The organism is Roseateles sp. P2_H4, assembly GCF_056403315.1.
In genome coordinates, this window is sequence record NZ_JBFUFR010000002.1 from 1 (window position 1) to 55,612 (window position 55,612).

Sequence of the window (55,612 nt, forward strand, 5' to 3'; positions counted from 1 at the left end):
GTGCTCCACCGGGTATTTCGAGTCGATCGGCAGCCAAACAGGCGTCTCGTCGGCGGCGCTCGGGATCCGGACGGCGAACTCCACCATCTCGTTGCTGTTGTTGCCGCCGGTCTTGAGGTTTCGCTGAAACTGGTCGGCAGTGAACAAGCTCTCGATGATGGCGCCCAGCTGCACCTCGCCCCAGGTCCCGCGCGTCCGCACATTGGTCATCACCTTCTTGAGGTCGCCAACGCTGCCGGCCAGTTGCTTCATCTCGCCCAGGCCTGCGTGCACCTGCTCAAGGCGCTCACCCACCAACTTGAAGGAGTCGCCCAGGCGCTGCTCCAGAGTGGCGTGAAGCTTCTCATCCACCGTGCGACGCATCTCCTCGAGCTTCTTACCGTTGTCATCCTGGATGGCGGCCAGGCGCTCATTCAACGTGACGCGCATCTGCTCGGAGCTTTGCTGGCTGGCCGTCGATACTGCCTGCAGCTTCTGGCTCACAGACTCCTGCAGCGTCGAGAACTGGTTGCGCATTTGGCTTCCGTTGCCCTCAAGCTGGTCCTTCATCGCGGACGACATCGTCTTCAGCTGCTCCAGAACGTCTGCTTTGAGAGACTCCAGCGTCTGGCGGGCCGCCAAGCTCAGCGCGTCGAAACGCTCTTGCATGCGCGTTTCGAAGGCCGTCGCGTTCTCTGCAGCGGCCAGACGAGACTTACCGGTCTCGTCCGCCAATGTGCGCAAGACGCCAGAAAGCTCTTCGCGGAAGGCAGCAAGCGTCTGAGTGGCTTCGGCTCGACCAGCGGCGGCTTCTTGGTTTGCCTGGCCAAGATGGGTCAACAGYGCCTGGCCGGACTCTTGCAGCCTGGCAGACAGGGCGGCCTGCAGGGCCTCGAACCGCACCGTGAGTGAGCCATCGAGGCTCGCCAGGCGCTGCTCAACCTTCGCCTCAAACTGGCCGAACGCATCTTTCAGCTCGGTGCGGGAACTCCGTGACTCTTCAAGAGCTTTGGCCATCTGCTCGTTGACCGCAGTCCGGCTGGCCTCAAGGCCCTGAGACGTCGCCTCCTGGAATTCGGTCAGCTTGCGGCCCAGGGCCTGCTCAAAGCTGGCAATGCGAGTCTCCAACCGTTCCTCGAACTTCTGGAAGGCCGCTTGAAGCTCCACGCGGCCGTTGCGAGACTCCTCCAGCGTACGCCCAAGCTGGTCGTCGAGCGCGTTGCGCGAGGCGGCGAAGCCGGCGGTCATCTCCTCCGTGAAGGCCTGGAGTCTTCGCTCAACGCTCTGGGCACCTCCTTCAAGCCTCCCCTGCCCTTCGACGACGCGAAGAACGTTCTGCTCCAAGAGAGACATTCGCGCGTTCAGCTCCGGGGGCATCTCCAGCTTCGGCTTGCGCAGCAGCAGCGCCATCCCTACCAAGAACGACAGCCCGGTCAAGGCCACCAGAACGTACAAAATCACTTGAGCATCAGCCATCTTTTCAGTCCGCAAGAGGGTCTCGAGGTCACGATCAAACGGATTTCGCGGCACCCACCGACGCAATCCAGCACAGGGTATTCACAAGGCCCATCTGCTCTGGCGTAGAGCACTTGATGGTCATCAAAGCCGGATTTGCGACAAGCACCGTCAAGCACTTCGCCCGCGACACCGCGACGTTCAGGCGGTTCTTGCTAAACAAGAATTCCATGAAGCGCGGCAGCTCGGCCTCGCTCGACGTCGTCATCGAGATGAGGACGACCTCGGCTTCCTGCCCCTGGAACTTGTCGACAGTCCCGACGCGGGCGTCTGCAGGCAGCGTGTCTCGCAGCAGGTTGACCTGCATGTTGTAGGGCGCCACGACGAGGATGTTTTCCGGCGTCATTGGGTGGACGCTGCCGTCGTCGGTGTAGCCTTGGCGCAGCAGGTCTTCGTAGAGCTGCTTGATGAGGGCTGCCTCCTCCGGACTCTGCTGGGAACACCCTTCATGGTCGACCGGCGCGAAAACGATCCCGGCTGGCTTGAGCAGCTCATGAGCGTCATCCCGAAGAACAAGCACCCTCTTCTCGTTCTTGGCCTCGGGCTCCAGGCGCGAATCGTAGACCGCGTCCGAGATAAAGCTGCAGACCGCCGGGTGCATGCGCCAGGTCGTCTCCAGAAAGATGCCGCGGTTCGGCGCGATCGTGGCCACGCCGTCCAGAAGATAGTCCAGGGACGAGTCGCCCGAGCGGCCTGGGTGGACGCCCTTGGTTGGCTGCGAGAGCTGCATCTGGTCGCCCAGCAGCACCAAGTTGTGGGCGCTGGTGCCCACGGCAATCAGGTTGGCCAAGGACACCTGGCCGGCTTCGTCGACGAAGAGATAGTCGAGGTACTGGTCAGCATCCGGCCTCGAGAACAGCCAGGCAGTGCCGGCGACCAGCTGGGCGCCGCAGGAAAATACCGTGTCGTTGTCATAGACGTTCTCAATGCCATCGCCAGGGTAGGCAGAGTCGTCGTCCTTGGACGACTTCTTGACCCCCTTGAACGACACGCCCTTCTTTGCGGCCACCTCCACAACCTTGTCCAAGAGGTGGTTGATGGGCCTGTGGGAGTTGGATGTGATGCCGACCTTCTTGCCAGCCGCGAGGAGCGCCACGATCACATGGGAACCGGTGTAGGTTTTCCCAGCGCCTGGCGGTCCTTGGACGAACAAGTAGCTGTTCTGCATGCCCATCACGACGGCCGTACAGGCCTCAACGGTGGCCTTGCCGACGATCATGGGCGCATCAGGCTGTTTGCCGGCAATGGACGGCACGTCGCGGCGCAGGACGCTTTCGAGTGCCGGGTACTTGTGGCTGTCGCCGATCACCGTGTCGGCGAAGCGAAAGAGCGCGTCTTGGATCGACTTGGTCTGGATAGGGCTGCCAGGCCCCAAGCTCAGGCGCTCGGGCGGACGCTCCTTTGACGGGCCAAACTTGATGCGCACCCGCCGCGCTTCGCCGTCCATCTCCAGCCTATCCAGACCTTCACCAGTATCGGCCCGCGTGATGCTGCTGCCGTCACGCAGCTTCGTCTCCTGGACGGGGTATAGGAACGTGTAGACCGTGGACTTCTTCACCGCCTCCGGCGGGAAGGCGGGATCCGCAACTAGGCCAGCCAGGCATTCCGGGTCTTCAAGCAGGTCATCCTCATCCAGTTCCATGCGCTGGAACATGGCCCAGTAGTCGGGCTTATCGGCCCGGCGGTGGAAGTCCAGGAGCTGATAGGTCAGCTCCCTTGCAGTCTGTTCAGCGGTCCAGGTCAGCCGGTCCTCGGGTAGCGGCTCGACCAAGGCTTGGCGATACGGGACGAGACGAGCCTCGGCATCTGTTAGCGGCTCTGAGGGCGAGGCCTTGCCAGCCGCGCTGCCGGTTGGAACGCGAGGCTCAGCCCATGGCAAATCCTTCGGCCGGAGCGTCAGCAGCCAATCTCGAAGCTCCTGCGTCGAGCGAACATCGTCCTCGTTGTACTTCTCGATGGAGTCCAGGAGCGCCTGCTCACCGGTTTCCTTCCAGCGCTCGTACCAGACGATGCTGGCGCCGGCGTTGGTGACCTCGCCCTCGCGGGCCTCAAGGTAAAAGTGCTCGATGTTCTTGATGGAGTAGCGGGGCTCCGAGACCATGATGCCTTCACGCACAACTTGGTAGAGATCCACAAGCACGCCGCGGCGCAGCCAGTTGTCCACTTCCGCCTCACGCGTAGCATGAAGCGTCATCAGCTTCTTGAGGGCGGTCTCCTCGTACTTGGCGTAGTGGTAGACGTGAGCACCCGGGTAGGCCTTCAGGCGAGCCACAACGAAGTCAACAAAGGCTTCGAAGGCAACGCACTCTTCCTGGCGGCTGTGGGCCCAGAAGCCCTTGAACTCCCACTTGCCGCCCGCGAAGAAGTACAGGCCAAACAGGTATTCCAGTCCGCCCTCTTCTAGAGGGTCTCCCTCCATGTCGAAGAACATGTCCCCTGCGTTCGGCTCGGGCATGCGCAGAAGGCCGCGGCCGGGTGCAGTCGGGAGCAGTTCAACGATTCCCTCGCCGGTCTGCCGGGCTTTGTCCTGCAGGTAGGCCTGGTGCCGCAGCTTCTCCAGCGTGCCGGCCTGGATCTTGGGAATCGGCGTCCCCTTGGCCAGCGCGCCGAGCTTGGCCATGGTGTCCACGCCAGCGGCTCGAAGCTTGATGATTTGTCCCCGCGCGATGTTGGCGACCTGGTTGAGGTGGTCGTCGTCCAACCAACGTTGCTTGCAAAGGTCAATCCACCCGCACAGGTCGCAGTGGTTGCAGGGATCCGGATAGGTCGACTTCCCTTCCGAAGCGATGCGAGCGAAAAAACGCTCGAGCAGCGCCTCGAAGTAGTGGGCGTAGTCGGCGCAACGATAGGTCTTCTGGGAGCGGTCTCCCAGGATGACGTGCATGTACATGGGGGCAACGCCCTGCACGACGGCCAGCAGCTTGGAGTAAAAGGACAGCTGCACCAGGAACTTTGCCTTGGACTTTCGCGAGAGCTTGGTGTCCGCGACCTCGTAGCTGTAGTCGCCCAAGGCAGACGACCGGGAGACCTTGATAAGGAAGTCTGCGTAGCCGGCCAACTCCCCTTGCAGCAGCGTGGCCTGAAAAATGACGTCGACACCAGCGCGCATCGCCGCCAGCGTGGCGGCCACCTTAGCCTCCAGGCTATCGTTACCTTGGGCGATATCAACGACGTTCAGCCCTTGGTCGCGAAGGTGCTGGACATAGGCGCCCTCGTGCTCATAGCCCTTCTGCTGGATGAGCTGGGTTGATTCGTCCGCCTCGGCCCGTTTCATCGGGGTATGCAGATTCTGCAAGTCGAGCGACGTGAGGTGCTCGCACTCGAGAAAGTTGACCAAATCGGTCGCGGCGTAAAGACGCCCTGAGCCTCGTTTCTGCACAGCCTCTCCCCTTGTAACCATTCTGTTACGAGGACCCCGCGCCGTCCACTAGGACCTGCGCGGAGACACCAACACCTTGCGCTGTGATCAGCGGATGGGGCATTGGTTCAAAGACAGCAGGTTGTCTGTGTAGCGCCCGTCTGCCACGGTGCGCAGGTACGGCAGCTTGCCGTTCTCCCGAACCACGACCACGTCCGCGCGCTTGCCGTTGATGGAGTCCTTGACGAAGTATGTGTGCGTCCGGCTGTCGATATCCGCGATCACTTGCGCACGTGGCAAGTACCAAGGGGCAGCCATGTTGCCCAGATGGGTGATGTGCTCATGGACGCTGTTGACGTTGGGCTTAGTGATACAGGTAACTTGGCGGTCAGCCATGATCAATCTCCGATGGATTCATTCGCGCCTTCGGGACCCGGAAGGCATCGGGTGGAAGCTCAGCAGCTCCGGCAAGGCTCAGTCACACGGGTTCAAAACCCGACGACCAAACTCGACCCGAGTACGGCGGGCTACGTCCTATTGGCCCAGCCCACCGGAAGCCGGGCCTACTTACCGTGCTCCTTGCGCACGCCCTTGAAGGGGGTGCCGTCCTTCTTCTGGTCCATGAAGCGGCCGGTGTCGGTGTCACGCTTCACCCAGGTGTCCGTGACGGGGTTGTGCGTCTGCGAACGGTCGCGGACAGCTCCACGACGAGCGTTGTCGCCAACAGGTGCGTTCTTAGCCACGGGGTACTCCTTAAACGTTGAGGGTGTGAGTCCAGCGCGGCAAGCCACTGCGGGAGAGGAACTCCACCAGGTGCTTGCTGCCGAAGAACTGGATCCGGCCACCGGAACTGAATGCCAGCGCCGACTGGTCGACTCGCAGGTTGTTCGCGCGCGCCCGTGCCGTCAGCTGCGCCAGTAGCTCGCCGTTCGCGCTAGTGGTGCCGCTGCTCGACCGCGCGTCGAACACCGCGAAATTGACATCGCCGCCGCCAACCGCAGGCTGCCGAAGATGCGCAAAATTGATCTGCATTCCCAACTCCATGCCCACGTGAAAGTGCAGGCATGGGCGAATTCTGTGAAGCCGCTAGATCACGGAATGACCTGGATAAAACCTCAGGCTATGAGTACAGATCTGCTGCGGCGCTCAACTGCTGCGCCACCCGTTGACGGAGCTCTGGCGGTGCCAAGACCTCGACGTCGGCACCGAACCGCAGCACGTCCGTGACCAGCTCCTGATCCTTGGAATACGGGACTTCCAAGTGGTAGCTACCGTCCGCCAGCCATTTGCTGGTTTGCTTCGAGTGCCAGCGCTCCAGAGAGACGTAGCGGGCACGAGCCGGACTAAATTTAAGGACAGCGCGCTTGTCGGCTTTGCCCGCATAGATGCCGTAGCCGCTCCGAAAGTGCTCGTCCAACTCTTCCTGGCTTACCTCGAAGGTGGGCTTCTCTGTTAGCTTCACTGCCTGGATCGCGTCCAAAGCGAACATGCGTAGCTCTTTGCGAAGGTGGCACCACGCATCCAGCAACCAGTTTTCGCGGTAGTGGACCAGCCTCACCGGCGATACCTCTCGCTCGGTCTCCTCGTTCTTGTCGCGGTTGAAGTAGCGCATCACCACCCGTTTCCGTTCGAGAACCGCCTGGGTCAACAGCTCGAAGTTCTTCACCTCGATGCGCCTGCCAGCAAAGTGGATGAGCTTGACGCGCTTCTTGATGTCCTTCGCGGCGGCCGAGGATTCACCAAGCAGGCTCTCAAGCTTTTGCTTCAACGGCTGAAGGTGGGACTCCAACAGCCCCGGCTCGACGCCGCTTACCAGGTGCTGCATTGCCAGGAGCGCATAGAGCTCACTAGCGTTGAACCACAGTCCGGGGAGCTCAAACCGCTTCCCGCCTGGTAGATCGCGGATTACCCATTTGTTTGCGTCGCGGTCAAAGTCGATTGGGCAGTCGATGCGATCACGAAGCACGGCGATATCGCGCTTGATCGTTGACAGCGACACCTCGAGCTCTTGCATAAGATCCTGCATCGTCGCGCCGCCTCTGTGGCGCACGATGCTCAGGATCTTGTGAATCCGCTCCGTGTTTTCCTTCTTTGCTCTTGACGGCATGCTTCCTCCTCATCGTGTGAACACGAAACCGCCACGCGGTCGGAGCTAGTACAGCAGCCGACGGCGTACGAAGCAACCTCTAGCGCGCACAACCAACGCACTGTTAGGTCAGAGCAACAGCGAAACGTTGGAATCGGCCGCCGCTTGCAGCCGCAGATCAGCCTTCACAGACGCGCCGACAGAAACTTGGCCCAGTTCACGATGCCACAGGAACGACCTGCGGGTCGTGGCGGAACCACTTGCACCGAGGGAATCGAACAGCGTCACCGACTGTCCTGAGGTTGGCCAAAGGTGCAAGGCGTCCTATCCACCGGCGTCGAGCAGCACGCTCCTTGCACCGGTCGCGCTTCTCGTACTGCTGCGACTGAGCGATTCCGCTCTCCCTTGTCCGCAGTGGCTGTGTTAGCTTGGCCTTCACAAGAGGCAGGGAGGACAGAATGGCAGACACAGGGGTTGGTGCGCCCGTCGGGGGCAAAGTTAGCGCACTCCTAGCTCACTCGGTGAGCTAGTGGCGGCAAACAATCGGCGCCACTGTGAGCACCCAAGACACCCTCGCTCTCTACGAAGACCTCCGTGCACGACGCGAGGAGCCAGCCTGGCACCTTCTCGCTGCGATGCAGTCTCCTGCGATTTGCACTTGCCTGCATGTCCTATTCCTGACCGAACGCACGCTACCCACGTCAGCCTTTCATGAGCGCTTGCACAAGCAGCTTGAGACTGTTCGCCGAGCGGGGGCTGATCTGCCCAAGGCAGCCAGCGAGTACGCCTCAGACTGGATTGCACTGGGCTGGCTCAGACGCAACTTTCCAGCCGGCGCTGCCGAGGAGATGGTGGAGCTAACCGCTCCTGCCGTTGATGCCATCCGGTACGTGCTTCGCCTGAGCCGTCCAAGGGCCACGGCCACGGAGAGCCGCCTTGCGTCCGTTGTCCAGCTCCTGCAGACGCTGGCTGAGGAGACAGATGCAAATCCTGAAACTCGCCTTGCTGGGCTGCAAGCAGAGAAGGAGCGCATCGAAGCAGAGATCGAGAGCGTGCGGGCGGGCAACGTCTCCCAGCTGACGGCGGCCAGCGCCGCCGAGCGAGCAAGGGAAATTCTTTCCCAGGCGGATGAACTGCTCGGTGACTTCGTCCGCGTCCAAGAACTGCTCACGACCATCAATCTGCAGCTTCGTCGCGAGCTCGTCGAGAACGATGGCGCCCGCGGAAACATCCTTCAGAGAATCTTTGATGGCATCGACGTTGTGAAGCAGACGGAGGCCGGCCGCGCGTTCGATGCCTTCTGGCGGCTGCTGACGAACCACGCCGCGTCATCCAAGTTCGAAGCCGCCCTCGCTCAGGTCTCTGAGCGTCCGTTCCTGGCAGCTCTGGAACCCTCTGAGCGCCGATCGCTGACCAAACTCAAGAACCGCATGGTCGAGGGCGCGGGCAACGTTCATTCGGTCCAGGCGAGCTTTGCCTCAAGCCTGCAATCGTTCGTCCGCAGCCGAGAGTTCAGGGAGCAGCGCCGACTCGTCTCCCTGCTTCGCTTGGCGCTGACCTCTGCAATCTCCCTTGCTGAGGAGGTCAGGCCAATGCAGAAGATTGACTTTCACCTGACCCGCACAAGCGCGGCCGTTCGTTCGGCGTCGCAGTGGGCGCTCCACGATCCTGCGGAACACGTCGTGGACGGAACCATGACCGAAATCGAGTCTAGCGATGCGCGCCTCGAAGACATTGAGGACCTTGTGCAGCGCTCCGAAATCGACATGCGCTCTCTCAAGCAGAACCTGCTGGCCATCCTGAGCCAGAGCGACGACTACGTCAGCATCGGCCAGGTGCTAGAGCAGTACCCAGCTGAGCAAGGTCTTGGTTCGGTGGTGGGCTACCTCCAGCTTGCCACCCGCCATGCCAGCCCGACCGAGCACCGCGAATTTGTGCGCTGGAAAGGCGGAGACGACGTCTGGCGTCGAGCGGATGCTCCGCTCTTCTACTTCTCGAAGGAGTGCATTGATGAGCTTCGCGAGTGAACCGTTGCGCGCCGACGGCCCACCCCTCCAACCCGCCGGTGAGATGGGCAACGGGCCGAGCCTGGCGGATGAAGCGGCGCCAGCCAACCTACCGTCGAACGTAGCGCACTGGATAGCTTCAGCAGGCGACGACGAGCCGGAGAAAGCGCCCACACCGTCCACCACCGTGCTCTTCAACGGGGACAAGGGCAGTTTGAGGTTGGACACGCGACGCTGCTTGGTCAACCTGCTGAACGGCCCGAGCATCGACGGTCGAAGGCAAGGCGCGCTATGGACAGTTCTGCTTCGCGATCGTGAGGCCATCGAGGCTTTTCTGCACAACATCTTCCTGGACCTTGTTGTGGACATCGGCCAACAGGTCGCGTTCATCAGGCAGGTCCCTGACGAAGGGGAGACAAGCATCCCCATCCTGCTGCGCCGGCAACAGCTGACTCTTATCGAGTCGGCCCTCGTCCTCTACCTACGGCAGCGGCTCACAGAGGCAGATTCAGCCAACGAACGCGCTGTCGTCTCTGGTCAAGAAATGAAGGAGCACCTCTCGCTCTTCGACCAGGCGCGAAACACCGACCTGGCGCGCTTCGACCGGCAAGCACAGGGGGCTGTCGACAAGTGCAAGAAGTTGAACTTCATCCGGCCGCTGAAATCCGGCGACGCGCGCTTTGAGGTGTCCCCGACGCTCAAGCTTTTGTTCACGTCAGAAGACATCCAAGCTTTGACGGCGACCTACGCGGCCCTGAAGAGCGCGCCCCCAGGGTCTTCCGAACTGACCATGGATGAAGCCGTCGCACGAGGCATCGCTGAGGGCGAAGGCGATGGTGAGGTCGATGGCGAAGCAGAAGACGATCAAACCGACATCCTGGAGTGACCATGAATGCTTCGCTTCCGCAAGAGTTCCCTTCATCCGACAGCGTGGGTCTCGGATCCAAATCTCGCCCGCCCGTCGATACGACGCGCCTCGAGCGCGAGCGTCAGGAGCAGTTTCGGCTTGTGCGAATCCAGAGTTTCAACTGGGGAACGTTCCACGGTCTGCTCAAGCTTGATGTCTCCGAGAAGGGGATGCTGTTCATCGGGCCTTCTGGCTCCGGAAAATCGACAATCTTCGACTCTCATGCAGCGCTGCTGACGCCGCCCCGCTGGTTGCACTACAACGTGGCCGCGCGCGAGAGCGAAAGCAAGCAGGACCGAAACGCCCTCACCTACCTGCGCGGTGTCTGGGGTGAACAAACGGCAGGCACAGGGGAAATCGCTCAACAGCAGCTGCGTCCTGGACCCACCTGGGCGGCGATTTCCGAGGTCTACCGAAACGGCCGCGACGAGACCGTCACCCTTGTCCACGTCTACTGGATCAAGGGCACATCCAACGAGCTTCGCCAGGTCGAGAAGCGCTACATCGTGGCTGACCGGTTGTTTGAGCTCTCGGAGCTGGAGTTCTTTCCGGAGTCTGGGTTCAACGTCCGCCGCTTCAAGGCCGACCTGGTCGACGCGTGGGATACCCCGGACTTCCCTGTCTACCAGGAGCGCATGCGCTCGCGTTTGGGCATCGAGACGGAAAACGCGCTCAAGCTTCTGCACAAGACCCAGTCCGCAAAGAACCTGGGCAGCCTGACCGACTTCTTGCGCGACTTCATGCTGGACGAGCCGAAGACGCATGAGATGGCCCAGGAGCTCGTGAGCCAGTTTGGTCGGCTGGAGAACGCTCACAACGAAGTCGTGTCCGCGGCGAGGCAAATTGCCACCCTGCTCCCAGCACGAGAGTTCAATCAAGAGCGCGAAACCAAGATCGCTGCGCGCAGCAGCCTTCAGGAAGCGCGCACAGGCATCGATCTTGTCGCGGCTGAGCTGCTTCATACGCTTCGCCTTGAGCGCAAGGAGTCGTTGGAGGCAAGGCGCCAAGCTGAGGAAGGTCGCGAGGCTCTCCGACAGCAGGAGGTCGATGCCGCCAGAACGACCCTGGAAGGACACAAGCAGCGCCGAGAAGGTCTTGGCGGTCAGCAGCTCACGACTCTGGAAACGAGCCAAAGAGCTGCTGAACAAGAGCAGGCCGATCGGTCGCAGCGCCACACCAAGGTGGCCGATGCGTGCAGGCATCTGGGCCTGACAATGCCGGTTCAGTCGGAGAAGTACGCCGAGCTAGCTTCCCAGGGGCGCCGAGAGCTACCTTCCGCACTTGCTGGGCAGGATGGGCTTTCGCAACAACGGCAGGATTTGGCCGTCCTGCAGCACGAACGCAAGAAAGAGCACGAGGCCGTTCTTGCCGAGATCGCCACGCTCGCTCGCAGACCCAGTTCAAAGATGGGGGCTGAGCTAAGCAACATGCGCAGGCGGATTACCGACGCGCTAGAGCTGGATGAGTCGGCCCTGCCCTTCGCTGGCGAACTCATTGAGGTCATGCCTGCCGAGAAGGGGTGGCAAGGCCCGATTGAGCGGGTTCTGAAGGGGTTTTCTCGCACGCTGCTGGTGCCTGAACACCTGTACCTGCCGGTATCCAAGTTCGTCAACGCGACGCACCTGCATGGGCGTCTCGTTTACCTACGTATGCTGCCCCACAACGGCCGGATGCCTGCACCGAAACCCGATGGTCTCTTCAGGAAGGTCGCGATATCGCAGGGCGACTTCCAACGATGGGTCCAGGATGAGCTGCTGCAGTACTTCGATGCCGAGCTCGTTGAAGGCCCCGAAGACTTGAACGGCGTCTCGTTTGGCATCACCCGTGGCGGCCTGTTCAAGGCTAACAACAAGCGGCATGAGAAGGATGACCGCTCGGCCGTCAACGACGCCCGCAACTGGGTTCTCGGAGCCGACAGCCGTGCAAAGGCGAAGGCCTATCAAGACCGCGAAGCGGAGCTCCGACTGGAGCTCGATACGGTGAAAGCTCAACTTCTTGAGCTGGACCGCAAGGAACAGGCACGAGTCACTCGAGCCCTGCATTGGCAGACGCTCGTGAATTTCAGCTGGGAAGAGATCGACCATGCAAGCTCGGCCCTGCGTGCGGCTGAGTTGGCAGCACAGATTAGGGACCTTCGCGCGAGCAGCCCAGACCTGGACATCCTTGAAGCCAAGATCAAGGAGGCCGGGGATGCCCTGAAGAAAGCCGAAGATGCCAAGAAGGCCCAAGACGAAAAGACCGCAGAGGTCCGGGTCAAGCTCAACATCCTGAAAGAAGCGATGGACAAGGCCGCTGCCTTTCCAACGATTGAGCCGACGCCGCTGCAGCGCACCACTGTGCACGCAAGGTTGGACGCCGGTGAACGCGATCCCACCATCGAGTCCATGTCGGAAGACATGCGCTACGTGGACAAGGTATTGGGCAAGGAGCTGGGCGAGCTGGACACCGAGATAACCAAGCTGCACCACAGGATTGAGCAGAAGTTTGCGGACTACAACAAGGAGTGGGAAGCCGAGGCCGAGGGTCTCGACCCCACGCTGGCCAGCTATGACGAGTACGACGCGAAACTGACCCGCCTTCAGGTCGATGACCTCCCTCGTTTTGAGGTCAGGTTCCGGGAGTTGCTGAGCGAACAAAGCAACCAGCATGTGGCCCTCCTGTCAAACCAGCTGGAGCAGGAACGCAAGGACATCTCTGACCGCATGGACACGGTGAACGAGAGCCTGGCGCGCGCCGAGTACAACAAGGGAACGCACCTGCTCATCGAAGTCGAAGAGCACACGCCGCCTCAGGCTCAAGAGCTAAAGGCAGATCTGCGTGCCGCCCTGAGCCAGTCTCTTGGCATGGACGACAAGGAAGCGGAAGCGCGGTTTCAGGCGATGAAGAAGTTGGTCAGGCGGCTTGCAAGTCAGGACCCACAGCAAGTCAGCTGGAGAAAGCTGGCGCTGGACGTGCGCCTACACGTTGAGTTCATCGCTCGCGAGCTGGATGAAGACGGCAGAGAAGTTCAAGTTCACCGGAGCGGCGCCGGCAAGTCGGGCGGCCAGCGGCAGAAATTGACGGCCACCTGCCTGGCCGCAGCCCTTCGCTACCAGCTAGGAGGCCCTGGCCGTCTCCTGCCGACCTTCGCCACCGTGTTTCTCGACGAGGCATTCGACAAAGCCGATGCGGACTTCACTGACGCGGCCATGAAGATTTTCAAGTCGTTCGGCTTCCAACTCATCATCGCCACACCTATCAAGTCGGTGATGACCATTGAGCCTTACGTGGGCGGCGCCGTCTACATCCACATCAAAGACCGCAAGCACTCTCGAGCGCTCGCCCTTCCCTACGACGTAGAGAGCGAGCGTATAGATTTCAGGTCGATCAACGGCTCCAGCGCGAACGATGAAAAGCCCTGAGGACGTCGCCCAATGGGTTCAGCAACGCTACCTGCGCCAGCGATGGCGTTGGCTTGATGGTCATGGCGTTTGGCCGCTGCAGGTGCCGCTCGGGCGGCCCACCCAGAAGATGGCGCTGGCAAGGCCCGATGCTGTAAAGACATGGTCTTCGGCTTGGGGAGCCTGGCGAGACACCCACTCCACCAACGGAGCCGGTGCGACAGGCCCAGCACTCCTCACCACCACCGTCGCGTGGAGCAGCGTTGGACCGCAAACTCTTCCAGAAGCGTTGAGCTTTCCGTCACCGGCATCCGTGGCGGAGCACTGCGGAGAAGGCGCCAAGTGGCGCCGCATCGTGCATCGGCGTGAGCTCATGCTCGAACGTTGGCCCGCGCTTGCCGTCTCCGGCTTCGGCCCCCACTACGAGAGCCTGGGCTCCTACGACGAGCATGATTTCTCTCGGCTGCTGGACCTCCTAGACTGGTTCATAGCCAACCCCAAGTCTGGGCTGTACCTGCGCCAGCTCCCTGTGACTGGCATTGACACCAAATGGGTCGACAGGCGCCGCAAAGGCATCGTGGCGGATTTGCTGAAGCGCATCACGCGACCATCGAGCATTCCAGCTGAACTACCGGACGACGAAGCCGGCAGTGAAGAGGCAAAACTGGAGGAGATGGGTTCAGACTTTTACGAGGTCTGCGGCCTGCGACGTCCCGCCACCAGGCTGCGCATGATCRTCCTGTGCCCCGCTCTGCGTGAACAGCTTGGCGGCCTCCGAGATGTCGAGTCGACCATAGAGGACTTGGCGCAGCTGAAGCTGAAGCCGGAACAACTGCTCGTCGTTGAGAACAGGGACACCGGCCTGTGCTTGCCGGACGTGCCAGGTGTCATAGCCATCATCAAGCTCGGCAACTCCGTGCCCCTCATTCAGCAATTGCCGTGGCTCAACCAGGTACCGGTGGTGTACTGGGGCGACATCGACACGTACGGTTATTCCATCTTGGCGTTGGCGCGTAAAACTCTTGGCCCTGTGCGTTCTGTGTTGATGGACGAAGCGACGTTGACCGCTCACCTCGATCGACTTGTTGCCGAAGGCGAGCAAGCAAAAGGCGTTGAACGCTCGCTCCTAAACGAAGCCGAGAAACAGGTCTATGAGGGCCTGATCGCTGGAACTTGGGGCGCATCAAGGCGCCTTGAGCAAGAGCGGTTGGAATGGCCCGTGGCACTGCAAGCGGTGCTTGAGGCACTCGCGGCGAGGTGAGCCCGGCGGCCCTGGCTTGGATACCGCAACGCGATTCCTCCGCATCCAGCGAAGAGGTCGATGAACTTGCCATCAGAGGTGCCTGGCGATTGCCAGCGCAACGGCTGAGCTCAAGATGATGGCCGGCAGCATCAAGAGAAGAAGGGCCAGGAGCGTCGGGAAGGCGCCGCGATCCTTCACCCGGTCCAGGATGAGAGCCTTTTTCTCTCGGCTTTCCAGCAGCGCTTTGATGACTTCGGCCATATCAGTCCCCTTGCTTTGGCCGCCAACAACCGGTCGACCTTGAGGACATTGTGGGCAAGGTCGCGTCGCGAACAAGGTGCTCAAAGCGGTGCGGATGGATCACATTGAATGGTCGTCGCCGGCGACAGCGAGCTAAGTACTTGATTCAACACAGATGCGGTGTATGGGAAGGCTAGCCAGCTGCCCTCCGTTTTGGAAGCAAGCGCCCAGCGCCTACGGGCTGTGTCTCCTCCTCGTAGCAGTTCGTGGGAGCCATTCAAGAGATCCGGGTGCCCTTGCGTAAGCCATTGTTTCCGTTGGGATCAGGAAGCCAAGCGGGCGCGCTTGGCGCTCGGGCGCTGGCGTGGAAGCGATGCCTGATATCGCTTCCGCTGTTCTGGGCCCTGGACGGCCCCCCGGAAGTGTCAGAAACACGAGGGTGCGCTTAAGCGTGATGTCGTAGCCGTAGCCGACGCCCGGCTAGGTTGATTCGCTTGGGGTCAYCCGTGCAGCCCTTCACCCCTGCAGGCTTGCCCTGGACGAGCTCGGCGGCGATAGCCCTAAAGGCCTGATGGCCAACGGGGCTCAAAACGTTAACCAAGTTCCCTAGCGACGACATTGCGAAGGCAACTTCGACTGCTGCAAGCCTCACATTCATGGAAAGCCCCGGTGCCGCTAGCCAGCCGAGCGGCTTGGTGGGAAATGCTTGTGAGAGGCTGCGATAGCTGCGGCGCCCGTTTGACCAAAGTACGTGTGCCTACATCGCCCCTTGATCAGCATGTATCTTCAGTGCCGCCTCGTGAACAACTGCTCCGCGCACCCAGGGACTACGCCTCGCGCTCTTCGAGCCAGTGACTGCCTTCACCAGCGACCTCGCAGCCGCTCTCGATGATGATCTCCGCGTCGCGGCGGTTCTCCGGCGTGTCCGGGAACCAAATGCCACCRTCTAGGGGCCTACCGTCCTCGGTCTCATGAAGACCTAAGAGCCAACGCACCCGTATCTCCTTCATGGCGTCCACTCCTTCTAGCTTCGCGCCGCTCCACATAGCGGTGCGCGCCCATCGCGGCGGCTGCAGAAGCGGTCGACCTGCTGCCCGCATCGGCATGTTTCAACGATCCATGCATGCCGTCAACGGGCGTTCGATGCCGAGCAAGGTAGCTAGGGAGATACCGTTTGAAGGCAAAGACGTGCGGTGGCTGGCCCTCCTTGACGACTGGCGCTACAACCCTTTCAGTTCACGCGCCAGCTTAGCGGCCAGCAGCTTCATCCACGAAATTCGCCGCCGCTCCAGCGAACAAGCTTGATGCTGGTGATTGTTCGAGCAGTCGACACGCTGCGAGCCTGCCCTCGCGGTGCGTCGATGTGATTCATGCATGTTCTCGCAAGGCAGGCGGCTCGGCACCGCCTATCCTTCGCTCTACTGCTAGCTGAATCTTCATCCGAAGGTTCCGACCACGAGACCACGAATGCATGACCTTCGCCTGCTCTCCCCGCTCGACTTCGAGGCACTGGTTCGCGATCTGCTGCAGGCAGAGTTCAACATCCTTCTGGAGAGCTTCGGTCCTGGGAAAGACGGCGGCATCGACTTCAGATACTCAAGGGACGGCCGGTCTACCGTCATTCAAGCCAAGCACTACGTGAACAGCACGGTGCGTAGTCTTGTCGCGTCCGCAAAGAAGGAAGCCGCGAAGGTCAGAAAGCTTCGTCCGTCCCGCTACATCTTAGCGACATCGCTATCCATCTCGGACGTTCAGAAGACCAAGATCCTGGATACGATGTCGGGTGTGCCCTTGAAGCGAGAGGACATATTCCATCAGGAGGACATCCTCAATCTGCTTGGTCGACACCCATCCGTCCTGAGGCGTCACTTCAAGCTATGGCTGACTAGCACGGAATCCCTCGAGCGCATCGTTCATGCGGGCATCTACAACCGCACGGACGCCGAGCTCGAGGTGGTGAAGGGCCAGATCTCTCGCTATGTGTACAACAAGAGTGTTTCTCAAGCGGAAGCCATTCTTGAGAAGCGAGGGTCGCTGATCATCAGCGGTCACCCGGGAGTCGGTAAAACCACGTTGATGCGAATGCTAATGTGCTTACACATTCAGCAGGAGTGGCAGGTATTCGTCGTCGAAGACTTGAAAGAGGCGATGGAAGTCTTCTCATCAGGTCAGAAGCGATTGGTCGTGTTCGATGACTTCCTTGGCCAGGTCAGCCTGAGCACCGAAACAGTCCGAGATGCCGACAAGAGCATCCATCGGTTCCTTGAGCGCGTGCAGCGGGCGAAGGACCTCCGGTTCATCCTGACCACTCGCGACTACCTCTTGGGCCAAGCCCAGCAGCAATCGGAGAGGCTGAACTCCCCTGAAGTCAAGTTGGACGAGCTTGTTCTTGATGTTGGCAAGTACACCAGGAGCATCCGTTCCCAGATCCTGTTCAACCACATCTACTTCTCAAACCTGACCATCGCTGAGAAGGTCAGTCTGCTCGAGGACGACTATTTCCTCGAAATCATTGACCATCGAAACTTCAGCCCTCGGCTGATCGACCACATCACTAGGTCCGACTACCTAGCACTTCAGTCTGAGTCCATTCGAGAGGTGGCGAAGAGCGTCCTCGCGAATCCATCTGTGCTTTGGAAGACCCCGTACGAGAGTCATCTGAGCCCCGATAGTCGCCTCGTCCTGCAGGCACTGTTTTTCGCAGATTTCTGGATGTCGGTTGACAAGCTTGAAGCATCGTTCTTCAGGCTTTGCTCGGAAGTCGGAGTGCCATCCATGCCTATCGAGCCGCTTCGGTTTCGCCGAGCAATGAAGCCGCTCGAAGGGTCTATGGTTTCCATCTCACGCGGCAGCGTTGACTTCAGCAACCCAGGCATCAAGGACTTCCTGAAATTGGTGATCCTTGATGATGGCCTGTTCTGGTCATTGCTGGCCCGGTTCGCAACGCTTGCGGAGGTGGGCGCCGCATACCGCTTCTACCGTCCGCTCAGCGAGAAGCTTGGAGCTGGAAAACAAGCGGCTCACAAATGGCTATCAGCATTGAACCGAGCTTTAGCCACCGACGCATCGCGGCCGATTCGCCTGCTTGAGCTTGCGATTCAAGTAACGGCGGGCTTTCCCGAGCATGACGACGGGTTGATCCCTTTGATTGACGACCTCGTTGCGAGAGTTCGTGCGGCTCCTCTCGACTCTTCCGACGAAACTGAGTTTCGTCATGCTTTAGAACACGCATTTCGGATGCGCACAGAGCAAAGAGAGCGGATCCCTAGTCTTGACGAGGTTCCCCAGCTCACCGCAGAGCTTCTACGACAGGAGGCGAGGTACCTGCGCCCCAGCGACATACAGGAGCTTGTGCGAGCAATCGAACAGGATGGCGGCCAGCCAGAACTCGCAGCTTCAGCGGGCCGCGACTCGCTTCAAGAGTGGCTGGCGGACTCCTTCGACGACGACTTGAGGGAGGTGGAGTCGACGTCTGAATTAAATCAGCTTCGCCAGGAAGTCGAGGTACTAGCGGAGCGATTCAGCATCGCGCTGACAGAGAATCAGAAGACGAGAATTGATCTACTCCATGCTGACCTTCAAGAGCGAGAGGAAGCTAGAGCGCCAGAGAGCTACAGCAGTGTCAAGGTGGCAAGCCCAGCCCCAGATTTCTCTGACGAGGAGGTCAGGTCACTGTTCTCAACGATTTCCACGTCTCCTGAGGTGCTGTAGCAGCCAGTGCTTGTTCGACGCACCAATGGCAGCGGCCCCTAGCGGGCAGCTTTGAAGCCCGCGCGCAGAATGTTGCGACCCGTCGGCCGCGATCAAAAGGAAGCCCAACAAGGGCGTCCTCGGGCGCGAGAGCGCGCTGTGAGGTTCTCTGGTATTCCGCCTTGAGTCCCTGCCCCTCGCGACCGAGGCCAGTTACTCGCTGGCTTAATCGGCGGCAGCAGCCGGCGCTGCCACATCGACCTTTGCGGCCTTCTTAGCGGCAACCTTCTTAGCGGGCTTGGCCACCTTCTTAGCAGCAGCGCGCTTCTTTGCAGGTGCCTTCGTCGCAGCTACCGCAGCTGCTTTGACTGGACGCGTGTTCTTGGCAACAACCTTCTTTGCTGCCGCTTTCTTAGCAGTCTTCGTGGCCGCTCGCTTGGCTGCTGCAGCCGGCGCGCTCTTTGCAGACGTCTTCAAGGCCACTTTGACGGCGGCATTCTTAGCGGGCTTAGCGCGAGTTTTCTCGACAGGCTTCGCGGCGGCTTCAGGCTGAGCGACCGTCGACCTCGGTGAAGATTTCTTGCTACCAAGGAGGAACTCATCGAGCGAGCGGCCCGCCGCCAATGCAGCGTGAATCCACTGCGGACGCTTGCCCATGCCGCCCCAAGAATTGCCCTGCTCGTCACCGTATTTGGCTGGCTTTGCGCCTGCCTTCTTCCCCGAGATCGCCTTAGGAGCCTTCGTGGACTTCGTTGCTGCCGTGCCAACGCTTTGCTCTGAAGAGGTCGCAGCTCCGTCGAAAAGATGACCTGCCGTCAAACCATGCTGCGCGATCTCTCTTTTGATTCGCGCAATCACCGTCGACTGAATCGAGTCAGCCTCTCGTTGCAGCCTGGCGATCTGTTCATTGATTTTCGCGAGGGACTTAGCCATGCAGTAGCTCCAGAAGTTTGCAGAGCGAGTCTAACGACAGAAGCGAGTCTCAGAATGTTGGGTTGAGAGCGCATCGGTTGAGTTACACCTTGCCATGGGACGGCTCACCAAAGACTCGGACGCCTTACCGCATGGCACACCGAGAAGCTGCGAACGACGAACTGCAGACGGCAGAATCGCGGGTATGGAAGCCTACTTGGTCAGTCCAGCCGCCGTGCGCGATATCTCGAAACTGCTTCTCGACGATAGCGGGCAGCTGCGCATCGTGTCGGCAGCCGACCTCGCGCAAACCTCTCCAGAAGAACGCCTGCTCTTCGGAGTGCAGTACGGCTACTACGGCTTCCCAACCGAGGAACTCTGTCAGTTCCTTTTTGAGCGCATCAACGGACGCGCGGCCATAGAAATCGGCTCGGGGCATGGATTGCTCGCGAAGGCTCTGGGCATCCCCGCGACCGACAACCGACAGCCGGAGGAACCTGCTATCAAAGAGCACTACCGGTTGATCGGCCAGCCAACCGTCCCCTATGGCGACAACGTCGAGAAGCTGGACGCCCATGAGGCAGTCGCGAAGTACCGTCCAAACGTGATCATCTCCTGTTGGGTGACCCATAGGCTTGATCCAGCGCGGCTCGACGCTGGTGGCAGCGCTACCGGCGTAGACGAGGCCGCCATCATTGCAGCCTGCGATGAATACATTTCGATTGGCAACGAGCACGTCCACTCCGGCAAGCCAATCTGGGCATTGCCTCACGAGAAGGTGACGCCTCCGTGGGTCTATTCGCGCGCGGTGAATGGAAGCAAAGACTACGTCGCCATCTGGCGTCGGACTGCATAGGCGGGGGGCCGAGCGATGGCATTGGTGATTCTCGGCAGCTCGAGGTGTCCGCTCTGTCGCAAGACCATCGACGAGGGCCAGGAGTTGGTCTCAACGACGCATTTCATCGAATCGCCTGGCCATCCGCTCTGGAAGTACTCGGACGCGGCGATGCACTACGGTTGCTTCCAGACCTGGGAGCAGCGGACGCTGTTCGTCGTTGAGTACAACCGGCTCTTTGGAAGCAGGATTTGGGGAAACGGCACGCGCCACCCTATGACTGACGATGGAACCATCACGACGGTGCAAGCCGCACACTTGGTTCATGCCACATGCTCAAGAGTGATCCTGCCAAGCTATATCTGTCTGGTTTAGCTACGCTACTGTCGGCCGGGTCAGCTCTCGCCGACGCCATTCAGTTCGGTGTCGCGTCCCGTTGCAACCAAGAGCACGMAGTCTTCGAGATCGTCGGCATGGTTGAGGCCAACGGAGTCATCGCGTTCGCCACTTCGGCGCCGGAAGACTTCACTCCCCTTGCGGTCGGACCTCGAGCTCTGTCGTGCAAGCTGCCGGGCGGCACGTTAAAGCATCACTCCGGATATTCGAGCCGTCCAACGGCGAGTGCAAGGGTGCTGGCTTTGCAAGCGTCGACAGCTTGTCGGTTGGCACAAAGCGTCTGCCGGTCAGCGGCCCCGGCATCTTCTTCAACTGGTCCTGCGGCAACCGACCAATGGTCGTGCGATTCACCGTGAAGGCAGCAGCGTCGAACGCGGTCGTTGAGCGCTGCACTTCTGCTGGATGGACCTGGGAGGATGAGTACTTGCCCGTAACGTGCGAGACCGAAGCCCTTGTCACACCAAGAAGGAAGGCAACTCCACCACTAGCGCCTCGCTAAGAGCTCCCGGCAGGCTTCTGGCGGACACTCTTCATGCCCTCCTGCGTTCAGGGCGCGCCACTACGAAACGTCTTATTCGTTCAATTCGGCCAAGAGGTAGGTCTCGACAGCCCCGGAAGGGGCCGACGCCATCTCTTCTGGCACCACGACTGGCTGTATCCCGAACATCTGAAAGACCATATGGTCTTCGGCCGTCACCTCTTGTGAAGGGAGAACTGCCGCGATCCGACATGCTCCGCTCCCACCACCAGGTCCTTGCCCAAGCCATTCAAGTAGTCGGTTGTCAGAGCGGTCCCAAAGCCGTGCGATGTCGAGACCGGGCGTTGCGACGACCTCAACGGCGCCAATAGTGTGGTCGAGGGCCCGGGGCTCATTCGTCGGCGTAGACGGGTTGGTCAAGGTTTGCTCCAATTTCGGTCGAACCAGTTTGAAAAGCGCAAAGTGCTCGGTCAAGAGCCTCTCAAGGACGCTTCACCGCTCTAGTGTGGCGCCTCGCAGGGCCCTTCTCAAAATGTGCGCATATACCTACCTGTGCGCAGTACTCGGGTATCAGGCGAGTTCCTTGACCGCAGGCGCGTGACGATCAAGAGTGGTTGCCACTACCCCATTTGCCACATGGCCAAGCAATGGTCGACAGCAGCCTCGGCGACTTCCAGCAACACATGCACTTTCGCGCGCAAGCCGAGAGCTTGCTGGGGGCGCGTGCATGGTCTCTCCTGCAGAGCTACGGCAAGCTGATGGCTGGACCTCACTCCGGGCACTACGTCAGTGCCCTCCCCGCACAGGACCAGCTGGGTATTGCCGAGCAACTGGTGGCCGGAAAGACGCTGTTCATCCACCTCATGCATCGGCATCGCTCTGGAAACTACGAGACGTCGTCGCTCGGGTGGCGTGACGGCCAGCTCGTGATGGTTTTTGCGGACCGCGAGCAACTCGCGTGAAGGTGAAGTGCCATCGCTCCCTACTCGATACCGGGCAGTTCCTGAAGGCTCGAAATGACCCGGGTTCGGCCGCCGTCGCGAAGTCGTCCCAGCTCGTCCTTCCAGGCGACAAAGTCGCCTCCACTGACGGGGAATCCCGCCGCTACCTCGCTCCACGTCTCTCGCGCGGCCCAGGCGGCCAGCTCGAATACGTGCTCCAGGTTGTCGAGTGCCACCTCTGCATCGCGTTCATCGCACTCGTCGACGATGTCGAACTGCCTCTTGACCGCATCAAGCATGTCTTCAAGGTCGGCCTCGTCGGCAATTACGCTCCGCGTGCAGATGTCCTGCGCCGCGCCCAGGACTGCCGAAAGCGGAAATGCCGAGTGGGCACCAAACGGCACAGAGCACAGCTTCACCCGCGCAGACGCCATGCCTACGGTCATGGAGATGTTGGCAGAGAGGCCGCCGCTGAAATCATCAAGGAACGCTGCGGTGACGAAAAGGCTGCCCAGATGACGTTGGAGGGCTTGCAGGTCTTTCATGGGCCGAGTGATGTTGTTGTCCATACCAAATGAAGGACCCCATGTTTATTCCAGACGCAACGGAACGACGGAGGGCTATGCAGCGCGCCAGTGACGACTACATGAGTCAGGCGCGAGGTGAACAGAACGTCGGCTCGGCCGCGGACCCCACCCATTTGGCCTTTCAGGCCGGGTACTTCGCGTTGCTTTCAGCCGTGAATGGGGAATCGCAAGCAACTTCCGATGACCACCCCAGCGCTGACCTAGCTCGTGAGGGTGCCGACCGGCTGTCGTTGAGCAGGGCTGACCAAAACCTGGCCGACCTTGGCGCGCGGAACTACTACGAGCCGACCAGCCTGGACTTCATAGCGTCGCAACAGGATTGGATTGACTGGGCAGAGCGCGTCCGGGCGGCGGCCCTTCTGTCTACCGGCCAGCGCTAGCAGCCGGAGGCGCGATGGAGCTGGACCTGCAGATGCCGCCTGAGCTGAAAGCCCAGGTTGAAGCGTTAGCTTCCCTGCTGGACCACCGGCGGGTTGGCCGAATGACGGTGTTCTCGTACGGCAGGCCCGGCGAGCCGACCTATTGGCTGGCCTACCTCTTCGTCGAGGGAACGCGGCACGTGTTGGGCACGCCAGACCTACGGCATCGCCCTCTGACGGAACAGCTAGACGACCTACTTCGTCAACTTTCTGCTTTTTCGGAGGGATAGCCGGGAGACGCTTGCTTCTGACGCCACGGACGTCTGGCCCGCCCAAGGCGGATAAACATCGGTTCCCTATACGCCTTGAGCGACGAGACGCCCTCGTCCCGATAGAGGAACCAAATGAACATCAACGACCTTCTCAACGGCCAAAAGCTGCCGTCAATGCCAATGCGGGCCTGGCTTTCTCAAGACGAGGGCCTTGAGCCCGACGTCACCGGTCCAATCTGGATACTCGAGGACTGCTGGGGGGCGAGCGAAAGCCAGCCACTCCTTACTGGAGCCAAGATTCGCGAGTTTCACTTAGGCGACATCGCTTGCCTCGCGGTCATTGGGCATGCTGTCACCTTGTACTCATCGTCGGGTAACGAAGACGAAGTTTCCGATGACGACGAGCGCACGTTCATCTACCTGCTGAACCCAGCAGACCCGTGCGTTTGGGATGCCATCGCCAGCTGGGAGGCGGCGCCTTTTCGACAAATGCGAATTCGCAGCGGGCGAGGCAGCCTCGCCACCACGCTCCAAGCAGACCTGGAACTTCTTGACGCGCGTAGCGCGAAGGACAACGAGCTCGACAGCGACCTCCTTGCTGGAGAGCTGCTCAAGCTGATGAAGGAGAGCCGCCTCGAAGAGGTGCTGCGAAACCAACTTGGCATCAAGCGACCGATGTATCTCGCGATTGTCGAGACGCCCATGCTGTGCAAGTCCTTGACACCACTTTCCGCTGAGGAGTTGGAGCAGGCACGGGCATACCGTGCCCACAAAAGCTGGGTAGCGCGCTTCGAGGAATGAATGCAGTACTCACTCGACCTCGGGCTGCCCGCCCCAGAGGCGGCCGTCAGTGACACGCGCTCTTTGCTTATCAAGGTAGACAAGCTCTTCTCAGGAGATGCTTGCGACGACGAAGGAGTGGCCTGCTTCTATGGTGCGGAGGTGCCGTTCGAGCTTGAGGATGACATGGCCGCTGCATGCGCTCTTGGCGCCTTTCACTCGACGTTCGTAGTGAACTGGGTCGAGAGCTTCAGGTTCACCGTACTCGACGCCGAGACTAAACGAGAACTGCAGCCTGATACAGGGGTCGACTGGGTCGCGCTCGGAAAGTCTTGCATCGACATCGAGCGGCTAGGCGTCGATGGCTGACAGCGACGTCAACGCGCAGGGCGTGCCGGGACGCAACCGCTGGCCGTGGCAGCTAGGACATTCGCATTGAATTCAAGAGGGCGGTCCGTTCGACCGCCCTTCTTTTTGCCCACTGGATTGAGTTCGCCCACCAGGCAGCGGTGGCTAAACCGAGCTCGCTTCAGGTTGGATGCAAACCCATCCAACCTTCACCCCCGCTCTCTCCCCAGCCTCAGCCAACCCAGCTTCCAAGCCGTTCTTGAAATGGTCCGGGGGCAAACAGCGCCTCCTGCCGCAGTTGCTGCCCCTGCTTCCACCCGGTCGCCGCCTCATCGAGCCATTCGTCGGAGCCGGCTCGGTCTTTCTAGGGGCCGACTACGACTACTACCTCATCAACGACGCCAACAGCGACCTCGTTGCGATGTGGGTCGCTGTGAAGCTCCGGCCGCGGGAGTTCGCCGAGCGCGCTGCAGCATTCTTCACGGAGGCATACCACACGCAAGAGGCCTACCTACAGGTTCGGGACGAGTTCAATACCCTGGTCGACCGATTCGAGCGCGCCGTGCGACTCCCCTATCTGAACAAGTTTGGGTTCAATGGGCTGTTTCGCGTCAATCGCTCGGGTGTCTTCAACACGCCCTACGGGCACCCTGCCAAGCTGCCGACGTTCCCTTGGGAGCAAGTCGAAGCAGCATCAAGAAAGCTCGACCGGTGCCTGGTGCTAAACGGTGGCTTCGCCGCAGCGATGGAGCACGCTGGAGTCGGCGACGTCGTCTACTGTGACCCGCCTTACCTGGACAGCGCCGACGGTACCAGCTTCACTGGCTACACCGCGCAGGCGTTTGGACGTCGAGAGCACGAGGACTTGATTGATAGCGCCATCATGGCCGTCAGTCGCGGCGCGCACGTGCTAATTTCAAACCATGACACTGACGAAGTCAGAAACCTCTATCGAGGTTGGCACATCGAGGCAGTCGAAGTGAACAGGAGCATCGCGTCGGAGTCGAGCCGCCGCGGCAAGGTCAAAGAGGTTGTCGCCCGCCTCCCGTTGCCTGCTATGCCATGACGCTCCATTCGTGCATGATCATGACCAAGGAGCTATTCCATGCGCTGGGGAAACTGCATTCGGGACTACATGTCTGCGGCCTTCTTGATGGCCACTGGCACTTTTATTCCTCAGGCATTAGCCCAATCTGCTGCGGACTTCCCTGGGGTCAAGATTGCTCCCAATTCTCCGCCGACGGCGCCCTTTCTGTTGCTGTCAGGCCCCTATACGCACGAACAACGCGGCGACCCGTTCATGGCCGTCGAAGCAGGGTTATGGGATGCGTTCGGCGACGGTGCGCCAAAGGTTTACGCAAAAGGGACGCTAGAGGAGCAATACGTATTCGCGCTGGCACGCTCAAGGTCGGAAGCAGAGCGATTCCTCCAGGCCGTGGAGATAAAGAACCCTGGCAAGTTCAAGTTTGACATTGAGGCCAACTGCTGGCCCACCCCATCTAAGACTCTGAAAGGGCTTGCGTTGGCCGCAAAGTGGGATACGGCGGCGATGCCCGCTTGCGTCGCCGAGAAGAAGTAGACGGCTGACGTGGGAGGATGGCTAGGACGAACCTGTCGTCGTGGCTTTTTCGCTCTCCACGTCGTCCCAAAGTGTGGTCTGCTGCCGGTCTGCTGGCTCAGTCCTGTAGCTCACCTCTTTGACAGCATGAACGCGCACTGAGCCGTCGATGAACTCGATTGGAGACTCTGTGTAGGCCCGCTGCAGCGCATCAAAGGTCCCCAGCAGGCTAGAGAACATCACGATGTTCTTGCCACCTGCGTTCTGCACTGAATCGAAGACGACCGCCTGGATGTTCTTGTGGACGGACAAATACTCCGCTAGGAACTGAGTGGCCAAGTACTCATGTTCCGCACCTGGCACCACCGGACGCCCCACGCGCTCCTGAAGGCTATGTAGAAGCGCTCTCATCGCGCGCCGGCGCTTGAACCTAGGGTCCCAGATACTGATAGACGCCCTACTCGCGAAGCTCAACGCCGGCATGTTCAAGAGTCGGATCGACTTGGCAATCGAGAACTTGCCGACGACAACCATCGAGCCAATGCTGGGTCGCAGCTCGGCAATCGCAGTCGCCTCATCAAAGGCTCCGTAAAACGCGGCGACCCGTTCCGGGTTCATCCGGCCGGTCTTGGCTCGCTCGGGCGGCGGGGCAAAGAGCTGTTGTGCCGGCGCCTTACACATTGCGTCTACTTCAACCTGACTAGTGGCAAGACGAGCCCGGAAAACTTCGCCGATGCGCTGAAGGTCGTTAGGCCCTCGCCCCTCCATGTCGAGCCGGTCGAGAGAATCGAACAACTCATCAAGGAACTCTCGCGCCCTTTTGTTGAAAAACCGCCCGCCTGAAGCCACCACTTCACGGTATTTTTGCCACTCCTCCTCCACCGTAGCAAGAGGAAGAGCAAGGCTCACCGCCGAATAGCGATTCGTGCTGGACCATGCATGGTCCGCCCCCTTCGCTCGACGAAGAGCGCCGAACGCGAGCAACTTCTTGTTGATTGCGCCGGCGACTCCGTCGTGCGCGTTTCGAAGGTTGGCTTCAACGAGCCCCTCCAAGGTTCTTGCTCGGTTGTAAGAGCTGAACTTGCTGCCGATGTTCTCACCAGGCCGGCGAACAACCTGGCGTGCGACCAAAGAGAGCGCCTTGTCGGCAAGCGCTGCAACAACGACGAGGTCGGCGACCAACTCGATGCTTCCGCAGAAGCTGCATCTGCGCGGGCCAGCGGGCACGTCCACCGCGGCGGCAAGGTAGATGTCACCAATGCAAGTCGGGCAGACAAGCTTTGCGCCGACCGGAGCCTTTGCCGCTGCTGTGGAACTCGCCATGAAGGTCCTCCCGGTGCCGTCCAAGCTGCAGCACCACCCGCCGGCATTTTTATGCCGTGTTAACGCGCCGACGAGTCCAGGTCACTTCCCTTCGGAACCGTGTCGGGAACAACAGAAGCGACATCCACGGTTGAACGCCCCAAGGCTCGCATCGCTTGCATAAAAAACATCATCGCAAACGTGCCGCGATAAAGCTTGTTCTTCAGCGAGGCCTCGGTCTCCTGAAGTCCGAGTGCCTGCATCCGCTTGGCCAACTGCGCAAGCGTCACCCCTTCCCGGGCGATTTCGGCCTTCAACAAACGAGACGCTGCATCCGCCCAATCAACGTTCAAAGCAAGGCTCCGCAAGCGACTTGCGCAAGTCGCCAAAAAATCCTAGAGTCTCGCCACGCAAGACTTTAGTACCGAATTTGAGACAAAAGTAGCTTTGGCGGCGACGTCTTCGTCCCCACTCCGCTGTAGATCTAAACAACCCAAGCTAGACGACCCAAGCACCTGAAGCGCGCTTCAGGACCAGGGCCGTAAGGCCGCGTCTTACCTGTGATTTTAGAGAGCGAAACATGACCAACCGACAGGACAACCCCAACTCGACAAGCCGGACTCCCATGCGGCCGCACCTGACCGTCGCACTTGACCGCCACACCAACCATATTGCCGCGCTTCACATCGGAAACGGGCCGGCCATGCCTGCTTTCCGGCCTGGAGCGGGTCCCGGCCAGGTGTTCGAAGTCGACAGCACCCAGCTGAACGTCTGGATGAAGCGCCAATGAAAAAGCGCATCAAGGGAGCCTGGACGCTCCGCAAGATTTCCACCCGCATCCGCAAGGGCTACGGTCAGGGCGAGCTATCGAGCTACATCCCATGGATTGGGGTCCGCGACCTCTCGTCCCGGGGCGTGTCGACCCGCATGTGGAGCCCCAAGACAGGCCGCACGATGCAGTTCCTGTCGAACATCGAACGCGACACCTTCCTCATCGCTGAGTTTCGAGAGGACTTTGTCGACTACTGGGAGCAGTGGCCACTGGAGCGCAACTGGACTCAATGGGGAGCGGCCAGGCTCGGCTACCGGCACCCCGTCTACCTCGGGACTCGCATCCCGGTGGTGATGACCGTCGACGGCGTGCTGACGCTTCGCAAGGGCAAACGCGTCACTCGCAAGGCTATCGACTGCAAGACTTCTGACGCCCTCACCGGACAACGCACGTTGGAAAAGCTGAACATCGTTCGCGCTACCTGCGAGCGTCTGCGCCTGCCTCACCTGGTCGTCACCGAAGAACAGACCCCGCGGCAGGTCGTCAAGAACATCCTGTGGGTGCGTATGGCAACGGTGAAATCGGGAGAACTTGAGCCGGTCAAGGGTGCCTTCGACATGTGGCCCATGCGCATGCACCGCCACCTCTTGCGTCACCGCAGCGAGCCCGAGTTTGCTTCACAGCCGCTGAACCGCTACTGCGGCTGGTTCGACAAGCACCACGGCCTGCCGGTGGGCTTGGGCCTGCGCTGCATGAAGCTGCTGATGTGGCAGCACTTGGTCGAGTTCGAACTCGTCGCTCCGGCGCCGGAGCAGACGCCTCTTCATGCGCTGACCGTTAAGGCAGTTCCGCAGCTCGCCCCCAAGCGTGAACTCACACCCGCCTGAGGACCCATTACATGCACGTTTACGACTTCCATTCCCGCCGCTATTACCGTGTCGTCGCCACTTTGAATTTAAGTGGCGCCCGGTGTCCAGTCGCGCAGGCTTTTGTCGTCTACCTGGCCGAAGCAGCGACGCACGACAAGCCACTGCTGGCCATCCCCGGTCATGGCTTTCGCGAGGCGCTGAATACCGGAGCTATCACCCTTGCGGAGTCAAAAGGGCGCCGTGGCCACGCCCCTCTTCAGTCCTTCGCCGCCATGCGTTGTGCCAGTACCGCGGCGCTAGACCGCGAGCGGGGTGAGCCGCGCATGACCTCGTATCCAGAGACATTCTTCGGGCTGGAGTCCTTTAGGGGCTCGGCAGAGAAGCATGGGCTGAATTCGTCGCTGCACGCCGCCGCAAAGCGCTTGCACGTCGCATCGAGGCGCGCCCGTGGCTGAGATTGCCAAAGGCGACCTCTTCCGGTCCGCCAGCGGCGGAACATTCCGCCTGCTCGACGTCACGGTCGTCCGCGGGAAGAAGATCGCGCACGTGTTCGGCATGGACGAGCCGAAGGCGCTTCCAAATCAATGGAAGTTCCACGAACTTGACGATGGGCTCGATGATGGAACCTATGTCAGGCTGCCCTCGCGCGGCCGCAAGGTCCACGTACGGGTCAAGGACGACTCGGCCGAAGGTTCAGAGCGAAAAAAGTCGCCGGCAGAAACTCTGCTTGAATGGCGCTGGGGACTCATCAAGCCACTGGTCCAAAACTCGGACGTCTACTTCAGGAAGAAGCGTGGCCCGCTGGTCGAGCAGCGTGCCAAGGAAACCGGCGCGTCGAAGCAGACCATCATGACGTGCCTGCGCCTGTATTGGCGCGGAGGCATGACTAAGGATGCGCTTCTCGGCAGCTACGCCAGCTGCGGGACACCGAAGAACTCTGACGCTGCCTCGCAGCAGGCCGCGCGCGGCCGCGACCCTCGCAACTCTCGCTACGAGAAGTTCCAGTGGAAGGACGAGGCGCAAAAGAAGAAGGTCCTGGCAACGGCCAAGCGTTTTTTCAAGAAAAGGAAGACCAATACCCGCCACTTCGTCTACCGCCGTGTTGTGGCAACTCACTTCAGCGTCAAAGACGCGAAAGGAAAAAAGGTCCAGCGCCCGTTGGGCGAGCGTCCCACCCGCGCGCAGGTGCTGTACCTGCTGGACAAACACCTGACTCTTGAGACCGTCTTGCGCCGCAAGCTCGGCGACGACAACTTCGAGAACAACGTCAAGCCAAAGACCGGTTCAGCTCGCGACTATGCCAACGGCATTGGCCAGTACTTTGAGATTGACTCGACCATCCCTGACATTTGGATTTGCGCTGACGACGACCGGTCGGTCGTAATTGGCAAGGCAACCCTGTACCTCATCGTTGATGTTTTCAGCCGCCTCATCGTCGGCTTCCACCTGACCCTTGACGCGCCGTCGTGGTCTGGTGCGATGGAAGCAATGATGTCGCTCGTTGAGGACAAAGAGGAACTCTGTAAACGATGGGGTTGGGAGTACCGCCCCGAGGATTGGGTTGCGCACGGCTCATGGCCCCAAGCCTTCCGTGCCGACCGCGGCACGGAGATGCTTGGCTACGACAGCGACGCCGTAGCCGACGGTGTAGAGACCGCAGTCCAAAACCTTCCTTCGCGGAGGGCGGCTCTGAAGGGCTCCGTCGAATGCAGTTTCAAGGTGGTTCAGATTCCTCTTAAGGACCACGCTGGCGGACACACGCCCTCGGCCGACCAAGGAAAGCGCCAGACGGACGACTACAAAGGCGAAGCGACGCGCACATTGAAGGAGGCTGCGCAAGAGCTGCTTTCCGGCGTACGACTTAACAACCACAAGGTTCACACCGGCATCGAGTTGCCCGCAGCGGACGTCTACAAGGGTGAGCAGCCAATCCCGACACGCCTATGGCAGCGGGACTACGAAGAACGCGCCGGGATGCTCACGCGATTCGACCCTGAGGACCTTCGCTTCAAGCTGCTCCCAAGCGACGACAAGTTCACGGTCACCAGTTCGGGTGTCTTCTATAAGGGCCTGCTCTGGGTTCCAGAGAAGTCGCAAAAGACGAAGTGGCTGCTACCTGCAGCTCGCGAAGTCTACAAAGTCCGGGCGTCGTTCCATCGTAACCTGGTGGACCGCATCTACGTCCATGACCGCAAGGACCCATCCAAGTGGACCACGATGACTTTGTCAGATGGCAGCTTGATTCACGTGGGAAAGTCCTTCGCCGAGCTCGAGCACGTCAAGGATGCACTTCTCACGCTGCAGGACCTGGCTGCCGAACACAACCTCGCGCTGGAGATTCACGCCGACGAAGAGTCCATCGCTCGAGAGAAAGCGGCTCGCAAGCTCACGCAGGCCGCTGTCTATAAGGCCGGTCACAAATCGCGGACCAACGGCGCGGTCGAGAAGCGTGAAGCCCAGGCGAAGCAGGCGCGCATGCAGACCAAGGTCCTTGCGTCTACCGCTGACGACGCTCTGATGGCCGCGCCCTCTCGCCCCGCGGGGCCGGATGGCCCGCGCAGCCCCATTTCCCCGTCCATCAAATCAAGCTCGGCTTCCGCCAGCAACCAAGGCCTGCAGGCCCTCCTGAACCTTCGAAAGTAATTATGAAAGTCAAACCTCACCCTGGCGGCAGCCGCCGCGAGCAGCCTGTCTTCACGGCGCACTACTTCGACCACCCCATCGTGCGCTACAACAGCAACCCACTCATCCGTGCGCTACGTCCGCTTCCCGACCACCTCGAGCTGCAAAGCCGCCTGACAAAGCTCCCCGCCTATGCCAAGACCGAGCGCAAGCTAGACCGGGCAATGAAGATTGCGCGCCTCCAGGAACTGCAGCGCGACTTCTACATTGCCTTCCCCCGCGTGGTCGAGCTAATGGAGATGCTGCACTACATGATTTGTGAGGGGTATGTCAGTCGCGCGCCCTTCTCTGTAGAGGACCACGCCAAGCGACAGCAGCTCTACGAGCGCCAGGAGAGCGGTGAGTTCTTCGAGATGGACGACGCTGATATCAGCTCTGAGTTCACCGCAGCCCTCATCGGTATCCCCGGTATCGGCAAGAGCAAAGCACTAAAGCGAGTCAGCGCTCCGTACCGCCGGGTCATCTATCACCCAGAACTCAACATCTACCAAATCCCGGCGCTGCTTATCGAGATGCCCTACAAAGGCGTAAGCGTGAACACACTCGCGCACGCCATCATCAGAGCAATTGATAAGGTATTTCCGCAAGGCAACTACTACCAGACGTACCTGAGCGGGCGCGAAAACGCAGAGGTTCTGTTCATGGACGCCATTCAGCTAATGCAGACCCACTACGTTGGCGTGCTGCTTGTCGACGAAAGCCAGAACAAGGAATACCGGACCCCGTCGAGCCGCGTGCCGAGCAAGCCCGTGCGCGGCCAGACTCCCTTGACCACCCTGCTGCTGACTGGAACCAATGAGTCCGGGATTCCGATGCTCATGTGCGGAACACCGGAGCTCAGGGACATCCTCGGCTCGCGCATGAGCATGCTCCGCCGGATGGTGGGCCGTGGGATGCGGACGTGGAAGCCGCTCTCCTTGCCGACGACCGGAGCAGATGGCGAAGAGCTCATGGGCGAATTCGATGTCTTCCTGAACTTGCTTTGGGACTACCAGTGGACTAAAACGCCGTTCGAGCTCACGCGCGGGATACGCAACACCTTCTATTACTACACCCAGGGTATCTCCGATGTCATCGTCAAACTCTTCCATGACTTGCAGCTGCGCGCTATCCGCAATGGCGGTGAAGAGCTGTTGACGGAGGAGCTTGTCCACGCGGTTGCGCAGGAAGAGCTCGGGGCCCTTACCGAGTTGACGCGCGCAATGTGCGACATGGACTACGACCGCACTGGACAGGCCGCCGACCTGGCTGCCTATCTCCGCATTGACCCTCACGAGATGACTTTCGACCGTCAGCAAGCGCAGGAGGGCCTCGTCGACACACCCGGGGACGAGCCGGAAGACGAAGACGACGAGCTCGAGTTGCCAGCTGACGCGGCTGGCGAGCCTGTCGAAGTTCAGACCGGCCCCAAGGCCAAGAAACCGCGGACGCCTCGCAACAAGTTGCCAAGCGAGGTGCCCTCGCCCCCAAGCATCGCCCCGGTAGGAGACCTCGGCGCCGCGCTCGACGACTGATGCTGCCCGCTCGCCGCCCCTACGAGGACGAACTGGCTTGCAGCGCGGTCTTTCGCTGCAGTCGCCAGTTCAACGTGCCCATTGGCCGGCTTGGGTGGGTTCACCTTGGGAGGGACGGGTGGCATCCGTCTTTCCTCGGTGCATCTCCGCTGCGGGAGCTTGCAAAGCTGTTCGCGATGTCGCCAGACGACCTCCTCTGGAACCACTCGCCCTTCCCGTACGCCACCGCAACGATGCAGGCGCGCTTCTACGACCGCGCGATCTCGAATGTCTATGGAGACACAACGCGCACGAGAGGCCTGGGTGCCGTGACGCAAAACGTCTCGTTTGGTCTTGTGTTTCGCCGGTACTGCAAGCTTTGCGCAGCGGAAGAGTTTCATCGCTGGCGCGAGTCCTATTGGCATCGCTCACACAACCTTCCAGGCGTGCTGATCTGCATGCTGCATCAAACCTTCCTCCATGCGTCCGAGCTGCCGATCAGTTCGCACGGCCATGACAGGCGCCTACCTCACGAGTGCAGAGGACGCCGGCTTGGAACAGGCGAGCCATCGACCGCTTTGCAGCGTGTAGCGCGGATATCAGTGGCATGGCTACAGCGCCCAAGGAGTCCCGGCGCGCACGTCGAACCAGCGACCTACAGACAGATGGCTATTGACAGCGACTGGCTGTCGGCAAGTAGGCCTGTCAACCTTCAGGCACTGACCAACGCCCTTGTCACGACATTCACCAGGCGGTTCCTGAGTCAGGCTGGCATGCGGATAGGGTCCAGAGGCGCTCTGTGGGCCGGTTTGATGCTGCGCCCCGGCACCACACTGCCGTTTGTCCCAGCGAAGCATGCGGTCCTTCAGGCCTTGTTTGGCCGGTTGCGCGAACAGAGCAATCCGCCCATAGACCACTTCGGTGGCGGCCCCGGCGCCTCCTCTGCGCGGCAGATGGACGACCTGTACAGCCGTGAAGCAAGGAAGGAGCTCAAACGAGTCCTAGCCAATGGTCGGCTACTGACGACAGAGCAGTTCCTACGCGGAGTCGGCTGCTGGAGCACCTACAGGCACCGCATGGCCGAGTTACCCAAGCTGCGCGCCGTTGTGCGTGAGTTCAGAGGCTCAGCGGTCACAGTCAAGCGCCTGCGGCCTGGCAAGACGCTCTATCGCAGCGACCGCACGTCCACCTCGGTTCGCTAGGCACGGAATACCACTTCACGCTCCATTGCGAGCTACCTTCCGAGGACGCCGACCTCGACGGCATCCTGGACCGAGTTGCAGAAGCCGGCTGCACGGACGCGCTCGTGCTGCTTGGCAAGCCGGGTCACCTTACCTTTGAGTTCATCCGAGAGGCGGCCAGCGCGGAAACGGCCGTGCTCAGCGCAATCGCAGACTTAAAACGGGGCCTCCCGGAGGCGCAACTGGACGCCGCCCAGCTGCTCGGCCAGTTGCTGCTGCCGCACCTATAGGAGGAGACACGTCTTCGAATAGGTCACAGATCTGCGCCAACGATTGGAGGAGAAAGATAAACACCTGAGCCTGTACTTCAGAAATGGAGTACGCAAGTGAAGTGGACAGAACGCATCGAGGAAATTGAAGGCAGGCACGTGCCCATACTGGTGGACAAGGCTGGCGAGCGCCGCATTGGGCGGCCTGGAGAGATACGGTTCTTGCTCCCGGACCGCGGCCGGAAGTTGGGAAGAATCGAAGACGTTGACCTCGCTGGCTTGGAGCGCGTTGACGCGCGTCCGTACTTGGATGCACTCGGGCTGCACGACGTTTCGGTGGACGGTCAGCACGTCTATGCGTTGGTGCACGGTGGCCAGGAAATTCATATCCCGGCGTCGCTTCTGCTGACCACGGTGTTGGGCCGTCCTTCCATTTTTGGGGACCTACTCCTCTCCCCAGCTGGCCTCGAGCGTGGCCTCATGCCTATCCTGGGCAACGGCCAACCTAGAGTTGTATTGCCACGCAGGCGCGGAATGTCGAATGGGGGTGACCGCCACATTCAGGAACGGCTACTTTGGCTGTCCTGTTTCCCCTCCGCACGCCGGATGTGGACTAGCGTGTATCGCCACGCCAGACAAGGCAGCCTGGGCCTGACCCCTGCGAACGCGCGGGTCGACGCGACCTTCTCGGGCTTGAAGCCTGGGAACATCATCTTTGCCACGAACCTCAACTTGAGAAGTCTCACCCCAACGGAACAGCCGCTCCCATTCGCTTCGAGCATGCGGGATCGAGTCTTCGACCTGGAGATGGGCACCTCGAAAAGCTACGAGAACCTTAGGTCGTTCAAGGAAAACGCAGCATTGCACCCGGCCGCGAAGGAGGTCTTCGACGTCCCCAGCGTGAACGGTCGATGGTGCATGAACGAGGTCGAGTGGGCTGAGGTGCTTCGCGTGCTAGCAGTCCAAGGCTTCCGGTGCGCCGCCAAGACGAAGGCAACCATGGACGCAGCGCTGAAGAAATGGGGAACCGGCGTTCACTGGCACGCCCTAGAGGGTGACGCACACCAAATTGAGAACACGTATCGCGTATGGAAGATGCGCGGGAAGTGGGACATCCTCAAGGAAGTTCTGAGAGAGCTGCGGGCTGGCCCGCCTCAGAAGCATTGACTCCCCCTTACCGGCGTTCAGGCAACCATCCCCACAGCAGCGCAGATAGCGCCTTGCGTTACGAGACGGCTGAACTCAACCACCTGGTTGTACAGCCAACACCATCGGTTTGAGAGTTCCTGCAACCGGCCTCAAAAGCTTGAGCAACAGGGGGCGGCCATATCCCTCACCGGCCAGGCGCTTAAGCAGGTCCGACAGCTGCGCCAGGGGCAAGCCATCGCAGCCGATGAGGATGTCGGCCTCACGTAGCCCGCCCTGTGCCGCCGGGGATCCAGGTCCCACATCCATCAGGCGCACGCCGGTGGCTGTGGGCCAATCGTTTTCGCGCACCCAGCGCCGCGGCAGAGCCACCACAGCGCACTGCACGCCAAGACGCCCGCGCCTCACGGCACCATGGCGCATCAGCTCACCTGCCACCCAGCGGGCTGTGTCGACCGCAACGGCGAAGCTCAAACCCTGGGCAGAGGGAATGACGGCTGTATTGACACCAATGACGTGCGCGGCACCGTCCAGCAGCGGTCCACMTGAATTGCCGGGGTTGAGCGCCACATCGGTCTGGATAACGTCCTCAATCATCCGACCACCCCGCGCCGGCAGGCTTCGGCCCAGAGCACTCACGATGCCCGCAGTGACGGTGAAGTCGAAGCCCAGCGGATTGCCTACCGCCACGGCAAGTTGACCTGGCCTGAGGTTGGAAGAGCTTCCGAGCGGCAGGAAGGCCGCCGGATGGGACTCCAGCCTCAACACAGCGATGTCTGTGGAGGCGTCCTGCCCGACCAGCCGCGCGATACCTTCGGTTCCGTCGGCGAACGCAGCCCGAAGCTCATTCGCGCCTTCGACGACATGAGCATTGGTCAGTGCAAATCCGTCGGGGGTGAAGAGAAACCCCGAGCCGCTTCCCGCCTCGCGCCCGTTTTTGCGCACCCTGATGTGAGCGACGGCCGCACTTGCGGTCTCCGCCACATGGGCGACGGTGGCTGAGTAGGCGTCGAGAGGGAAGTCGGTGCGGGCGTTCATGGGCGCCCAGATGGTGGCGCCGGACGGGTTTTCTAGTGTCTTGCTCGGCAACGCCCTAGCGTCCAGCACCTCGCAGTCTGGCACGAGGCGCCAGACATAGAAATCGACTGCGCGTCACTGGGACGAAGACGCTGGCACACGGTGCCACCGCTTCCAGCCCCCACGGGCCGAACGGCTATCCACGAAGTGCTAGGGATCTGCGTGTGGAGCCCCATAGGCGGAAGGATTGGCGACGACCCGCGCGGGCCAGGAGGAGGCACTACACACTTGAGCGCCAAGCCTCGCCGCATGGATTGCTCCCGCCCTAACTGTGCGGAAATGCGCAACCTCAAACATCAACGTCGCCGTCTTGAGGTTCAAGAGCAAGTGCGGTGAAGACAATTCGTCCCTTCGAACTTCCTACCTCAGAAATGGCGATCGCCGCAAAGCTCCCGATCCTTGCGTTCACCATCACCGCGCTGACCGCGTGTTCTGTCCACCAAGACACGGACCCTCTCAGCATCGCTCTTGAGTCCAACGGATCGCCCAACGTCGTCGTCAGCTACAACCATGGAGCCTCTCAGTTGCTGGTCGACGGTGCTGACAAGTCCGCCGAGGTCGGCTTGTCAGTAAGCCTGATGGTTCCTGAAGACGCTAAAGGTGGCCTATACGTGACGTTGGGAAAACCAAATCCAGCAGCCGGGCTGCCGGGCGACTTCTCCATCCAGCCGACGGCCATTGGCTATAAGTGCCTGAACAATTGCCCTGGTAGTCGAGAGAGCTGGTCAGTGGCTCGATAGGGTCGCCCCATAAGCTTAGCTGGCCTCCTTCATAGAGACTATCCTGCTTGCGGGAATATGCAGCGTCGGCACCCTATGCGCAAACAGCTTTGCCTGCCACGTGTACGAGACCAAACGAACATCTGCTGAGCCGTCTTCCCTGCGCTCGGCGGAAACCAGCAGCACGCAGTTGGTCTGCTGCTGCTTCTTAAAGTCGAATGTCGACAAATCAGCGCCATATGCTGTGCCCATCCGAGCACAGCGCCAGGCACTTTCCGGTGATGGCTCGTAGGCGACTTCAAGCATGTAGAGCTTGTACGGAAATCCGGTTCGTGTCGCGTAGTCGCTGACTAGACACCCGGACAGGAACGCCAAGGCCAGCACGCCAAGCGCACACAGGATTTTTGAGGCTTTCATACCAGACCCCGGTTCAAGAGATTTCCTGTGTAGGGGCAGTTATTTAGCCTTAAAGACAAGGGGCGCCCACCGGACGCCCCTGGAAAGAGTTGGCATGTTGCCTTTTCTGGCTCAGCTACAAGCCTTGGACCATTTGCGTAGTAAGACTCTTGTCCAGTCCAGCCACGCCGCCTGCACCTCGAGGACACCTCCTCAGCCGGCGAAGCTTTGAACGACGAATGTGGAGGCGCCTGGAGCCAGTTTCAACTCAAGCTTCTGCCCGCGTTCCTGTAGAGCCACTACAGCTTGGAACCGGTCAAGGTGATTGCGAGCCTCTTCCATCCCGCCTCCGTCTGTGATGAGAACGCAGCCAGCAGGCAACTCAATCGCCGCTGCTCCTAGGTTCAATTGCACCGACCTGGCTCTGGATCGAAGCGCCGACAAGAGGTCCTCCCCTGCCCTCAGCGGCATGAGCGAGCCATCCTGAACCAGGACCACTGGGCCAGGCCATCGGAGCAGCACCGGCCACACTCCAACCGCTTCACGGTCTTCCGGAAGGGTCTGAAGCATCGAATGCGTCGCGTCTACAACCAAGTTCGGCGGAGGCAATTGGGCGGGCGGCAGGATGAGCGCGATGTGCTCGCGAAGTCTCTGAAGGCCGTCTTCAGCCGGGCGGACATCGCCAATCGCCTCACAGCGGTCGACGACGGCTGTCTTCAGATCGGTCTCTGCCTTGCGCGCCAACTCTTGGACTGCCTCGCGCATATCCGGCGGCATCGGGCCATAGTTGGCGACGACCACCAGCGCTTCCTGATGTGTGGCCGCATAGTCGTGAAGCGCCTTCGAGAAATTGCTCTTGTCGCCATCCCTGTACTGCTTCGCTTCTAGAACGTACAGCACCTTCTTTGAGTCGCGCTCTCTGATCAGGTAGTCCGGTTGAACCGACGAAACCCGACTCTTGCCCAGTAGCTTGATTCCCTCAGGAGCCGGTGTCTTCACTTCCGCGACCAGCTCAAACTCCTCGGGCTCCACGGAGATGGCAGCGATGGGGGTCGCGCTGAAGGAGAACCGCAGTTGTCCCTGCACCGGTTTGAGACGGAAGACCGCATGAGACGGCATGGCGCCTTCGACGGCAGTGACAAGCCAAACCGAATACAGCTGATGCCTGAACTGCCAAAGAGGCAGCGCCAAGAGCTCCTCAAGCACTTGGCCTGGCGGCTGTCGCGGGACGATCGAGGTTCGCTCAGACACCAATCGCGAGACCTCAGCTGCAAGCGCCGCGCGCGCACCAGCTTCGCGAGGCGCGAGATCGTGCAATAGCCAGAGTCTTTGGAGCAGGGACCGCGACATGCGGTCGTACTGCGAAGCGAGAACCCTGTTTAGGGACCAACTCTCAATCGGAGCTCGCTGAGTAGTGCAGACCGCAGGGTCGCTTTTCTCGTCCCGACGAGCGTCCTGCAGGCCATCCCAGCTCGTGTATGGCGACACGCGCCTTGAGAGCTCGACGATGACAGAAACCACTGGACGGAGGGCCTTTGCCAGCGGGTCGCTGGGCCGCCAGGTCGGAAACGGTAGCGCATCGTCGAAGGGCCAGAAGCGGTAGTCCGGATCCGTCGCGCCGGGCCGATACCCGAACCACCGGCGAGCAGCCGCTGACGAGGGGGGCCCTTTCGTCTTGTAGCTAATGCCGTCGAGCGTCACCGCGCTCCCTGCCCGCCCCCAATCCTCTTGCCGGATGCCGTGCGACGCTGCGAGCGCGTTCTCCAATGCTGGGCTCAGCCCAAACAACTCGTTGTCGCTCGTCGATATGGTCTCAAGCGATGCAAGCAATCGCTGGAAAGCCTCGATCGCCTTCTTGAAGTGGTTCGCGTCGAATCGCAGCTTTCCCAGGTCGCCTGCTTGGAAGTCGAACTCGACGAGCACTTCACCATTGCTCGTATAGACCCCGTGGCGCTCGAACATCTGAAGCACATCCGACACCATGCTGCTCCAGGGCTGCAAGGCCGACAGCAACGCCACCAAGAACCGTGTCGGCGACACTGTGTCAAGCTGCCTCTCCAGTTGGAGATCCCCGTCTAGTTCGAGCTCCGCCACTAGCGCTTGAAGGAGCTCGGCGTCATAGGTCTCAGGTAGCAGCCCGCCCTGCCGCTGAAACATGTTCCATAGGTCCACTGAGGTACGCACAGGCGAGCTAGCCGGCTTCTTCATCGCTTCCTCCTAGCATGCAGAGCACGTAACGCCGAGTCTCCATCCAACGCCGACTTCCAACCAGCTGTTGCATCGAGCTCTATCAGCACGATTGATGGTGTGCCGAAACGCAGCGCGAGGGACCCGGCTGCCTAACCCTGCCGCGCTAGACCTTTGTCAAGCCCGACCAGGTACGGCCAGCGGACTCTGTTACCAGCACGGAATACGTCTTCCCCGTACGTGCCGCTGCAGCTTTGGCCTTCTCGATGACCTGCGCCCTCGTCAGCTGCCCCGAGTAGTCGTATTCCGCGTCGGGCAGGTGGTAGGTGGTGCCGTCGTCCGACGTGATGGTCCGCTTGAAACCCTCGAGCTGCATGAAGCCGTGCAGAGCCTCATAGTTCTTCCAGTCCGCGTTGTGCAGGACTACGCGCGTAGTGAATTGAGCCATGGTGCTGTACTCCTAAGAAGTGAGTTGGTTGTGAGTGCCGCTTCAGATGAGCGGCAACGACTTGGCGGTGAATGCGTCTCGGGCAAGGTGAGCCAGGTACGCGGCCCCGAGGGCAAGGCCCGCGACCCGAGCAAATCGGTCCCACCCGTCATCGGGTTGCCAGTCATAGAGTCCATACATCCCCCACCCCAGCAAGCCAACCACGGCCCAGCTATGGAAGAACTTGCGATGGTTGGGGTGCAACGCCGGCTCAAGAAGGTCGGGCAGTGATGGAAAGCAGGCCGCGGTGATGCCCATCGCCACTGGCGCTGCCGTTAGCGGGCGACCGTCGCGACCTTCGACGAGCGCAGCGGCCACCGAAACCGCTACGAGGTTGAACGCCCTGTGCTCATTCGCGCATGCCATGCTTTTTCTCCTCTTTGTTCAGCGTCTTAGCCAATCACACGAGCGGAGGACCGCACGGAGCCGCCCAAACCCTGCATGTCCACGGCCACATGCCAGTTCCCGGAGTGCGGCACCTGGAGACGCACGAGAGACTGCTTGGCCAACCCACCGTAGAAGCGGTGCTGCCCGCCGTTGCGATAGCTGGAGAAGTTCGTGCTGTCCATCAGGCGGACATTGGCAGCGTTGCCGGCCAGCGAGACCTCAACGACGGCCCCTTGCGCTCGGAAGCCGAGATCGTGGTGAACAAACTGCATTTCCTTGCCCTTTCAGCGTTCTGGTCAGCTCCGCTGAGGCCGACCTGCGTTACACATGCGGTCATAGTACATAATCATTTTGATTATCACAACGCTGTTTTTTTATCCAGCACACTGATAACATCCCATGCATGACGACATCGACGGTGAACCGTGACCGCTTGGTGAGCCTTCCGCGGACGCAGCTGGAACGCTTGGCCTACATTGACTTCCGGCTGTACTTCCTCGGTGAACTGCGCAGGGCTGACTTGATAGAACGGTTTGGCACTGGTCCGGCAGGGGCCACGCGAGACATAGCCACCTATCGTGAGGTTGCCCCGGAGAACCTCGCACTCGACCTGGCAGCCAAGCACTACATACCCAACGAGGGCTTCGAGCCGGTGTTCAAACACGCGCCGCTGCGCGTGCTGACCGCCCTCTCCCAAGGGTTTGGGCAGGGTCTGGACAGTGACTCGCTCCCTCTCATTCGTTGCGAATTCCCGGCCGCGCTCAGCCTGCCGAAGGCTGAAGTGCTGGCGCCCATCACCAGGGCAATCCATGGGCAGAAGGCGGTACGCCTGACCTATCACTCCACGACGAGCGGCGAGTCACAGAAGGAACTCGTGCCCCTGAGCTTGGTTGATAGCGGAGTCCGATGGCACGTTCGAGCCTATGACCGAGACAAATCGAAGTTCCACGACTTCGTCCTTACCAGAATGAAGAACGTGACCGTCCTCGACGGCCAGATTCCTCCTGAGCAAAGGCCGGAGAACGACCTTCAATGGAACCGCGTCATCGAGTTGGAGCTGGTCCCGCATCCAAGCTTCGAAAGGCCGGAAGTCGCGCTCATGGACTACGACATGCCCGATGGTGTACTGCGAGTCCGAGCGCGCGCTGCGAACGTTGGATACATGCTTCGCCGCTGGAGCGTCGACTGCTCACCGGACCACAGCCTGAAGGGCAAAGAGTACGCCTTGTGGCTGCGCGACCCCCTGGTGCTATACGGAGCTTCGAACGCAGTCGTTGCGCCAGGCTACAAGCCACCGACCCCAGACAACACGCGCCGGAACGACTGAGGCTGGTCAAGGGCTAGAGCGAAAAAGCTCAAGACACCTTTCTGACAGCCCTACGAACGCGTCCCCTCGCCAGCTCAATAGGTTTTGTGAGTTTTGCCGCGGCCGGCGGCGCTTCCCTAGGCAGCCAGCACAAGAGTCTTTTCTTCAAAACCAGGGCGATGGCGTTCTGGTCGCCCAGGCTCAACGCCGCCAGCACGCCGGCCATGCCGGGGTCGGCCACGCGCTCGCGGATGGCCGCGCGCAGGCGCTGGCGGGCGGCGTCCAGCGACCACCAGGGCGCCGCCTGCAAGCGCTCGGCCGCGCGCACGACGCCGCTGGCGCGCAGGCCCTGCTCGAACAGCCACAACTCGGCGTCGAAACCGCCCGGGTTGGCCAGGCCATGGGCGCGCTTGAGGCGGGCCGTGAAGCGCCAGCGCTCACCGGCCGTGATGGACTGCGCGCTGTCATAGGCCAGCAGCATCAGCCGCCGCGGCACTTCGGGTGGCAGGGCCGTCCCGGCGGGGCCGACCGCGTCTACGGCGAACTCGAAGCGCCAGCCCGGCACGCCGCCCTGACCGGTGACGGCAAGAGGGAGCGAGTCGACGCGGCCGCTCAGCACCAGATCGCGCCCCTCCCAGGCCGGGTGCAACTCGGGCTTCATGCGCAGCTCCGCGCGCAGCGCGGCCTGCGTGAATGCGAGTACTGCGATGCAAGCGGCCAGGGCCAGCCAATGGCGCCGCCGCAGCAGCAGCAACATCACAAAGGCCAGGGCCAGCAGCGCGTATTCGGCTGCCGTTGGCAATTGCTCGCAGCGATGCAGCAGCGCCAGGCCCGTCAACCAGGCCAGACCCATCGCCACCAGCTCCCGAGCGCCCCAAGGCTGCCGCGCCAATGCCCCTCCCTGTCCCAGCTTATTGGGACCCGGGGTGTAGCATGCCGCGGTTTTTCGCACGCGCTACCGCGCTTATACGCATGAGCTCTTCCGCCATCCAAGCCAAGCTCGCCGAACTCGGCATCACCCTGCCGCCCCTGGCCATTCCGGCGGCCGCCTACCTGCCGTTCACGCGCACCGGCAACCTGCTGTTCCTGTCCGGCCATATCGCCAAGAAGGACGGCAAACCCTGGGTCGGCCAGCTCGGCAAGGACGTCGACACCGCCACCGGCCAGGCCGCGGCGCGCGCTGTTGCCATCGACCTGCTCGGGACGCTGCAGGCCGCCACCGGCGACCTCGGCAAGATCGTTCGCATCGTCAAGGTCATGAGCCTGGTCAACAGCACGCCCGACTTCACCGAGCAGCATCTCGTCACCAACGGCTGCTCCGAACTGTTCGCCGCCGTGCTCGGCGACGCCGGCAAGCATGCCCGCAGCGCCTTCGGCGTGGCCCAGATCCCACTCGGCGCCTGCGTCGAGATCGAACTCATCGCCGAGATCGCCGACTGATGTTCACCGCTCCTTCCAAGCTGCCGGCCCGCGTGCTGGCGGGCATGGCCGTGGCGAGCTTCGGCGCCGTCGGCATCGCCCTGATCGCCCAGCACCAGTTCGGCGTCAAGCCCTGCCCCTGGTGCGTGCTGCAGCGCGCCATCTTCCTGGTGATCGGCGCGGTCGCCCTGCTGGGCTGGCTGGTGAATGCCAAGCGCGCCCTGCGCCAGGCCGCCCTGGTCGTCGTGCTGATGCTGTGCGCCGCCGGCCTGACGGCCGCGGTCTTCCAGCACGAGGTGGCCTCGCAGAGCGCCACCTGCGCGATGGGCCTGGCGGACAACCTCGTCACGGCACTCGGTCTCGAGGAGCTGTGGCCGTCGGTCTTCATGATCACGGCCAACTGTGCCGAAGCGGCCGCCTACCGCCTCATCGGCCTGCCGTACGAAGTCTGGAGCGGCCTGCTGTTCGCCGCGCTGGCCGCCCTCGGCCTGCTCGCGCTAAACCAGCGCCGGTAGGCCAGACAGCAGCTTGTCCAGCGTGAGCGGGTAGTCGCGCACCCGCACGCCCGTCGCGTTGTAGACCGCGTTGGCGACGGCGGCCGCCGCGCCGCAGATGCCGAGTTCGCCCACGCCCTTGGCCTTCATCGGCGAGGAGATCGGGTCGGTCTCGTCCAGGAAGACGACGTCCTGGTGCGGGATGTCGGCATGCACCGGCACCTCGTAGCCGGCCAGGTCGTGGTTGACGAAGAAGCCGCGGCGGTGGTCAACCTTCAGGTCTTCCATCAAGGCAGCGCCGACGCCCATGGTCATGGCGCCGATGACCTGGCTGCGCGCCGAGGTCGGGTTCAGGATGCGCCCCGCCGCGCAGACGGCCAGCATGCGGCGCACACGCACCTCGCCGCTGATGGCATCCACGCCCACCTCCACGAAATGCGCGCCGAAGGTGGACTGCTGGTAGCGCTTGTCGAGGTCGCCGTATTCGATGCCGTCCTCGGCCACCAGGCCGGCGAAGGAAGCCAGCGGCTGCGACTTGCCGCCGCCGCGCACCTGGCCGTCGACAAACTCGGCATCGGCGATGCCCGCCTTCTGCGCCACCATGCCACGCAGTTTCATGCAGGCCGCATAGACGCCGGCCGTCGAGTTGTTGCCGCCCCATTGCCCGCCCGAACCGCAAGACACCGGGAAGCTCGAGTCGCCCAGGCGCACGACGACCTTGTCCAGCGCCACGCCCAGGGTCTCGGCCGCGGTCTGCGCAATGATGGTGTAGCTGCCGGTGCCGATGTCGGTCATGTCGGTCTCGACGATGACGCGGCCCTCGGCTTCCAGGCGCACGCGGGCCTTGGACTTCATCAGCAGGTTGTTGCGGAAGGCCGCCGCCATGCCCATGCCGACCAGCCACCCGCCTTCACGCAGCTGCGCCGGCTTGGATGAGCGGCGGCTCCAGCCGAAGCGCTCGGCGCCCTGCTTCATGCAGTCCACCAGGCGGCGTTGCGAAAAGGGGCGCTGCGGCTTCTCGGGGTCGACCTGGGTGTCGTTGCGCGCGCGGAACTCGATGGGGTCCAGGCCGAGCTTCTCGGCCATCTCGTCCATCGCGATCTCCAGCGCCATCAGGCCCGGCGCCTCGCCCGGCGCGCGCATCGCATTGCCCTCGGGCAGGTCCAGCACGGCCAGGTGCAGGGCGGTGTGGCGGTGCTCGCCGGCATAGAGCAGCCGCGTCTGGGCCGTGGCGGTCTCGGGGCCGCCGCCGGGCAGGTTGCCCGACCAGCTCTCGTGCGAGATGGCCTGGATGCGGCCTTCCTTGTCCGCACCGATGCGCACGCGCTGGATGGTGGCCGGGCGGTGCGTGGTGTTGTTGAACATCAGCGGCCGCTGCAACGCGATCTTGACGGGCCGGCCGGTGGCCTTGGCGCCCAGGGCGGCCAGCACGACGTCGGCACGCAGAAAGAGCTTGCCGCCGAAACCACCGCCGACAAACGGCGAACGCACGCGCACGTTCTGCTTTGGGATCCCCAGCGTCTTGGCCAGGTCGCCGACGGCCCAGTCGATCATCTGGTTGGATGTCCACACCGACAGCTTGCCGCCCTCCCACCACGCGATGGTGGCATGCGGCTCCATCATGGCGTGGGCCTGATCGGGCGTCGTGTAGCTCGCGTCCAGCTGCACCGGTGCCTTGGCAAAGCCGGCCTCGAAGTCGCCGTGATTCGTCTCGGCCTGGCCACCGAAGCCATCGCTCTTGGCCACCGGGGTATGGGGCTTCTCGGCGGCCAGGTCGTAGCGGCCCTGGGCGGCTTCGTAGCGGATGTCGATCAATGCCGCGGCGGCACGCGCCTGCTCGAAGCTCTCGGCGACAACCACGGCCAGCGCCTGGTGGTAATGCTCGATCTGCGGGCCGCCGAGCAGCTTGGCGGTGTTCTTGCTGCCCTTGCCGAGCTTGCCGGCGTTCTGCGCCGTCACGATGGCCAGCACGCCAGGGGCCGCCCGCGCCGCTTTCAGGTCCATGGCCGCCACGCGGCCCTTGGCGATGCCGGCGCCGATGACGACGCCGACGGCGGGCGCCTGCTTCAGGTCTTGGTGCTCATGGGCATAGGGCGCCGTGCCAGTCGTCTTCAGCGGGCCGTCGATGCGCGGCGTGGGGCGGCCGACGATGCGGCCTTGATCGATGGGATTGGTGGTGGCGGGTTGGTCGAATCTCATGGTCATGCCTTCGCGGGGTGCAGGACGTCGACCAGCAGGCGTTCGGCCAGCTTGAGCTTGAAGGCGTTGTCCTGCTGAGGTGCCGCGCCCTTGAAGGCCTGGCCGAAGAAGGTGTGGGCGCCACGCGAGATTTGCGACTCGGCGCCTTCAACGCGCCAGGGCTTGGGTGCCACGCCACCGAAGGCCAGGCGGGCGCCGCCGTCACGCTGCACGATGGCGGCCAGCGACACAAGCGCAAAGGCATACGACGCCCGATCACGCACCTTGCGGTAGACCTGGGTGCCACCCACCGGGGGCGGCAGCAGCACCGAGGTGATCAGCTCGCCATGGGTCAGCGCGTGATCGATGTGGGGCGTGTCGCCGGGCAGCCTGTGGAAGTCGGCGATGGGAATGCGGCGCATCTGGCCGTCGGGTTTGACGGTCTCGACCTGGGCGTCCAGCACGCGCATCGCGACGGCCATGTCGCTGGGGTGGCTGGCGATGCACGCATTGCTCGTGCCGATGATGGCCAGCGAGCGCGCCACGCCGCCGATGGCCGAACAACCGCTGCCGGGCTGGCGCTTGTTGCAGGGCTGGGCGGTGTCGTAGAAATAGGGGCAGCGGGTGCGCTGCAGCAGGTTGCCGGCCGTCGTCGCGCGGTTGCGCAGCTGGCCCGAGGCGCCCGCCAGCAGTGCGCGGGACAGCACCCCATAGTCCTTGCGGACACGGGTGTCGCTGGCGAGGTCGGCATTGCGCACCAGAGCCCCGATGCGCAGGCCGCCACCCTCGGCGACCTCGATGCGGTCCAGGCTCAGCGCGTTGACGTCGACCAGATGGCCGGGCGCCTCGATCTGCAGCTTCATCAGGTCCAGCAGATTGGTACCACCGGCGATGAACTTGGCATCGGGCCGGCGCGCGACGGCGGCGGCGGCTTCCGCCGGTGTGGCGGCGCGCTCGAAGCTGAAGGCTTTCATGCGGCCTCCTTGGCGACCTGGGTGATCGCGTCGGCGATGTTGGAGTAGGCGCCACAGCGGCAGATATTGCCGCTCATGCGCTCGCGCAGCTCCTCCACGGACAGCAGCGGCCTGGCGGTCAGGTCGGGGGTCACATGGCTGGGCAYGCCGCGCCTGAGCTCGTCCAGCATGCCCGCGGCCGAACAGATCTGGCCCGGCGTGCAGTAGCCGCACTGGTAGCCGTCATGGGCGACGAAGGCGGCCTGCAGCGGGTGCAGCTTCTGCGGCGTGCCCAGGCCCTCGATGGTCGTCACCTTGGCGCCCGGCGCCATGACGGCCAGCATCAGGCAGCTGTTGATGCGCCGGCCGTCCATCAGCACCGTGCAAGCGCCGCACTGGCCGTGGTCGCAGCCCTTCTTGGTGCCGGTGAGCTGCAACCGCTCGCGCAGCAGGTCCAGCAGCGTCGTGCGGGTGTCGACCTCCACGCTGTGGGACTGGCCGTTGACCTCCAGCGTCACACGGCCCATCGTCGGCGGCAGGCTGGATTGAGACAAGGCTGGCTCCCTTTCTGCGGCTTCAACCGCTGTGACAGCCGCCGTGCCTGCGCCGGCGATCAGCACATCACGGCGTGACAGACAACATCCCTGCAACTCGTCCATCGCTGGCCCCTGGGGTTCACAACCCGGCCAGCCTAGGGCGCTGCGCCCACTGGCGTGTGTCAGACAAGATGCCGTTGACCGCTATTCCCCTAACACGATGCCTTCACGGCGCGGGTCGGCGCCCCCCACCCAGCCCGCTTTCACCCGCATCAGCACCTGCAGGCCGCTGGTCAGGTCGGTCTCGTTGACCTGCTGGCCGCGGGCGCGCAGGTCGGCCAGTTGCTCGGCCGTCAGCGCGCCGCGCTCGACGATGAGGGGGCCGGAGTTGAAGTGGCCGAAGTTGGGCAGGTCCACCGCCTGCTGCACCGGCAGGCCCCAGGCCAGGGCGCCCGTGATGACCTTGGCGACGTAATGGATGATGACCGGCCCGCCTGGCGAACCGGCCACCAGCACCAGCTTGCCGTCGCGGTCGAAAACGAGGGTTGGCGCCATGCTGGAGCGCGGCCTTTTGCCCGCCTCGACGCGGTTGGCCACCGGCTTGCCATCGGCGCCGACCGGGTTCAGCGAGAAGTCCGTCAACGTGTTGTTCAGCATGAAGCCGCCGGCCAGGCCCGTGCCGCCGTCGCTCATGACGCGGCTGCCGAAGGCGGATTCGACGCTGGTGGTCATCGCCACCGCATGGCCCTCGGCGTCGACAACGCTGACCTGGCTGGTGCCCGATTCCAGTTGCTCGGCCTGGGGTGCCAGCGCCTGCTTGATGGTCGCCGGCTGACCCGCGGCTGCCACGCCCATGGCCCTGGCGCCAATCAGCGCGCCACGCTCTTTCAAATAGGCCGGTGCGATCAGGTTCTGCCAGTCGCCGCCCGGCGCCGTGACGAAGGCCGGGTCGCCGATGTACTGGGCGCGGTCGGCGAAGGCGAGCTTGGCGGATTCGGCATAGGCGTACATCCAGTCGGCGCTGAGGCCCTTGGCCGCGACCGCGGCGGGCTGGGTGTCGAGGATGCCGAGGATCTGCATCAGCGTCAGATGGCCCGAGGTCGGCGGGCCGAAGCCGCAGACGCGATAGCCGCGCCAGTCATTGCACAGCGGCGGGCGGGCCAGGGCCTTGTAGCCGGCCAGGTCGGACGCCGCCAGCAGGCCCGGGCGGGCATGTCCCTTCACGCGGCGCACGATGTCCTCGGCCGCGGCGCCCTCATAGAAGGCCTTGGGGCCTTGCCTGGCGATGCCGCGCAGCACGGCAGCATAGGCCGGGTTCTTCAGCACGGTGCCGACGGCCTTGGGGGCGCCGCCCGCATCGAAGAAATACGCCCCGGCCTGGGGGTCGCTGCGCAGCGCCGCCTCGGCCGAGGCCAGCTCGAACAGCCGCGGGCTGACGGCGAAGCCCTGATCGGCCAGGCGKATGGCCGGCTCGAAGAGTCGGGCCCAGGGCAGCCTGCCATGCTGGCGATGTGCCTCGGCCAGCATCGCCAGCACGCCCGGCACGCCGGTGGACAGGCCACTCATGATGGCCTCGCGCATGGGCAGGGGCTTGCCGTCGGCCTTCAGGAAGAGCTCGGGCGTGGCGGCGGCCGGCGCGGACTCGCGGCCGTCCAGCGTCTGCACCTGGTGGCCGTCCCAGTGCACCAGGAAGGCACCGCCGGCGATGCCGCTGGACTGCGGCTCCACCAACCCGAGCACGGCCTGCACGGCGATGGTGGCGTCCACCGCCGAGCCGCCGGCCTTCAGGATCTCGAGGCCGGCCTCCGCCGCCAGCGGGTTGGCCGCCGTCACCGCGAAGCGCTGGGCCGGTGCTGTGAGGCTGCCCTGCTTGGCGCTGCGGGTGGTGGCGGCCTCGGGCTGGTCGAGGGCATGGGCCGGCGCCAACAGGCTGGCCAGCAGAAGAGGCGTCAGGAGGCGGAGCATCCAGCCATCTTAGGCAAGCGCCAACGTTCAGAAGTAGCCCATGTCTTTTTGGCTGTAGTTGCCTATCTGCGGCAGCACCCGCGGCAGGTCGGTTCCGCCGATGCCCATCCAGGTGGCCAGCGTGGCGCCGAGCTGGTCGACGCCCGTCGTCGGCAGCAGCCGGCCCTGGCCGACGTCGTCCGGGCCGTTGATGCTGACCGAAGGCAGCGTGCCCCAGTATTTGCCGCCCTGCACCGCCCCGCCGAGCACGAAATGGTGGCTGCCCCAGCCATGGTCGGAGCCGTCGCCGTTGCTGGTCAGCGAGCGACCGAAATCACTGGCCGTGAAGGTGGTGACCTGGCTGGCCACGCCGAGCTCGACGGTGGCCGCGTAGAAGCTGGCAAGTGCATCGTTGACGGCGGTCAGCAGGCCGGGGTGCTCGTCGAGCAGGAAATCGTGGGTGTCGAAACCGCCCAGCGACACGAAGAAGACCTGGCGGGTCGCGCCCAGGGCCTGGCGAGCGCCGATGAGCCTGGCCACCATCAGCAGTTGGTTGGACAGGCTGCTGGCCGCATCGAAAGGCGTCTGCAGCGCCGGCACACCGGCCAGGCCGGCAGTGACGACGCCCTGGGCGCTGACGGAGCGCGCGACGACCTTGTTCAGTTCGGCCTCCATCCAGTGCGTGCGGTCGGCGGTGATGAGGCCACGCAGCGCGTCGGCACAGGCCTGGGAGCCATAAAGCGGCTTGAGGATGCCGTTGATGGGCACGGCGCCGCTGGTGGACACCTGGTATTGCACGGCCTGCTTGCCGGCCATGAAGACGGCGTTGCCCGCGGCATTGATGCAGGTGAAGGTGGCTGTGCCGTTGCCGCCGAGGAAGAGATCGCCCATGCGGCCGCCCCAGCCCGAGGTAGCGCCCTCGGGTGAGCTGCTCTGCCAGACGGACTGCTGGTCGTTGTGCGAGAACAGCTTGGGCGGCAGCGGCACGTTCCTGGCGTTGTACTGGGCCAGCGTGGTCGGCTGGATCAGCGTGCCGACATTGAGCTGGATGCCCATCCGCCCGCTGTCCCACAGCCCCTTGAGCTTGCCGAGCTGGGGAGCCAGGGCCATCTGCCGACCGCCGACGTTCAGCCCGAGGGCCGTCGCGGCGAGCTGGTCGCGCGGCGTGGCCAGGGTCTGGCGGATGGTGGCGTAGGCGTTGTAGCTGGCCTGGTCATAGGGCACCAGGGTGTTGCCATGGTCGTTGCCGCCGTAGAGGAAGACACAGACCAGGGCCTTGTAGTCGTTGGGCCCGGTGGCGGCGGCGGCCTCGCCGAGGGCGGCGAGGTTGAGCGCCCAGGGTGCCGCGGTACCGGCGAGACCGAGAGCACCGGCGCGGCGCAGGAATTCGCGGCGCTGCAGTTCGGGGAGTCGATTCAGCTTCATGGTCGTCTCCTCACTTCTGCACTTGGTATTCGGGGCAAGCCATCAGCATCAGGATGGCCGCCTGCAGGCGGTTGGCCTTGCCGGTGTCGCTGGCGGCGGAGATAGTCGCGATGGCCGTGCTGACCGTCGCTTGAGTGGCAGCCGAAATACCACCACCGCCCAGGCGCAGCGCGAGACTGGCGACCAGGCCCGGCGCATCGCCCGCCAGCGCGAGCTCGGCGGTGTAGCTCGGCTTCACGTCGTTGATGCCGTCGGCGATGGCCTTCTGCATGTAGTTGATGTAGCCGGCCACCGTGCTCTCGTTGCAGAGCTGGAACTCGGGCGCCGTGATGTCATTCGTACCCAACTGGGAGTTGGGCGGCACATAGCCGGGCCGGAAGAAGTTGAAGACCGAGGGGCTGCGCAGCGGACTCTGGCCCAGGCGGGTGCCCGAGTCGCTGGTATTGCCGATGTTCCACAGGCCGTTGGGCGACGTGACGCCAAAGCTGCGCCCCCACTGGATGAAGCGCTGCAGCGGCTCGCGCAGCTTGCCGGCGCCGGGCGCCGTGGGCGGGGTGCGCGCCTCGGCGTCGAGCAGGATGGCGCGGATGACGGCCTTGAGGTCACCGCGAGCGCCAGAACCGTTGTCGGCCCAGACAGCGGCGATGCGTCCGACATAGGCCGGGCTGGGATCAGAGGCGACCAGACGCTGGATGAGCTGGCGGCCGATGAACGGCCCGACATTGGCATGGGCGGCCAGCGTGTCGAGCGCAATCTTCAGCGCCGCCGGGCCGTCGGCCGAGGCGGGGATGTCGACATCCAGCACCTTCTTGGCGCCGGTCGAGAAGCGCGAGGCGATATTGACCATGGGCTTCTTCATGAAAGCCGGGTCGCTGCCGCTGTAGCTGTCGAAATCCCAGCCGGTGAAGACGCGCGCCAGGTCGGTGATGTTGGTCTGGGTGTAGGTCTCGATGGGCTTGCCATTGCCATCGCGCTTCAGGCTGCCATCGGCATTGAGCTGGTAGAGGCCGATGCTGAAGAGCTGCATGACCTCGCGGGCGTAGTTCTCGTCAGGCACGCGGCCGGTGTTGGCGTCTTCCTTGAGGTTGCCGCGGGTGGCGAGGTAGACGCCCATGCCGTTGGACAGCGTCACCGCGTTCAGCAGCTCGCGGTAGCTGCCAAAACAGCGCTGCTCCAGCATGTCCACATAGCAGGCGATGGCAAAGCCGCGCCAGGGCATGGGCAGGCCGCTCATGGAGATGACGAAGATCTCGCTCAGGGCCAGCACGACGCGCTGGCGCAGCGAGTCGGGCGCCGACAGCAGCTTGCGCCACAGCGTGTTGTCGGCGCCGCCGAAGTCGTTGCGGTGGTCGACGATGGCATAGCCATTGGCCACCATCCAGTCGAAATGGCCGTCGCCGACGGGCAGCGCGAATTGCGCATCCAGCCAGGCGGCGTAGCCGTTGGCCTTGACGGTGGCGATATCGGTGCTGCTGGCTGCAAAGCCCGCCTGGGCGAGGAAGCGCGCGGCTTCGGCATCGGTGATGGCGGGAGGGGGTGGCGGCGGGGGTGGCGGTGGTGAAGGCGATGGGGTTGGCGCATCGCCCCCCCCGCCTCCACCGCAGGCGGCCAGCATGGCCGCTGCTGCGGCGGCGACCGCGATGCCGCAGGGGTTCAAGTCTGCACTTGTCTCGAGTGCGGGGGCGATGGTCTCGACTTCAGGCGTCGGGGGTGCGCGCATGGTGGCCTCGCTTGTTGTTCGAAGAATGCTCCGCCCAACGGAAACGGGCCAGCTTGCGCCGACCCGTCCAGGCCCATGAACTGGGGATGCGAGGCTTGATTTACCTCAGAGCAACGGAACCCCTGTCTTGCTTTGCGCTTGTTCACGCGTGACGCCTTCGGCCAGCTCGACGAGCTTGATGCCACCGGGCACGACGTCGAAGACACCCAGGTCCGTGATGATGCGGTCGACGACACCCTTGCCCGTCAACGGCAGCGTGCAGCTGGGGATGATCTTGAGGTCCTCGCTGCCGTCCTTCTTCTTGGCGACGTGCTCCATCAGCACGATGACGCGCTTGACGCCGGCGACCAGGTCCATGGCGCCGCCCATGCCCTTGACCATCTTGCCCGGGATCATCCAGTTGGCCAGGTCGCCGCTGCCGCTGACCTGCATGGCGCCAAGAATGCTCAGGTTGATCTTGCCGGCGCGGATCATCGAGAAGCTGTCGTGGCTGCCGAAGATGCTGCTGCCGGGCAGCGTGGTGACCGTCTGCTTGCCGGCGTTGATGAGGTCGGCATCGACCTCGTCCTCCGTCGGGAAGGGGCCGATGCCCAGCATGCCGTTCTCGCTCTGCAGCCAGACTTCCTTGGTCGAAGGCACATGGTTGGCCACCAGCGTCGGGATGCCGATGCCGAGGTTGACGTAGAAGCCGTCTTCCAGCTCCTGGGCCGCGCGGGCGGCCATCTGATCTTGGGTCCAGGCCATCTCAAGCCTCCTTCTTGGGGGACAGGGTCATCTTCTCAATCCGCTTTTCCGGATTGGCGTTGACAACGATGCGGTGCACATAGATGCCCGGCAGATGCACGTCATCCGGATCGATGTCGCCCGTCTCGACGAGATGCTCGACCTCGACGACCGTCAGCTTGCCCGCCATGGCCGCGGCCGGGTTGAAGTTGCGCGCGGTGCGGCGGAAGACGAGGTTGCCGCTCTTGTCGGCCTTGTAGGCCTTGACCAGGGACACGTCGGGCACCAGGGCCTTCTCGAGGATATAGGTCTGGCCATCGAACTCGCGCGCTTCCTTGCCCTCGGCGATCAGCGTGCCGACGCCGGTGCGCACGAAGAAGGCCGGGATGCCGGCGCCGCCCGCACGCAGCTTCTCGGCCAACGTGCCCTGGGGCGTGAATTCCAGCTCCAGCTCGCCCGCCAGGTACTGGCGCTCGAACTCCTTGTTCTCGCCCACGTAGCTGGAGATCATCTTCCTGATCTGCCGCGTGAGGAGCAGCTGGCCGAGGCCGAAGCCGTCCACGCCGGCGTTGTTGGAGATGACGGTCAGGTCCTTGACGCCGCTGTCGCGCAGGGCCGCGATCAGGGCCTCGGGGATGCCGCACAGGCCGAAGCCGCCAACCGCGAGCATCTGCCCGTCCTTCACCACGCCGCGCAACGCCTCTTCGGCGCTCGGGTACACCTTGTTCATGCCGTCTCCTGCTGGGATGAGGGGCGAAGCGTAGCGCCCCCCTCCCGCCGAGTCGATTACGCAAGATTGCCTAAGGACTTCCGCCGCCTCGACAGCGGCCAGGCCGCCACCAGGGCCGCCGACAGCAGGGCAAGACTGCCGGGTTCGGGCAGGGCTTGCGGTGCCTGGGCATCGCCGCGGACCAGCCAGTTGCCCATCTGGTCGTCGTAGATGCCATCCGGCCAGGGGTTGTTGTCGATCAGATAGCCGGTGCTGCCGTACTGCAGCATGCCGACCGCCATGTGCTTGCCCGCGCCGCCGGCATCGCCGGTCAGGCCCTGGGTGCGCGGGCAAGGGATGAAGACCTTGCCGACCTGGCAGCGCACGGCCGCGGTGATGCCGAAGACGGCAAAGAAGTCCTCGGCGATGGCATAGCCCGCCGCGTCGCCGGGGCGGACCGTGGTCGCCAGGCCGAAATTGGCGTCGATCATGTCGATCACCTCGTTGCGGGTCGCGTAGCGGAAGCCTTCACCGAGCAGGGCCTGCACCGTCGCGTCGTTGAAGACGTGGCCGCGCGTGGCCACCGGGCTCAGCCATTCGAGGTCGGTGCTGCTGTCCTGGACGAGGTAGCGGTCGCCAGCCGTCCAGAAATCGGTGGCGACCAGGTTGGCATGGGCGGCGCCAGTCAGCGCGAGGGCGGCCGCCAAGGCCAGGGCCAGGCGGGAAACGAATTTGAAACGCATGAAATTCTCCGGGTTGAAAGATGCGGATCGCACTTTGTTCAAACACCGGCCTGCCCGCATCGCCCGATGGAGCCATTGCCGTGGAGCCATGGGCCATGCCGGGTAGGATCGCGGCCGCCCTGCCCTACCCGCCCTACCGCGTGAGCCCTGAAGCCATCGACTACCGCAGCGCCTTCCTGCTCGCCCCGATCGGCCTGGTGCTGTCGGCCCAGCGCCAGATCGTCGACTGCAACGAACGCCTGCTGCAGATGTTCTCGGCCACGCGCGAGCAGCTCATCGGCCAAAGCTTTGCCGTCATGTACCCGAGCGCCATCGAGTTCGAGCGCACGGGTGCCCGCATCGTCGCCAGCCTGGACGCGCAAGGTCATTACGCCGACGACCGCGTCATGCGCCGCCTGGGCGGTGGCGAGCTGTTCTGGTGCCATGTGACGGGCAGTGCCCTCGACCCGGCCGACCCGCATGCCCGCGGCATCTGGGGCTTCGAGGACCTGTCGGCCCGGCGCCAGATCACGGCCGAGCTGACGCCACGCGAGCGCGAGATCGCCGCCCTGCTCGTCGAGGGCCAGACCAGCAAGCTCATCGGCCGCCGCCTGGGCGTGAGCCCGCGCACCGTGGACATCTACCG

At 62.6% G+C, this 55,612-nt stretch carries 55 protein-coding genes (1 of these 55 cut by a window edge); 26 read left to right on the forward strand and 29 right to left on the reverse strand.

Features of this window, described 5'->3' with window-relative positions:
- The 7 genes from rmuC to AC1DW3_RS01675 all read right to left on the reverse strand — a co-directional run.
- Positions 1-1,470 (reverse strand): DNA recombination protein RmuC (rmuC, locus tag AC1DW3_RS01645; RefSeq protein WP_477928050.1); only part of this gene is annotated, 1,470 nt, incomplete at its 3' end.
- Between the two features lie 19 nt (positions 1,471-1,489).
- Positions 1,490-4,873 (reverse strand): TM0106 family RecB-like putative nuclease, encoded by a 3,384-nt coding sequence (locus tag AC1DW3_RS01650; RefSeq protein WP_477904101.1) that lies wholly within the window; start codon positions 4,871-4,873, stop codon positions 1,490-1,492.
- An 87-nt stretch (positions 4,874-4,960) separates the two neighbouring features.
- Positions 4,961-5,248: a DUF3892 domain-containing protein gene (locus AC1DW3_RS01655; RefSeq protein ID WP_477904103.1), complete on the reverse strand. Its 288-nt coding sequence runs from the start codon at positions 5,246-5,248 to the stop codon at positions 4,961-4,963.
- Between the two features lie 167 nt (positions 5,249-5,415).
- Positions 5,416-5,595, reverse strand: a complete 180-nt coding sequence (locus tag AC1DW3_RS01660; protein WP_298210772.1) for a hypothetical protein — start codon at positions 5,593-5,595, stop codon at positions 5,416-5,418.
- A 10-nt stretch (positions 5,596-5,605) separates the two neighbouring features.
- Positions 5,606-5,884: a hypothetical protein gene (locus AC1DW3_RS01665; protein WP_477904105.1), complete on the reverse strand. Its 279-nt coding sequence runs from the start codon at positions 5,882-5,884 to the stop codon at positions 5,606-5,608.
- 88 nt (positions 5,885-5,972) lie between these two features.
- The gene (locus AC1DW3_RS01670; RefSeq protein ID WP_477904107.1) at positions 5,973-6,959 is read right to left on the reverse strand and encodes a helix-turn-helix transcriptional regulator; all 987 of its coding nucleotides are present in this window, start codon (positions 6,957-6,959) and stop codon (positions 5,973-5,975) included.
- Between the two features lie 108 nt (positions 6,960-7,067).
- Positions 7,068-7,226 carry a hypothetical protein gene (locus tag AC1DW3_RS01675; RefSeq protein ID WP_477904109.1) on the reverse strand — a complete coding sequence of 53 codons (159 nt, stop codon included), beginning with the start codon at positions 7,224-7,226 and terminating at the stop codon, positions 7,068-7,070.
- A 266-nt stretch (positions 7,227-7,492) separates the two neighbouring features.
- Between AC1DW3_RS01675 and AC1DW3_RS01680 the strand changes: the two genes are divergently transcribed.
- From AC1DW3_RS01680 to AC1DW3_RS01695, 4 genes are read left to right on the forward strand one after another with little or no spacing between them, the layout of a single operon-like run.
- Positions 7,493-8,965 carry a DUF3375 domain-containing protein gene (locus AC1DW3_RS01680; protein ID WP_477904111.1) on the forward strand — a complete coding sequence of 491 codons (1,473 nt, stop codon included), beginning with the start codon at positions 7,493-7,495 and terminating at the stop codon, positions 8,963-8,965.
- Complete coding sequence (locus AC1DW3_RS01685) at positions 8,949-9,830, forward strand: DUF4194 domain-containing protein (protein ID WP_477904113.1); 882 nt, start codon at positions 8,949-8,951, stop codon at positions 9,828-9,830. Before AC1DW3_RS01680 ends, AC1DW3_RS01685 begins: the two co-directional genes overlap by 17 nt.
- A 2-nt stretch (positions 9,831-9,832) precedes the next feature.
- Positions 9,833-13,252 carry an ATP-binding protein gene (locus AC1DW3_RS01690; protein ID WP_477904115.1) on the forward strand — a complete coding sequence of 1,140 codons (3,420 nt, stop codon included), beginning with the start codon at positions 9,833-9,835 and terminating at the stop codon, positions 13,250-13,252.
- Entirely contained in the window at positions 13,239-14,492 is a 1,254-nt protein-coding gene (locus tag AC1DW3_RS01695) for a Wadjet anti-phage system protein JetD domain-containing protein (protein WP_477928052.1), read from the forward strand. Before AC1DW3_RS01690 ends, AC1DW3_RS01695 begins: the two co-directional genes overlap by 14 nt.
- A gap of 72 nt (positions 14,493-14,564) precedes the next feature.
- Here the strand turns inward: AC1DW3_RS01695 and AC1DW3_RS01700 are convergent, their stop codons facing one another.
- Together AC1DW3_RS01700 and AC1DW3_RS01705 are read right to left on the reverse strand one after the other, a co-directional pair.
- Positions 14,565-14,735, reverse strand: a complete 171-nt coding sequence (locus AC1DW3_RS01700; protein ID WP_477904119.1) for a hypothetical protein — start codon at positions 14,733-14,735, stop codon at positions 14,565-14,567.
- A gap of 806 nt (positions 14,736-15,541) precedes the next feature.
- Positions 15,542-15,724, reverse strand: a complete 183-nt coding sequence (locus AC1DW3_RS01705) for a hypothetical protein (protein WP_477904121.1) — start codon at positions 15,722-15,724, stop codon at positions 15,542-15,544.
- 109 nt (positions 15,725-15,833) lie between these two features.
- Here AC1DW3_RS01705 and AC1DW3_RS01710 point away from each other — a divergent pair, with 109 nt between their 5' ends.
- Together AC1DW3_RS01710 and AC1DW3_RS01715 are read left to right on the forward strand one after the other, a co-directional pair.
- A complete protein-coding gene (locus AC1DW3_RS01710) occupies positions 15,834-16,019 on the forward strand; it encodes a hypothetical protein (RefSeq protein WP_477904123.1) in 186 nt (61 codons plus the stop codon).
- 162 nt (positions 16,020-16,181) lie between these two features.
- The gene (locus AC1DW3_RS01715) at positions 16,182-18,425 is read left to right on the forward strand and encodes an nSTAND3 domain-containing NTPase (protein WP_477928054.1); all 2,244 of its coding nucleotides are present in this window, start codon (positions 16,182-16,184) and stop codon (positions 18,423-18,425) included.
- A gap of 204 nt (positions 18,426-18,629) precedes the next feature.
- Here AC1DW3_RS01715 and AC1DW3_RS01720 read toward each other — a convergent pair whose 3' ends face one another.
- Positions 18,630-19,337: an H-NS histone family protein gene (locus AC1DW3_RS01720; protein ID WP_477904219.1), complete on the reverse strand. Its 708-nt coding sequence runs from the start codon at positions 19,335-19,337 to the stop codon at positions 18,630-18,632.
- 184 nt (positions 19,338-19,521) lie between these two features.
- Here AC1DW3_RS01720 and AC1DW3_RS01725 point away from each other — a divergent pair, with 184 nt between their 5' ends.
- Both AC1DW3_RS01725 and AC1DW3_RS01730 read left to right on the forward strand, forming a co-directional pair.
- Positions 19,522-20,172 carry a hypothetical protein gene (locus AC1DW3_RS01725; RefSeq protein ID WP_477904217.1) on the forward strand — a complete coding sequence of 217 codons (651 nt, stop codon included), beginning with the start codon at positions 19,522-19,524 and terminating at the stop codon, positions 20,170-20,172.
- 1,500 nt (positions 20,173-21,672) lie between these two features.
- Positions 21,673-21,987, forward strand: coding sequence for a hypothetical protein (locus AC1DW3_RS01730; RefSeq protein ID WP_477904215.1), 315 nt, complete (start codon positions 21,673-21,675; stop codon positions 21,985-21,987).
- A 20-nt stretch (positions 21,988-22,007) separates the two neighbouring features.
- On the opposite strand, the gene AC1DW3_RS01735 is transcribed toward AC1DW3_RS01730, so the two are convergent.
- The gene (locus AC1DW3_RS01735; protein ID WP_477904213.1) at positions 22,008-22,511 is read right to left on the reverse strand and encodes a hypothetical protein; all 504 of its coding nucleotides are present in this window, start codon (positions 22,509-22,511) and stop codon (positions 22,008-22,010) included.
- Positions 22,512-22,552: 41 nt separating this feature from the next.
- Here AC1DW3_RS01735 and AC1DW3_RS01740 point away from each other — a divergent pair, with 41 nt between their 5' ends.
- The 6 genes from AC1DW3_RS01740 to AC1DW3_RS01765 all read left to right on the forward strand — a co-directional run bounded on the left by AC1DW3_RS01740 (position 22,553) and on the right by AC1DW3_RS01765 (position 25,891).
- A complete protein-coding gene (locus AC1DW3_RS01740; RefSeq protein ID WP_477904211.1) occupies positions 22,553-22,933 on the forward strand; it encodes a hypothetical protein in 381 nt (126 codons plus the stop codon).
- Between the two features lie 14 nt (positions 22,934-22,947).
- The gene (locus tag AC1DW3_RS01745; RefSeq protein ID WP_477904209.1) at positions 22,948-23,202 is read left to right on the forward strand and encodes a hypothetical protein; all 255 of its coding nucleotides are present in this window, start codon (positions 22,948-22,950) and stop codon (positions 23,200-23,202) included.
- 114 nt (positions 23,203-23,316) lie between these two features.
- Entirely contained in the window at positions 23,317-23,985 is a 669-nt protein-coding gene (locus tag AC1DW3_RS01750) for a hypothetical protein (protein WP_477904208.1), read from the forward strand.
- Positions 23,986-24,333 carry a hypothetical protein gene (locus tag AC1DW3_RS01755; protein WP_477904206.1) on the forward strand — a complete coding sequence of 116 codons (348 nt, stop codon included), beginning with the start codon at positions 23,986-23,988 and terminating at the stop codon, positions 24,331-24,333. It begins immediately after the preceding gene.
- Between the two features lie 169 nt (positions 24,334-24,502).
- Positions 24,503-25,378, forward strand: coding sequence for a Dam family site-specific DNA-(adenine-N6)-methyltransferase (locus AC1DW3_RS01760; RefSeq protein WP_477904204.1), 876 nt, complete (start codon positions 24,503-24,505; stop codon positions 25,376-25,378).
- Between the two features lie 39 nt (positions 25,379-25,417).
- Complete coding sequence (locus AC1DW3_RS01765) at positions 25,418-25,891, forward strand: hypothetical protein (RefSeq protein WP_477904202.1); 474 nt, start codon at positions 25,418-25,420, stop codon at positions 25,889-25,891.
- Between the two features lie 21 nt (positions 25,892-25,912).
- On the opposite strand, the gene AC1DW3_RS01770 is transcribed toward AC1DW3_RS01765, so the two are convergent.
- Both AC1DW3_RS01770 and AC1DW3_RS01775 read right to left on the reverse strand, forming a co-directional pair.
- Positions 25,913-27,193 carry an RES family NAD+ phosphorylase gene (locus AC1DW3_RS01770; protein WP_477904200.1) on the reverse strand — a complete coding sequence of 427 codons (1,281 nt, stop codon included), beginning with the start codon at positions 27,191-27,193 and terminating at the stop codon, positions 25,913-25,915.
- Between the two features lie 59 nt (positions 27,194-27,252).
- Positions 27,253-27,525, reverse strand: a complete 273-nt coding sequence (locus AC1DW3_RS01775) for a DUF6471 domain-containing protein (RefSeq protein ID WP_477904198.1) — start codon at positions 27,523-27,525, stop codon at positions 27,253-27,255.
- Between the two features lie 227 nt (positions 27,526-27,752).
- Between AC1DW3_RS01775 and AC1DW3_RS01780 the strand changes: the two genes are divergently transcribed.
- The 7 genes from AC1DW3_RS01780 to AC1DW3_RS01810 all read left to right on the forward strand — a co-directional run bounded on the left by AC1DW3_RS01780 (position 27,753) and on the right by AC1DW3_RS01810 (position 35,605).
- Entirely contained in the window at positions 27,753-27,962 is a 210-nt protein-coding gene (locus AC1DW3_RS01780; RefSeq protein WP_477904196.1) for a hypothetical protein, read from the forward strand.
- Complete coding sequence (locus AC1DW3_RS01785) at positions 27,959-28,831, forward strand: TnsA endonuclease N-terminal domain-containing protein (protein WP_477904194.1); 873 nt, start codon at positions 27,959-27,961, stop codon at positions 28,829-28,831. Before AC1DW3_RS01780 ends, AC1DW3_RS01785 begins: the two co-directional genes overlap by 4 nt.
- A gap of 11 nt (positions 28,832-28,842) precedes the next feature.
- Positions 28,843-29,268 carry a hypothetical protein gene (locus tag AC1DW3_RS01790; RefSeq protein ID WP_477904192.1) on the forward strand — a complete coding sequence of 142 codons (426 nt, stop codon included), beginning with the start codon at positions 28,843-28,845 and terminating at the stop codon, positions 29,266-29,268.
- The gene (locus AC1DW3_RS01795) at positions 29,261-31,456 is read left to right on the forward strand and encodes a hypothetical protein (RefSeq protein ID WP_477904190.1); all 2,196 of its coding nucleotides are present in this window, start codon (positions 29,261-29,263) and stop codon (positions 31,454-31,456) included. Before AC1DW3_RS01790 ends, AC1DW3_RS01795 begins: the two co-directional genes overlap by 8 nt.
- 2 nt (positions 31,457-31,458) lie before the next feature.
- A complete protein-coding gene (locus AC1DW3_RS01800; protein WP_477904189.1) occupies positions 31,459-33,009 on the forward strand; it encodes an ATP-binding protein in 1,551 nt (516 codons plus the stop codon).
- Positions 33,009-34,190, forward strand: coding sequence for a TniQ family protein (locus AC1DW3_RS01805; RefSeq protein WP_477904188.1), 1,182 nt, complete (start codon positions 33,009-33,011; stop codon positions 34,188-34,190). The genes AC1DW3_RS01800 and AC1DW3_RS01805 overlap by 1 nt, the downstream gene beginning before the upstream one ends.
- Before the next feature lie 365 nt (positions 34,191-34,555).
- Positions 34,556-35,605 (forward strand): hypothetical protein, encoded by a 1,050-nt coding sequence (locus AC1DW3_RS01810; RefSeq protein ID WP_477904184.1) that lies wholly within the window; start codon positions 34,556-34,558, stop codon positions 35,603-35,605.
- A gap of 75 nt (positions 35,606-35,680) precedes the next feature.
- Here AC1DW3_RS01810 and AC1DW3_RS01815 read toward each other — a convergent pair whose 3' ends face one another.
- Complete coding sequence (locus tag AC1DW3_RS01815; protein ID WP_477928055.1) at positions 35,681-36,622, reverse strand: S1C family serine protease; 942 nt, start codon at positions 36,620-36,622, stop codon at positions 35,681-35,683.
- Between the two features lie 371 nt (positions 36,623-36,993).
- Between AC1DW3_RS01815 and AC1DW3_RS01820 the strand changes: the two genes are divergently transcribed.
- Positions 36,994-37,401, forward strand: a complete 408-nt coding sequence (locus AC1DW3_RS01820) for a hypothetical protein (RefSeq protein WP_477904180.1) — start codon at positions 36,994-36,996, stop codon at positions 37,399-37,401.
- Positions 37,402-37,416: 15 nt separating this feature from the next.
- Here the strand turns inward: AC1DW3_RS01820 and AC1DW3_RS01825 are convergent, their stop codons facing one another.
- The 5 genes from AC1DW3_RS01825 to AC1DW3_RS01845 all read right to left on the reverse strand — a co-directional run bounded on the left by AC1DW3_RS01825 (position 37,417) and on the right by AC1DW3_RS01845 (position 41,109).
- Positions 37,417-37,797 (reverse strand): hypothetical protein, encoded by a 381-nt coding sequence (locus AC1DW3_RS01825; protein ID WP_477904178.1) that lies wholly within the window; start codon positions 37,795-37,797, stop codon positions 37,417-37,419.
- A 192-nt stretch (positions 37,798-37,989) separates the two neighbouring features.
- Positions 37,990-39,984 carry a hypothetical protein gene (locus AC1DW3_RS01830; protein ID WP_477928057.1) on the reverse strand — a complete coding sequence of 665 codons (1,995 nt, stop codon included), beginning with the start codon at positions 39,982-39,984 and terminating at the stop codon, positions 37,990-37,992.
- A 145-nt stretch (positions 39,985-40,129) separates the two neighbouring features.
- Positions 40,130-40,411, reverse strand: coding sequence for a hypothetical protein (locus AC1DW3_RS01835; protein ID WP_477893488.1), 282 nt, complete (start codon positions 40,409-40,411; stop codon positions 40,130-40,132).
- Positions 40,412-40,453: 42 nt separating this feature from the next.
- Positions 40,454-40,816, reverse strand: a complete 363-nt coding sequence (locus tag AC1DW3_RS01840; protein WP_477893490.1) for a hypothetical protein — start codon at positions 40,814-40,816, stop codon at positions 40,454-40,456.
- Positions 40,817-40,842: 26 nt separating this feature from the next.
- Positions 40,843-41,109: a DUF1883 domain-containing protein gene (locus AC1DW3_RS01845; RefSeq protein WP_477893492.1), complete on the reverse strand. Its 267-nt coding sequence runs from the start codon at positions 41,107-41,109 to the stop codon at positions 40,843-40,845.
- Between the two features lie 131 nt (positions 41,110-41,240).
- On the opposite strand from AC1DW3_RS01845, the gene AC1DW3_RS01850 reads away from it, so the two are divergent.
- Positions 41,241-42,164: a WYL domain-containing protein gene (locus tag AC1DW3_RS01850; RefSeq protein WP_477893494.1), complete on the forward strand. Its 924-nt coding sequence runs from the start codon at positions 41,241-41,243 to the stop codon at positions 42,162-42,164.
- A gap of 28 nt (positions 42,165-42,192) precedes the next feature.
- On the opposite strand, the gene AC1DW3_RS01855 is transcribed toward AC1DW3_RS01850, so the two are convergent.
- A complete protein-coding gene (locus tag AC1DW3_RS01855) occupies positions 42,193-43,035 on the reverse strand; it encodes a ComEC/Rec2 family competence protein (protein WP_477928060.1) in 843 nt (280 codons plus the stop codon).
- A gap of 80 nt (positions 43,036-43,115) precedes the next feature.
- On the opposite strand from AC1DW3_RS01855, the gene AC1DW3_RS01860 reads away from it, so the two are divergent.
- Positions 43,116-43,583 (forward strand): RidA family protein, encoded by a 468-nt coding sequence (locus AC1DW3_RS01860; protein ID WP_310260450.1) that lies wholly within the window; start codon positions 43,116-43,118, stop codon positions 43,581-43,583.
- Positions 43,583-44,077 (forward strand): disulfide bond formation protein B, encoded by a 495-nt coding sequence (locus tag AC1DW3_RS01865; RefSeq protein ID WP_477928063.1) that lies wholly within the window; start codon positions 43,583-43,585, stop codon positions 44,075-44,077. Before AC1DW3_RS01860 ends, AC1DW3_RS01865 begins: the two co-directional genes overlap by 1 nt.
- On the opposite strand, the gene paoC is transcribed toward AC1DW3_RS01865, so the two are convergent.
- The 9 genes from paoC to AC1DW3_RS01910 all read right to left on the reverse strand — a co-directional run bounded on the left by paoC (position 44,060) and on the right by AC1DW3_RS01910 (position 54,987).
- Positions 44,060-46,255, reverse strand: coding sequence for an aldehyde oxidoreductase molybdenum-binding subunit PaoC (gene paoC / locus AC1DW3_RS01870; protein ID WP_477928065.1), 2,196 nt, complete (start codon positions 46,253-46,255; stop codon positions 44,060-44,062). The two genes, AC1DW3_RS01865 and paoC, sit on opposite strands and share 18 nt — an antisense overlap.
- A gap of 2 nt (positions 46,256-46,257) precedes the next feature.
- Positions 46,258-47,208: an FAD binding domain-containing protein gene (locus tag AC1DW3_RS01875; protein ID WP_477928067.1), complete on the reverse strand. Its 951-nt coding sequence runs from the start codon at positions 47,206-47,208 to the stop codon at positions 46,258-46,260.
- The gene (gene paoA, locus AC1DW3_RS01880) at positions 47,205-47,846 is read right to left on the reverse strand and encodes an aldehyde dehydrogenase iron-sulfur subunit PaoA (protein ID WP_477928069.1); all 642 of its coding nucleotides are present in this window, start codon (positions 47,844-47,846) and stop codon (positions 47,205-47,207) included. Before paoA ends, AC1DW3_RS01875 begins: the two co-directional genes overlap by 4 nt.
- An 81-nt stretch (positions 47,847-47,927) precedes the next feature.
- Positions 47,928-49,688, reverse strand: a complete 1,761-nt coding sequence (locus AC1DW3_RS01885) for a gamma-glutamyltransferase family protein (RefSeq protein WP_477928071.1) — start codon at positions 49,686-49,688, stop codon at positions 47,928-47,930.
- 27 nt (positions 49,689-49,715) lie between these two features.
- Positions 49,716-51,092: a DUF1501 domain-containing protein gene (locus AC1DW3_RS01890; protein WP_477928072.1), complete on the reverse strand. Its 1,377-nt coding sequence runs from the start codon at positions 51,090-51,092 to the stop codon at positions 49,716-49,718.
- A gap of 10 nt (positions 51,093-51,102) precedes the next feature.
- Positions 51,103-52,812: a DUF1800 domain-containing protein gene (locus tag AC1DW3_RS01895; protein WP_477928074.1), complete on the reverse strand. Its 1,710-nt coding sequence runs from the start codon at positions 52,810-52,812 to the stop codon at positions 51,103-51,105.
- A 105-nt stretch (positions 52,813-52,917) separates the two neighbouring features.
- A complete protein-coding gene (locus AC1DW3_RS01900) occupies positions 52,918-53,556 on the reverse strand; it encodes a 3-oxoacid CoA-transferase subunit B (protein ID WP_477928076.1) in 639 nt (212 codons plus the stop codon).
- Position 53,557: 1 nt separating this feature from the next.
- Positions 53,558-54,265 (reverse strand): CoA transferase subunit A, encoded by a 708-nt coding sequence (locus AC1DW3_RS01905; RefSeq protein WP_477928078.1) that lies wholly within the window; start codon positions 54,263-54,265, stop codon positions 53,558-53,560.
- Positions 54,266-54,321: 56 nt separating this feature from the next.
- On the reverse strand, positions 54,322-54,987 hold the full coding sequence (locus AC1DW3_RS01910) for a PEP-CTERM sorting domain-containing protein (RefSeq protein ID WP_477928080.1): 666 nt from the start codon (positions 54,985-54,987) through the stop codon (positions 54,322-54,324).
- A 95-nt stretch (positions 54,988-55,082) separates the two neighbouring features.
- Between AC1DW3_RS01910 and AC1DW3_RS01915 the strand changes: the two genes are divergently transcribed.
- On the forward strand, positions 55,083-55,612 hold the 5' portion of the coding sequence (locus AC1DW3_RS01915; RefSeq protein ID WP_477928082.1) for a LuxR C-terminal-related transcriptional regulator. Its footprint extends 70 nt past the window's final position; the window shows 530 of its 600 coding nt (coding positions 1-530); its start codon is at positions 55,083-55,085; its stop codon lies beyond the right edge, outside the window.

Bases quoted from the DNA above. Each gene is read 5' to 3' on its own strand.
- AC1DW3_RS01790 (WP_477904192.1), top strand. From the start codon at position 28,843: ATGCACGTTTACGACTTCCATTCCCGCCGCTATTACCGTGTCGTCGCC.
- AC1DW3_RS01890 (WP_477928072.1), bottom strand. From the start codon at position 51,092: ATGAAGCTGAATCGACTCCCCGAACTGCAGCGCCGCGAATTCCTGCGC.
- AC1DW3_RS01765 (WP_477904202.1), top strand. From the start codon at position 25,418: ATGCGCTGGGGAAACTGCATTCGGGACTACATGTCTGCGGCCTTCTTG.
- AC1DW3_RS01720 (WP_477904219.1), bottom strand. From the start codon at position 19,337: ATGGCTAAGTCCCTCGCGAAAATCAATGAACAGATCGCCAGGCTGCAA.
- AC1DW3_RS01825 (WP_477904178.1), bottom strand. From the start codon at position 37,797: ATGAAAGCCTCAAAAATCCTGTGTGCGCTTGGCGTGCTGGCCTTGGCG.
- AC1DW3_RS01690 (WP_477904115.1), top strand. From the start codon at position 9,833: ATGAATGCTTCGCTTCCGCAAGAGTTCCCTTCATCCGACAGCGTGGGT.
- AC1DW3_RS01865 (WP_477928063.1), top strand. From the start codon at position 43,583: ATGTTCACCGCTCCTTCCAAGCTGCCGGCCCGCGTGCTGGCGGGCATG.
- AC1DW3_RS01895 (WP_477928074.1), bottom strand. From the start codon at position 52,812: ATGCGCGCACCCCCGACGCCTGAAGTCGAGACCATCGCCCCCGCACTC.
- AC1DW3_RS01860 (WP_310260450.1), top strand. From the start codon at position 43,116: ATGAGCTCTTCCGCCATCCAAGCCAAGCTCGCCGAACTCGGCATCACC.
- paoC (WP_477928065.1), bottom strand. From the start codon at position 46,255: ATGAGATTCGACCAACCCGCCACCACCAATCCCATCGATCAAGGCCGC.
- AC1DW3_RS01830 (WP_477928057.1), bottom strand. From the start codon at position 39,984: ATGAAGAAGCCGGCTAGCTCGCCTGTGCGTACCTCAGTGGACCTATGG.
- AC1DW3_RS01905 (WP_477928078.1), bottom strand. From the start codon at position 54,265: ATGAACAAGGTGTACCCGAGCGCCGAAGAGGCGTTGCGCGGCGTGGTG.
- AC1DW3_RS01845 (WP_477893492.1), bottom strand. From the start codon at position 41,109: ATGCAGTTTGTTCACCACGATCTCGGCTTCCGAGCGCAAGGGGCCGTC.
- AC1DW3_RS01770 (WP_477904200.1), bottom strand. From the start codon at position 27,193: ATGGCGAGTTCCACAGCAGCGGCAAAGGCTCCGGTCGGCGCAAAGCTT.
- AC1DW3_RS01735 (WP_477904213.1), bottom strand. From the start codon at position 22,511: ATGAAAGACCTGCAAGCCCTCCAACGTCATCTGGGCAGCCTTTTCGTC.
- AC1DW3_RS01850 (WP_477893494.1), top strand. From the start codon at position 41,241: ATGACGACATCGACGGTGAACCGTGACCGCTTGGTGAGCCTTCCGCGG.
- AC1DW3_RS01835 (WP_477893488.1), bottom strand. From the start codon at position 40,411: ATGGCTCAATTCACTACGCGCGTAGTCCTGCACAACGCGGACTGGAAG.
- AC1DW3_RS01715 (WP_477928054.1), top strand. From the start codon at position 16,182: ATGCATGACCTTCGCCTGCTCTCCCCGCTCGACTTCGAGGCACTGGTT.
- AC1DW3_RS01750 (WP_477904208.1), top strand. From the start codon at position 23,317: ATGAACATCAACGACCTTCTCAACGGCCAAAAGCTGCCGTCAATGCCA.
- AC1DW3_RS01730 (WP_477904215.1), top strand. From the start codon at position 21,673: ATGGTCGACAGCAGCCTCGGCGACTTCCAGCAACACATGCACTTTCGC.
- AC1DW3_RS01900 (WP_477928076.1), bottom strand. From the start codon at position 53,556: ATGGCCTGGACCCAAGATCAGATGGCCGCCCGCGCGGCCCAGGAGCTG.
- AC1DW3_RS01700 (WP_477904119.1), bottom strand. From the start codon at position 14,735: ATGGCCGAAGTCATCAAAGCGCTGCTGGAAAGCCGAGAGAAAAAGGCT.
- AC1DW3_RS01760 (WP_477904204.1), top strand. From the start codon at position 24,503: ATGCAAACCCATCCAACCTTCACCCCCGCTCTCTCCCCAGCCTCAGCC.
- AC1DW3_RS01785 (WP_477904194.1), top strand. From the start codon at position 27,959: ATGAAAAAGCGCATCAAGGGAGCCTGGACGCTCCGCAAGATTTCCACC.
- AC1DW3_RS01665 (WP_477904105.1), bottom strand. From the start codon at position 5,884: ATGCAGATCAATTTTGCGCATCTTCGGCAGCCTGCGGTTGGCGGCGGC.
- AC1DW3_RS01805 (WP_477904188.1), top strand. From the start codon at position 33,009: ATGCTGCCCGCTCGCCGCCCCTACGAGGACGAACTGGCTTGCAGCGCG.
- AC1DW3_RS01875 (WP_477928067.1), bottom strand. From the start codon at position 47,208: ATGAAAGCCTTCAGCTTCGAGCGCGCCGCCACACCGGCGGAAGCCGCC.
- AC1DW3_RS01755 (WP_477904206.1), top strand. From the start codon at position 23,986: ATGCAGTACTCACTCGACCTCGGGCTGCCCGCCCCAGAGGCGGCCGTC.
- AC1DW3_RS01800 (WP_477904189.1), top strand. From the start codon at position 31,459: ATGAAAGTCAAACCTCACCCTGGCGGCAGCCGCCGCGAGCAGCCTGTC.
- AC1DW3_RS01910 (WP_477928080.1), bottom strand. From the start codon at position 54,987: ATGCGTTTCAAATTCGTTTCCCGCCTGGCCCTGGCCTTGGCGGCCGCC.
- AC1DW3_RS01670 (WP_477904107.1), bottom strand. From the start codon at position 6,959: ATGCCGTCAAGAGCAAAGAAGGAAAACACGGAGCGGATTCACAAGATC.
- AC1DW3_RS01740 (WP_477904211.1), top strand. From the start codon at position 22,553: ATGTTTATTCCAGACGCAACGGAACGACGGAGGGCTATGCAGCGCGCC.
- AC1DW3_RS01710 (WP_477904123.1), top strand. From the start codon at position 15,834: ATGCATGCCGTCAACGGGCGTTCGATGCCGAGCAAGGTAGCTAGGGAG.
- AC1DW3_RS01725 (WP_477904217.1), top strand. From the start codon at position 19,522: ATGGAAGCCTACTTGGTCAGTCCAGCCGCCGTGCGCGATATCTCGAAA.
- AC1DW3_RS01655 (WP_477904103.1), bottom strand. From the start codon at position 5,248: ATGGCTGACCGCCAAGTTACCTGTATCACTAAGCCCAACGTCAACAGC.
- AC1DW3_RS01840 (WP_477893490.1), bottom strand. From the start codon at position 40,816: ATGGCATGCGCGAATGAGCACAGGGCGTTCAACCTCGTAGCGGTTTCG.
- AC1DW3_RS01780 (WP_477904196.1), top strand. From the start codon at position 27,753: ATGACCAACCGACAGGACAACCCCAACTCGACAAGCCGGACTCCCATG.
- AC1DW3_RS01685 (WP_477904113.1), top strand. From the start codon at position 8,949: ATGAGCTTCGCGAGTGAACCGTTGCGCGCCGACGGCCCACCCCTCCAA.
- AC1DW3_RS01745 (WP_477904209.1), top strand. From the start codon at position 22,948: ATGGAGCTGGACCTGCAGATGCCGCCTGAGCTGAAAGCCCAGGTTGAA.